The 57,671-nt window shown below is 71.0% G+C and carries 48 protein-coding genes and 1 pseudogene (2 of these 49 running past the window's edge); 28 read left to right on the top strand and 21 right to left on the bottom strand.

Features of this window, described 5'->3' with window-relative positions; all coding sequences use genetic code 11:
- The 3 genes in view from ACTWLT_RS10590 to ACTWLT_RS10580 are tightly spaced (at most 28 nt apart) and all read right to left on the bottom strand, a layout consistent with a single transcriptional unit that may run on beyond the window.
- Window positions 1-550: the 5' portion of a TetR/AcrR family transcriptional regulator gene (locus tag ACTWLT_RS10590; protein WP_445318177.1), read on the bottom strand. Its footprint begins 29 nt before the window's first position; 550 of the gene's 579 nt are visible here — the first part of the coding sequence; it begins with the start codon at window positions 548-550; its stop codon lies off the left edge, out of view.
- A gap of 4 nt (window positions 551-554) precedes the next feature.
- Window positions 555-1,115, bottom strand: coding sequence for a carboxymuconolactone decarboxylase family protein (locus tag ACTWLT_RS10585; protein WP_445318176.1), 561 nt, complete (start codon window positions 1,113-1,115; stop codon window positions 555-557).
- A 28-nt stretch (window positions 1,116-1,143) separates the two neighbouring features.
- Window positions 1,144-1,518: a hypothetical protein gene (locus ACTWLT_RS10580; protein ID WP_445318175.1), complete on the bottom strand. Its 375-nt coding sequence runs from the start codon at window positions 1,516-1,518 to the stop codon at window positions 1,144-1,146.
- A gap of 313 nt (window positions 1,519-1,831) precedes the next feature.
- On the opposite strand from ACTWLT_RS10580, the gene ACTWLT_RS10575 reads away from it, so the two are divergent.
- Window positions 1,832-2,809 (top strand): aldo/keto reductase, encoded by a 978-nt coding sequence (locus tag ACTWLT_RS10575; RefSeq protein WP_445318174.1) that lies wholly within the window; start codon window positions 1,832-1,834, stop codon window positions 2,807-2,809.
- A 50-nt stretch (window positions 2,810-2,859) separates the two neighbouring features.
- Here the strand turns inward: ACTWLT_RS10575 and ACTWLT_RS10570 are convergent, their stop codons facing one another.
- The 3 genes from ACTWLT_RS10570 to ACTWLT_RS10560 are packed head-to-tail and all read right to left on the bottom strand — an operon-like array spanning window position 2,860 to window position 5,921.
- Entirely contained in the window at window positions 2,860-3,603 is a 744-nt protein-coding gene (locus tag ACTWLT_RS10570; protein WP_445318173.1) for a YqjF family protein, read from the bottom strand.
- Window positions 3,604-3,624: 21 nt separating this feature from the next.
- Window positions 3,625-4,782, bottom strand: a complete 1,158-nt coding sequence (locus ACTWLT_RS10565; RefSeq protein WP_445318172.1) for a winged helix DNA-binding domain-containing protein — start codon at window positions 4,780-4,782, stop codon at window positions 3,625-3,627.
- 5 nt (window positions 4,783-4,787) lie between these two features.
- A complete protein-coding gene (locus ACTWLT_RS10560) occupies window positions 4,788-5,921 on the bottom strand; it encodes an epoxide hydrolase family protein (protein ID WP_445318171.1) in 1,134 nt (377 codons plus the stop codon).
- A 62-nt stretch (window positions 5,922-5,983) separates the two neighbouring features.
- Here ACTWLT_RS10560 and ACTWLT_RS10555 point away from each other — a divergent pair, with 62 nt between their 5' ends.
- The 4 genes from ACTWLT_RS10555 (at window position 5,984) to ACTWLT_RS10540 (ending at window position 9,482) form a co-directional block, all read left to right on the top strand.
- A complete protein-coding gene (locus ACTWLT_RS10555; RefSeq protein ID WP_445318170.1) occupies window positions 5,984-6,952 on the top strand; it encodes a helix-turn-helix transcriptional regulator in 969 nt (322 codons plus the stop codon).
- Window positions 6,953-7,044: 92 nt separating this feature from the next.
- Window positions 7,045-7,995 (top strand): RNA polymerase sigma factor, encoded by a 951-nt coding sequence (locus ACTWLT_RS10550; protein WP_445318169.1) that lies wholly within the window; start codon window positions 7,045-7,047, stop codon window positions 7,993-7,995.
- 113 nt (window positions 7,996-8,108) lie between these two features.
- Window positions 8,109-8,963, top strand: a complete 855-nt coding sequence (locus tag ACTWLT_RS10545) for an alpha/beta fold hydrolase (protein ID WP_445318168.1) — start codon at window positions 8,109-8,111, stop codon at window positions 8,961-8,963.
- A gap of 57 nt (window positions 8,964-9,020) precedes the next feature.
- Window positions 9,021-9,482 (top strand): DUF5709 domain-containing protein, encoded by a 462-nt coding sequence (locus tag ACTWLT_RS10540; RefSeq protein WP_445318167.1) that lies wholly within the window; start codon window positions 9,021-9,023, stop codon window positions 9,480-9,482.
- Between the two features lie 57 nt (window positions 9,483-9,539).
- On the opposite strand, the gene ACTWLT_RS10535 is transcribed toward ACTWLT_RS10540, so the two are convergent.
- The gene (locus ACTWLT_RS10535; RefSeq protein WP_445318166.1) at window positions 9,540-11,123 is read right to left on the bottom strand and encodes a DHA2 family efflux MFS transporter permease subunit; all 1,584 of its coding nucleotides are present in this window, start codon (window positions 11,121-11,123) and stop codon (window positions 9,540-9,542) included.
- A gap of 502 nt (window positions 11,124-11,625) precedes the next feature.
- On the opposite strand from ACTWLT_RS10535, the gene ACTWLT_RS10530 reads away from it, so the two are divergent.
- Complete coding sequence (locus tag ACTWLT_RS10530) at window positions 11,626-12,600, top strand: toll/interleukin-1 receptor domain-containing protein (protein ID WP_445318165.1); 975 nt, start codon at window positions 11,626-11,628, stop codon at window positions 12,598-12,600.
- Window positions 12,601-12,832: 232 nt separating this feature from the next.
- Here the strand turns inward: ACTWLT_RS10530 and ACTWLT_RS10525 are convergent, their stop codons facing one another.
- The 3 genes from ACTWLT_RS10525 to ACTWLT_RS10515 are packed head-to-tail and all read right to left on the bottom strand — an operon-like array spanning window position 12,833 to window position 14,645.
- Window positions 12,833-13,282 carry an HIT family protein gene (locus tag ACTWLT_RS10525; protein WP_445318164.1) on the bottom strand — a complete coding sequence of 150 codons (450 nt, stop codon included), beginning with the start codon at window positions 13,280-13,282 and terminating at the stop codon, window positions 12,833-12,835.
- A gap of 2 nt (window positions 13,283-13,284) precedes the next feature.
- Window positions 13,285-14,139 (bottom strand): macro domain-containing protein, encoded by an 855-nt coding sequence (locus ACTWLT_RS10520; protein ID WP_445318163.1) that lies wholly within the window; start codon window positions 14,137-14,139, stop codon window positions 13,285-13,287.
- A complete protein-coding gene (locus ACTWLT_RS10515; RefSeq protein WP_445318162.1) occupies window positions 14,136-14,645 on the bottom strand; it encodes a TIR domain-containing protein in 510 nt (169 codons plus the stop codon). Before ACTWLT_RS10515 ends, ACTWLT_RS10520 begins: the two co-directional genes overlap by 4 nt.
- A 306-nt stretch (window positions 14,646-14,951) precedes the next feature.
- On the opposite strand from ACTWLT_RS10515, the gene ACTWLT_RS10510 reads away from it, so the two are divergent.
- The gene (locus tag ACTWLT_RS10510) at window positions 14,952-15,266 is read left to right on the top strand and encodes a hypothetical protein (RefSeq protein WP_445318161.1); all 315 of its coding nucleotides are present in this window, start codon (window positions 14,952-14,954) and stop codon (window positions 15,264-15,266) included.
- On the opposite strand, the gene ACTWLT_RS10505 is transcribed toward ACTWLT_RS10510, so the two are convergent.
- Window positions 15,263-16,066, bottom strand: a complete 804-nt coding sequence (locus ACTWLT_RS10505) for an IclR family transcriptional regulator domain-containing protein (protein WP_445318160.1) — start codon at window positions 16,064-16,066, stop codon at window positions 15,263-15,265. The two genes, ACTWLT_RS10510 and ACTWLT_RS10505, sit on opposite strands and share 4 nt — an antisense overlap.
- 3 nt (window positions 16,067-16,069) lie before the next feature.
- Window positions 16,070-17,506, bottom strand: coding sequence for an amidohydrolase family protein (locus ACTWLT_RS10500; protein ID WP_445318159.1), 1,437 nt, complete (start codon window positions 17,504-17,506; stop codon window positions 16,070-16,072).
- A 194-nt stretch (window positions 17,507-17,700) separates the two neighbouring features.
- Between ACTWLT_RS10500 and ACTWLT_RS10495 the strand changes: the two genes are divergently transcribed.
- The 7 genes from ACTWLT_RS10495 to ACTWLT_RS10465 all read left to right on the top strand — a co-directional run bounded on the left by ACTWLT_RS10495 (window position 17,701) and on the right by ACTWLT_RS10465 (window position 24,415).
- Window positions 17,701-18,837 carry a CaiB/BaiF CoA transferase family protein gene (locus ACTWLT_RS10495; protein WP_445318158.1) on the top strand — a complete coding sequence of 379 codons (1,137 nt, stop codon included), beginning with the start codon at window positions 17,701-17,703 and terminating at the stop codon, window positions 18,835-18,837.
- Window positions 18,822-19,592, top strand: coding sequence for a citryl-CoA lyase (locus ACTWLT_RS10490; protein WP_445318157.1), 771 nt, complete (start codon window positions 18,822-18,824; stop codon window positions 19,590-19,592). Before ACTWLT_RS10495 ends, ACTWLT_RS10490 begins: the two co-directional genes overlap by 16 nt.
- Before the next feature lie 29 nt (window positions 19,593-19,621).
- A complete protein-coding gene (locus ACTWLT_RS10485; protein WP_445318156.1) occupies window positions 19,622-20,488 on the top strand; it encodes a DODA-type extradiol aromatic ring-opening family dioxygenase in 867 nt (288 codons plus the stop codon).
- Complete coding sequence (locus tag ACTWLT_RS10480; RefSeq protein ID WP_252415357.1) at window positions 20,485-20,847, top strand: hypothetical protein; 363 nt, start codon at window positions 20,485-20,487, stop codon at window positions 20,845-20,847. The genes ACTWLT_RS10485 and ACTWLT_RS10480 overlap by 4 nt, the downstream gene beginning before the upstream one ends.
- Window positions 20,844-21,809 carry a quinone oxidoreductase family protein gene (locus tag ACTWLT_RS10475; protein WP_445318155.1) on the top strand — a complete coding sequence of 322 codons (966 nt, stop codon included), beginning with the start codon at window positions 20,844-20,846 and terminating at the stop codon, window positions 21,807-21,809. The genes ACTWLT_RS10480 and ACTWLT_RS10475 overlap by 4 nt, the downstream gene beginning before the upstream one ends.
- An 84-nt stretch (window positions 21,810-21,893) precedes the next feature.
- Window positions 21,894-23,318 carry an aldehyde dehydrogenase family protein gene (locus ACTWLT_RS10470; protein ID WP_445318154.1) on the top strand — a complete coding sequence of 475 codons (1,425 nt, stop codon included), beginning with the start codon at window positions 21,894-21,896 and terminating at the stop codon, window positions 23,316-23,318.
- 263 nt (window positions 23,319-23,581) lie between these two features.
- A complete protein-coding gene (locus ACTWLT_RS10465; protein ID WP_445318153.1) occupies window positions 23,582-24,415 on the top strand; it encodes a helix-turn-helix transcriptional regulator in 834 nt (277 codons plus the stop codon).
- An 11-nt stretch (window positions 24,416-24,426) separates the two neighbouring features.
- On the opposite strand, the gene ACTWLT_RS10460 is transcribed toward ACTWLT_RS10465, so the two are convergent.
- On the bottom strand, window positions 24,427-25,248 hold the full coding sequence (locus ACTWLT_RS10460) for an alpha/beta fold hydrolase (RefSeq protein WP_445318152.1): 822 nt from the start codon (window positions 25,246-25,248) through the stop codon (window positions 24,427-24,429).
- A gap of 153 nt (window positions 25,249-25,401) precedes the next feature.
- Here ACTWLT_RS10460 and ACTWLT_RS10455 point away from each other — a divergent pair.
- From ACTWLT_RS10455 to ACTWLT_RS10445, 3 genes and pseudogenes are all read left to right on the top strand, one after another.
- Window positions 25,402-25,823: pseudogene (locus ACTWLT_RS10455) on the top strand (DUF2000 family protein).
- 135 nt (window positions 25,824-25,958) lie between these two features.
- Window positions 25,959-28,217, top strand: coding sequence for an esterase-like activity of phytase family protein (locus ACTWLT_RS10450; protein WP_445318151.1), 2,259 nt, complete (start codon window positions 25,959-25,961; stop codon window positions 28,215-28,217).
- Between the two features lie 151 nt (window positions 28,218-28,368).
- A complete protein-coding gene (locus tag ACTWLT_RS10445) occupies window positions 28,369-29,979 on the top strand; it encodes a lectin (RefSeq protein ID WP_445318150.1) in 1,611 nt (536 codons plus the stop codon).
- A 54-nt stretch (window positions 29,980-30,033) separates the two neighbouring features.
- Here the strand turns inward: ACTWLT_RS10445 and ACTWLT_RS10440 are convergent, their stop codons facing one another.
- On the bottom strand, window positions 30,034-32,571 hold the full coding sequence (locus ACTWLT_RS10440) for an FtsX-like permease family protein (protein WP_445318149.1): 2,538 nt from the start codon (window positions 32,569-32,571) through the stop codon (window positions 30,034-30,036).
- The gene (locus tag ACTWLT_RS10435; RefSeq protein WP_445318148.1) at window positions 32,568-33,326 is read right to left on the bottom strand and encodes an ABC transporter ATP-binding protein; all 759 of its coding nucleotides are present in this window, start codon (window positions 33,324-33,326) and stop codon (window positions 32,568-32,570) included. The genes ACTWLT_RS10440 and ACTWLT_RS10435 overlap by 4 nt, the downstream gene beginning before the upstream one ends.
- Window positions 33,327-33,473: 147 nt before the next feature.
- Between ACTWLT_RS10435 and ACTWLT_RS10430 the strand changes: the two genes are divergently transcribed.
- From ACTWLT_RS10430 to sthA, 3 genes are all read left to right on the top strand, one after another.
- A complete protein-coding gene (locus ACTWLT_RS10430) occupies window positions 33,474-34,676 on the top strand; it encodes a sensor histidine kinase (RefSeq protein WP_445318147.1) in 1,203 nt (400 codons plus the stop codon).
- Entirely contained in the window at window positions 34,673-35,311 is a 639-nt protein-coding gene (locus ACTWLT_RS10425) for a response regulator (RefSeq protein WP_252415345.1), read from the top strand. The genes ACTWLT_RS10430 and ACTWLT_RS10425 overlap by 4 nt, the downstream gene beginning before the upstream one ends.
- A gap of 193 nt (window positions 35,312-35,504) precedes the next feature.
- A complete protein-coding gene (sthA, locus tag ACTWLT_RS10420) occupies window positions 35,505-36,908 on the top strand; it encodes a Si-specific NAD(P)(+) transhydrogenase (protein ID WP_445318146.1) in 1,404 nt (467 codons plus the stop codon).
- Here the strand turns inward: sthA and ACTWLT_RS10415 are convergent.
- On the bottom strand, window positions 36,905-37,846 hold the full coding sequence (locus tag ACTWLT_RS10415) for a LysR family transcriptional regulator (RefSeq protein WP_445318145.1): 942 nt from the start codon (window positions 37,844-37,846) through the stop codon (window positions 36,905-36,907). The genes sthA and ACTWLT_RS10415 overlap by 4 nt on opposite strands.
- A gap of 122 nt (window positions 37,847-37,968) precedes the next feature.
- On the opposite strand from ACTWLT_RS10415, the gene ACTWLT_RS10410 reads away from it, so the two are divergent.
- The 6 genes from ACTWLT_RS10410 to ACTWLT_RS10385 all read left to right on the top strand — a co-directional run bounded on the left by ACTWLT_RS10410 (window position 37,969) and on the right by ACTWLT_RS10385 (window position 47,305).
- Window positions 37,969-39,216 carry an MFS transporter gene (locus tag ACTWLT_RS10410; RefSeq protein ID WP_510182480.1) on the top strand — a complete coding sequence of 416 codons (1,248 nt, stop codon included), beginning with the start codon at window positions 37,969-37,971 and terminating at the stop codon, window positions 39,214-39,216.
- A 99-nt stretch (window positions 39,217-39,315) separates the two neighbouring features.
- Window positions 39,316-40,368: a LacI family DNA-binding transcriptional regulator gene (locus ACTWLT_RS10405; RefSeq protein WP_445318143.1), complete on the top strand. Its 1,053-nt coding sequence runs from the start codon at window positions 39,316-39,318 to the stop codon at window positions 40,366-40,368.
- Between the two features lie 11 nt (window positions 40,369-40,379).
- Window positions 40,380-41,927, top strand: a complete 1,548-nt coding sequence (locus ACTWLT_RS10400; protein WP_445318142.1) for a glucoamylase family protein — start codon at window positions 40,380-40,382, stop codon at window positions 41,925-41,927.
- A gap of 174 nt (window positions 41,928-42,101) precedes the next feature.
- Window positions 42,102-43,958 (top strand): GH39 family glycosyl hydrolase, encoded by a 1,857-nt coding sequence (locus ACTWLT_RS10395; RefSeq protein WP_445318141.1) that lies wholly within the window; start codon window positions 42,102-42,104, stop codon window positions 43,956-43,958.
- 3 nt (window positions 43,959-43,961) lie between these two features.
- Window positions 43,962-45,770, top strand: a complete 1,809-nt coding sequence (locus tag ACTWLT_RS10390; RefSeq protein ID WP_445318140.1) for a GH39 family glycosyl hydrolase — start codon at window positions 43,962-43,964, stop codon at window positions 45,768-45,770.
- A complete protein-coding gene (locus ACTWLT_RS10385; protein WP_445318139.1) occupies window positions 45,767-47,305 on the top strand; it encodes an alpha-amylase family glycosyl hydrolase in 1,539 nt (512 codons plus the stop codon). The genes ACTWLT_RS10390 and ACTWLT_RS10385 overlap by 4 nt, the downstream gene beginning before the upstream one ends.
- On the opposite strand, the gene ACTWLT_RS10380 is transcribed toward ACTWLT_RS10385, so the two are convergent.
- Window positions 47,285-49,201 carry an ABC transporter ATP-binding protein gene (locus ACTWLT_RS10380; protein ID WP_445318138.1) on the bottom strand — a complete coding sequence of 639 codons (1,917 nt, stop codon included), beginning with the start codon at window positions 49,199-49,201 and terminating at the stop codon, window positions 47,285-47,287. The two genes, ACTWLT_RS10385 and ACTWLT_RS10380, sit on opposite strands and share 21 nt — an antisense overlap.
- Before the next feature lies 1 nt (window position 49,202).
- The gene (locus ACTWLT_RS10375; RefSeq protein WP_445318137.1) at window positions 49,203-50,132 is read right to left on the bottom strand and encodes an ABC transporter permease; all 930 of its coding nucleotides are present in this window, start codon (window positions 50,130-50,132) and stop codon (window positions 49,203-49,205) included.
- Between the two features lie 127 nt (window positions 50,133-50,259).
- Between ACTWLT_RS10375 and ACTWLT_RS10370 the strand changes: the two genes are divergently transcribed.
- Window positions 50,260-51,372, top strand: a complete 1,113-nt coding sequence (locus ACTWLT_RS10370) for an RNA-guided endonuclease InsQ/TnpB family protein (protein WP_445318136.1) — start codon at window positions 50,260-50,262, stop codon at window positions 51,370-51,372.
- A 119-nt stretch (window positions 51,373-51,491) separates the two neighbouring features.
- Here ACTWLT_RS10370 and ACTWLT_RS10365 read toward each other — a convergent pair whose 3' ends face one another.
- The 3 genes from ACTWLT_RS10365 to ACTWLT_RS10355 all read right to left on the bottom strand — a co-directional run bounded on the left by ACTWLT_RS10365 (window position 51,492) and on the right by ACTWLT_RS10355 (window position 55,254).
- Window positions 51,492-52,487: an ABC transporter permease gene (locus ACTWLT_RS10365; RefSeq protein ID WP_252415334.1), complete on the bottom strand. Its 996-nt coding sequence runs from the start codon at window positions 52,485-52,487 to the stop codon at window positions 51,492-51,494.
- Between the two features lie 65 nt (window positions 52,488-52,552).
- Window positions 52,553-54,226, bottom strand: coding sequence for an ABC transporter substrate-binding protein (locus ACTWLT_RS10360; RefSeq protein WP_445318135.1), 1,674 nt, complete (start codon window positions 54,224-54,226; stop codon window positions 52,553-52,555).
- Window positions 54,223-55,254, bottom strand: coding sequence for a LacI family DNA-binding transcriptional regulator (locus ACTWLT_RS10355; protein ID WP_445318134.1), 1,032 nt, complete (start codon window positions 55,252-55,254; stop codon window positions 54,223-54,225). The genes ACTWLT_RS10360 and ACTWLT_RS10355 overlap by 4 nt, the downstream gene beginning before the upstream one ends.
- Window positions 55,255-55,373: 119 nt before the next feature.
- On the opposite strand from ACTWLT_RS10355, the gene ACTWLT_RS10350 reads away from it, so the two are divergent.
- On the top strand, window positions 55,374-57,671 hold the 5' portion of the coding sequence (locus tag ACTWLT_RS10350; protein WP_445318133.1) for a beta-galactosidase. It continues 105 nt past the right edge of the window; 2,298 of the gene's 2,403 nt are visible here — the first part of the coding sequence; its start codon is at window positions 55,374-55,376; the stop codon falls past the right edge of the window.

Raw genomic sequence — 57,671 nt, 5'->3', positions numbered from 1 at the left:
CCGCGTACCGGCGCCACACCGCCGGGTCGCGCTGGTCCAGCACGATCAACTGTCGGACCGGTCCGCAGAGGATCACCCGGATGTCCAGCTCGCTGATGTCCGCCCGGATCCGTCCGGACGGGATGGCCGCCGCCGTCAGCTGGCCGATCAGGCCGAGGATGCGGGCGGCGGGTACCAGCCGGCCGTCGAAGAACGCGTCCGCGAGCACCCGGTCCCTGGCGAGGCGGTCGAACAGGTCGGGGACGTATGCGGACAGCTCCCGATACGGGTCGGGGCCGTCGAGCGCGTCGCGGGTGCGCCGCTCCAGCGTTTGGAACTGGTGCCGCGCCACCGCGATGACCAGGTCTTCCTTCGTGGGATAGCTGCGGTAGACCGTTGCCCGGCCCACTCCGGCGCGCTCTGCCACCTGCGGCACGGTCACCTGGAGGCCCTGCTCGGTGAAGAGTTCCCGGGCAGCCGCGATGATCCGCTCCTGATTCCGCCGAGCATCGAGGCGCCGATGGGACGAATCCGATCCGGTCGGCGCCCGGGCGTCGTCGGGTTGGGTCACGGTTTCAGTCTGCCCGGTCGGCGTCACCGGCTGACACCGACCCGTCGCTGTACACCTCGGTGATCTCGACGTCCAGCACAGTGCAGACCCGGCCGAACGACCAGTAGTAGCCGGTCACCTGGAGGACCTCGACGATTTCGCGCTCGGTGAGGACCTGCCGCACCTGCTCGAAGAGGTCGTCGGAGACGCGCGGCCGCCGTACCACCTCGGCGACGAACCGGATGACCGCCCGGTCGTACGGCGACAGCGCTGGATGGTCGGGATCCCGCCTGCTGATGATCTCCCGGGTGACCTGATCGACACCGGCCGCCTCGGCCATCGGCCGGTGCTGGGCCGCGACGAACTCGCACTCCGCATACTCGGCGACGGTCAGGATGACGAGTTCCCGGGAGCGGGCGGGAAGCTCCAGCGAGGTGAACTGCGCCCTTGCCAGCTGGATGAACAGTTGCACCGTGCCGGCCGAGTGCGCCAGCATCTTGACCAGCGGGTCGGGCGGCAGGGCGGACAGGAAGTCGCGGACGTCGTCCGGGATGGCGTTCGGGTCGGGGTCGGCAAGGCGGGGCATGGTCTTCTCCGTTGCTGTCGTCGGACACTCAGTGGGCGCGGCTCGCGGGCAGGTCGAAACCCGTCTCGCTGAGGTGCTGGAAACGGCCGTCCTCGGCGAACGACCCGAAGACCGCGATCTCCCGGCGGGCGGTGGACCCGTCGGCCATGGTGATCTCGAAGACGTGCCGCTCGGCGTAACGGGAGCCGTCTCGCAGCTCGTCGAGCACGGTCACCGTGCCGCTCACGATCTGGCTCCGCACGCGCGCCACCATCTCGGCGAATTCGGCCCGATCGAGCGTCTTTCCGTCGCTGCGGTGGGTGTAGTCGGGGGCATAGAACCGGTCCAGCGCCTCGTTCACGTCGAGGGTTGGTTCAAAGGCCACCTGGCGGAGGGCATCGCTGATCCGCACCTGGTTCATCACTGGGAACTCCTTGGGACGTCACCGCCGGGCATATCCGGACTCACGGGTCCGGTTCAGCCAACGTACCGGACTCATGAGTCCGGTACCGAACGACGACCCGGTGACGGTTGTCACTCAGCGTGACGCGTCGCTCCTAAGAGGCGGGCTCGACCCGTCTCCAGCTCGGCGGGTCTCGCAGCGGTCCACAACGCCGCGACGCGGTCGGACCAGCCGAACTCTCGGATGTGAATCGTCCCGCCCTTCGCCGACGGTCCCGCGACGACCTGAGAGTGCCGGCCGTGCCGGCTGCCCGAGCCGGTCGTAGCGTGGACGCATGCGAACCACCACGCTGGGCAGTGCGGGTCCCGAGGTCGGCGTCATCGGCCTCGGGTGCATGGGCATGAGCCACGGTTACGACATCACCGGCCCCCGGGACGACGACACGTCGATCTCGGTCATCCGACAGGCGCTGGACCTGGGCGCCACGCTGATCGACACGTCCGACGTGTACGGGCCGTACACCAACGAGGAGCTGGTCGGTCGGGCGTTGGCCGGTGGCCACCGGAAGCGGGCCGTCCTGGCCACCAAGGTCGGGCTGGTGGTCACCTCCCCCACCGGCGGCCCCGGCAACTCACCGACCATCGGCAACAACGGCCGTCCGGAGCACATCAGGGCGGCGATCGACGCCAGCCTGCGCCGGCTCGGCACCGACCACGTCGACCTCTACCAGCTGCACCGGATCGACCCGGACGTGCCGATCGAGGAGTCCTGGGGTGCGATGGCGGAGGTCGTGGCGGCGGGTAAGGCCCGCCATCTCGGCCTGTCCGAGGTGACGGCGGCCCAGATCGCACGGGCCCAGGCGGTGCACCCGGTGGCGTCGGTGCAGTCCGAGCTGTCCCTGTGGACGCGCGACCCGTTGGCCGAGGTGCTGCCGTACTGCGCGCAGCAGGGCATCGGCTTCCTGCCGTTCTCCCCGCTGGGCCGAGGGTTCCTCGCCGGCCGGTTCACCTCGTTCGACGATCTGCCCGCCGACGACTTCCGACGCGGTCTGCCGCGGTTCCAGCAGGAGGCGCTGCGTGCCAACCTCGCCATCGTCGGCCGGGTCCGCGAGATCGCCGACCGGGCCGGTGTCAGCCCCGCGCAGGTCGCGCTGGCCTGGGTGGTGGCCCAGGGCCGCCACGTCGTTCCGATCCCCGGCACCAAGACGCCCCGGTACCTGGTGGACAACTGTGCGGCCGGCGACGTGCGGCTCAGCGCCGAGGACCTGGCCGACCTCGACGCGCTGCCCGCGCCGGAAGGTGGCCGCTACTGAGGCTCGACAAACGACGTGGCCGACCGGCCCGGCAGATCGGCGCCCGCCGGTCAGCCGGGCCGGCCCACGGTGACCGGCGGGCCGAACTGGACCGGAACGCCGGGGGAATACAGCACACTGACCGGCGGTCCGGCCAGCGCCGGCAGCCCGGCGGCGGTGACCAGCTCGTCGTCCAGGTGCAGCAGCTCGGCCCGGTGCAGCGGCCAGCGCGGATGCCAGTTCGGCAGGTGCAGGGTGCGCCCGTACGCTCGGGTGTGCAGCCCCCAGCGGGCGGTGACGAAGTGCTCCAGCGGCGTCGGGTCGGCGATCCGCTCCCCCACCCGGACCGTCATCCGGCTCGTCGTACCGGCCGGGCCGGGCCAGCGGCGCCGGCAACGGTAGGTGCGACGGTCACCGTCGCGGTCCAGCCGCATCGACGACCAGAGGTACGGCAGCCGCAGCGTCGCCCGGGCGACCAGCACCGGGACCAGCCGGGACGCGTCGAGCGACCGGAACACCACCGCCCGCCGGCCGGTGTCGTCGACCGAGTAGAGCCGGACGTTGGTCTCCCAGAAGGTGCCGAAATACGGCACTCCGGGGCCGCGGCCGAGGCCCAGCCCGACCATCCGGAAACCGATCAGGCCGACGTGGCTGACGCCGTCCAGGGTGTCCGGTCGGGTGCCGGCGGGCAGCAGCGGCGCGACGAGTTCCGGCGCGACGGCCCAGTGCAGGAAGGTGAGATCCTCCCAGCGCTGCCGAAGGGTCGCCCAGGGGAACGCCCGTCGGGGCGCGGAGTCGACCGGCTCGATGTCCACACCCCTCATCCTGCCCCTCGCTCAGGCGTGTGGGCCGACAGCCACCGGGCCGACGGTCAACGAGGGCCTGCCCTCCAGGATCTGACCGATCCGCTCGACCTGCTCCTCCAGCGCCGTGCGGTGACGGGCGGCCAGCGTCCGCAACGGCTCGACGGTGACCTGGATGGCGCGTCCGGAGCGACGGTGGTGCCACACCCCGGCGACCGTGCCGTCGACCAGCAGCACGGGGTAGTTGCCGGCCTGCCCACGGGCCAGCGCCCGCTCGGCGGCCGCCCCGGGGAAGAGCCGTTCGCGCGGGTGGCAGCCCACGGCGTACACGTCGAAGTAGGGCAGCAACCGCAACCCGGACGGCCGGTCGTCCGGGAAGTCGGTGTCACCAGACGCGACCCACGCCCGCGTGCCCTCGACCGTCACGGCCGTCAGGTCCAGCGAGTCGAACAGCTTCGCCGCCCACGGCGCCGGTGCCGCCAGCCACCGGGCGAACTGCGCCGGCGTGGCCGGGCCGTACGCGTACAGGTAACGCCGGACGAGGTCGGCCAGCGCGGCCCGGCCGTCCATCGGCGCGAACCCGGGCAGCCACCGCGCCGGGCTGGTGTACGTGGTGGCGCGGCCACGGTTGGGTCCGAAGCAGATGATGCCGCCGCGGGTGGCGGCGGCCATCGCGGCGATCCACCGGGGCCACTTGTCCTGGAACGCGTCCATGACCCGTTCGCCGGCCCAGGGGCCGGTGCGGGCGACCACCTGCTCGGTCAGCTCGACGGTGGTCAGCTCGGTCTCGGCGAGGGCGGCGGTGATGGCCGCGAGCACCTGCTCGGTCTTCTCGGGGGTCAGCAGGTCACGGCTCGGATCGTGTGGCGGTGCCGGCATCGCCGACAGCGCGCCGGTCCACATCGGCAGATCCGCGGTGGCGAGCAGGTGCACCGTCCCGCGCGGCCCTCGACTCTTGACGAGGGTGCGCTCCGTCCACAGTGCCTGGCGCACCAGGGTACGGGTGGCGCCCGGGACCCGTATCCCGACCGACAGCTCGGCGGCGGAGGCGACCTGGGCGTGTGCGCCACAGGTCGCGGACACCACGGTGGCGACCGCGTCGGCGTCCGGCTCGGACCCCGGCCCGGTCGGCCCCGGCGCGGAGAGGCCGTGCCGCTCCAGGCGCCGGGCGCACACCTGTGCCCAGCTCACGTCGGTCATCGCAGGCCCGCGAAGAAGGAACGGATGTCGGCCGCGTGCGCCAACGGCTCGTCCATGGCCACGAAGTGGCTGCCGGGGTTGCCCTGCGGCCAGTGCACGATGGTGTTGTGCTGCTCAGCGAGGCGCCGCATCAGCGCGGACCCGCCGCCGTACACCCCGGACGGCACCCGCTGCTGTCCCCTGGGCCAGGCGAAACCGCCGTCGTCTGCCAGCGTGAGTCGCTCGTACATGGGCCAGGAGGACGAACCGGACGTGCCGGTGAACCAGTAGAGGCTCACGTTGGTGAGCAGGTGGTCCCGGTCGATGGCCTGCTCGGGGGTCGGGACCGTCATGGTGAACTCCTTGAACTTCTGCATCATCCAGGCCAGCAGCCCGACCGGCGAGTCGTTCCAGGCGTACGCGAGGGTCTGTGGCGCTGCCCGCAGCAGCGCGTGATGGTCCACGCCGCCGCTCATCCACTGCTGCATCTGCTCCCACTCGGCGCGCTCCGCCTCGGTCATGTCCGGCACGTCGGCCGCGGTCGGAAAGCCGAACCCTCCGTCGATGTGCACGCCCACCACCTGCTCCGGTGCCACCGTCGCCACCTCCGGCGCGACGTACGCACCGAGGTCACCACCCTGCGTGCCGTAGCGGTCGTAGCCGAGGCGGGCCATCAGTTCGACCCACATCCGGGCGAGCCGGTCGACCGTGAACCCGGCCGGTGGCGCCTGCGAGAAACCGTAGCCGGGCACCGACGGCACCACCACGTGAAACGCCTGCGCCGGATCCCCGCCGTGGGCGCGCGGGTCGGTCAGCGGACCGACCAGTTCGGTGAACTCGACCACGGAGTTCGGCCAGCCGTGCGTCAGCAGCAGCGGCAGCGCGTCCGGCTCCGGTGAGCGGACGTGCAGCAGGTGCACGTCCAGCCCGCCGATCTCGGTGACGAACTGGGGGAACTCGTTCAGCCGCGCCTCGTGCGCCCGCCAGTCGTATCCGTCCGCCCAGTGCTCGGCCAGCTCGCGGAGGTAGTCCAGCGGCACCCCGCGACTCCAGCCGGTGCCGGGCACCGGGCGGGGCCACCGGGTTCGGGAGAGCCGCTCACGCAGGTCGTCGAGGTCAGATTGCGGGATGTCGATGCGGAATGGCGTCATGCCGGGCACGTTACGGGTCATGTAGGTCAGGTTCTGACACACATCGCTGGCATTCTGGAGCCATGTCCGACACCCCCGCCCGGCTGCTGGGCCTGCTGTCGCTGCTGCAGACCCCGCGCGAGTGGCCCGGCAGCGAACTGGCCACCCGTCTCGGCGTCAGCCTGCGCACCATCCGCCGCGACGTCGAGCGACTCCGCGACCTCGGCTACCCGGTGCAGGCCACGATGGGCGCGATCGGCGGATACCGCATGGTCGCCGGCAAGGCCATGCCGCCGTTGCTGCTCGACGACGAGGAGGCGGTCGCCATCGCACTCGGTCTGCGGACCGCCGCCAGTCACGCGGTGGTCGGCATCGAGGAGGCGTCGCTACGGGCGCTGGCGAAGCTCGAACAGGTTCTGCCGTCCCGGCTGCGCCACCGCGTCAGCACGCTGGGGGCGGCCACCGAACCGCTGCTCACCTGGAGCCGGCCGATGGTCGACCCCGAGCACCTGAGCGCTCTGGCCGCCGCCGTCACCAACCGCGAGCAGTTGCGGTTCACCTACCGTCGGCGCGACGGCGTCGACAGCGAGCGGTTGGTCGAGCCGTACCGGCTGGTGTCGGCGGGCCGCCGCTGGTACCTGGTCGGCTACGACAACGACCGGGTCGACTGGCGGATGTTCCGGGTCGACCGGATCACCGACCAGCGGACCACCAGGACGCGCGTCGCGCCCCGCCCACTGCCGGCCACCGACGCCGCGGCGTTCGTGACGGAGAAGTTGCTGGAGTTGACGCCGGTCTACCGCGCTGTGGTGACCCTGCACGCACCGGTCGAGCGGATGGCCGGCCCGCTCGGCGGCTCCCCGGTCGACCTGGAGCCGATCGACGCCGGCAGCTGCCGGCTGCACAGTCACGCCGACACCCTGGAGTGGCTGGCGTGGCGCCTGCTGACCCTCGGCTGCGAGTTCGAGGTGCACGAGCCGCCGGAGCTGGTCGCGTACCTCCGTGAGGTCGGCGGGCGGGCGACCCGGGCAGTCGGCTCCCGGCCCGGGTAGGTCGGCCCTCGGCGGTGGCACAGGTGTTCGCCGTACGCTCGAACGGCCGATGGCAACGGCGGAAACGGCCAACGAGCCACACAACGGGGGAAATGGGCGCGGTGCAGGCGGATGCGGAGCTGGTCCTACTCGCTCAGGCGGGAGACGCGGCGGCGCTGGGAGTGCTGCTGGCGCGCCACGAGGCCGCGATGCGCGCCGTCGCCCTGAGCCTGCTCGGCTACGGGCCGGACGCCGACGACGCCGTGCAGGACGCGATGGTGGTGGCGCTGCGCCGCGTCGGTGAGGTGCGCGACCCGGCCGCCGTCGGCCCGTGGCTGCGGGCCATCGTCCGCAACAACGCCCGGATGGCGCTGCGGGCGCCCCGACCGGTCCCGGTCGCCGAACCGGAGTGGTTCGCCCGCCCCGCCGACACGCCCACACCCGAGGAGGCGCTGGACCGCGGCGCGATGCGCGACTGGGTGTGGCACGCCATCGACGCGCTGTCCGAGCCCGACCGGATGGTGACCCTCCTGCGCTACTTCAGCGACGCCTCCTCGTACGAGCAGATCGCCGCCGTGTGCGGCGTGCCCGTGGGCACCGTCCGCAGCCGCCTCAGCCACGCCCGTCGCGCGCTCGCCGGCGGCCTCCGGACGGCGGCGACCGCCGCGCACGCCGACGTCGGCGCGTCGAGCGACGCCCGGTGGCGCGAGGGCCGCGACATGATCGCGACGGCCATGCGCGGCGACTTCGACCGGGTGGTCCGGGAGAGCTGGTGGCCGGACGCCGAGATGCTCGCCCCGGGTGGCCTGCGCGGCGGCATCGACCTGGCGATCCACGGGATGACCAAGGACCTGACCGACGGGGTACGGCAGCGGCTGCGCAACGTCGTGGCCAGCGGTGACGTGGTGATCTGGGAGACCGACCTGATCAGCCCACCGGACGACCCGGAGCACTGCCCTCCCGGTGCGCTGTGGCTGCAGGTGCTGCGCGAGGGGCGGGTGCGCCAGCTCACCCTCTTCCACCCGGTCGCGGCACGGGAGACCGGCCGGCCGGCGGCCGTCTGAGAAAACTTTCCCGACCGAGCGAACTTTCCGATCGACCCGCGCATCTGGTCCGCGTCAGTCACCAGTTGCCGTGCCGGCACACGCCGCACGGGTCACGCATCGGGAGATGGTTCATGAGTTCCACCAGCCACGAGGTCACCGTCGACGGCGTCCGGCAGGTCTACCACGTCGCCGGCAGCGGCCCGGTGTGCGTGGTGCACTCCGGGGGCCCCGGCATCGAGTGGGCCTACCTGCGGATGCCGAGCCTCGAAGAGCACTTCACGTTGGTGTACGTCGAGCCGGTCGGCACGGGCGCCTCCGGGCGGCTCGACAACGCCGCCGACTACCGGCTCGACACGTACGTCCGGTTCCTCGACGCCGTCGTCGACCACCTCGGCGAGCCCCGGGTCCACCTGCTCGGCCACTCGCACGGCGGTTTCGTCGTCCAGCGGTACGCGCTGGCGCACCCGGACCGGGTCGCCGGCCTCGCCCTGTACGACACCTCGCCCGTCACCGGCGCCGAGTTCTGGGCCGAGGCGATGGCCGGCCTCACGGCGTACCCGCTGAGGCACCCCGACCGGCCGGAGGCGGCGGACATCCCGGCCGCCTTCCAGCAGGCCGTCACCGCCACCGACGACGAGGCGCTCAGCGCCGGCCTGCGCGCGGCCCTGCCGGTGTACTTCGCGGACTTCTGGTCCCGGAAGTCCGAGTTCGCCCCGTTCCAGGCGGCGGTGCGGGCCTGGTCGGCACCGGCGGGTGCGCAGGACCCGACGCCCTTCGACGTCCGGGAGAGCCTCGCCGAGATCACCGTGCCGGCCGTGGTGATCGTGGGGGCGCACGACTTCATCTGTGGCCCGCGCTGGGCGCAGCAGTTGCACGAGGGCCTGAAGGACTCGCGTCTGGTGCTGCTGGAGCACAGCGGGCACTTCGGGCACATCGAGCAACCGGCGGAGTTCACCCGCGCCGTGGTGGAGCTGCTGGAGCGCTGACCGGCGGGCGGCCGTAGGGTGGTCTGATCGCTGCACCGTGAGGAGGAGGAGACCACCGTGAGCCAGACCGAACGGATGGATTCCGTCGAGGATTGGAACGTGGCCGAGGACGACGGGGTCCTGGACGCCTCCGACACCCTGGACGACGACCGCGTCAGCGACCCACTCGACACCGGCATCATCGCCGAGGACCACTGGACGGGAGCGAACCGGTTCGGCACCACGCCCGCCGAGGAGCGTGCGGGCGAGTCTCTGGAGCAGTACCTCGCCCAGGAGGAACCGGACACCGACCCGTACGCCGAGGGCGTCGACGACGAGGATGAGCTGACCCGGCGGGGATACGACCGCGAGGCGCGGGCGGGTCGCCTCGTCGCCGACGACGAGGGCCTCGGCGAGGACGAGCAGGCCGAGTCGGTGGCGTGGGACGTCGGCATCGATGGAGGCGCCGCCAGCGCCGAGGAGGCCGCGATGCACCTGGTCGAGGACCCGAACGGGCCCGGGGACGGCCCGCTTCGCTGAATGCCGCTCCGCCGCGCTCGGCACCACGAGGGGTGCCGAGCGCGGCGGGTGGGCCGCTCAGTGGATGACGACGGGCGCCTTGACCAGCTCGCCCTGCTGGTCGTCGAGCGGCTGCGCGGGTTGGCGACGGCGCGGCAGCAGGGCGGCCGGGATGAAGGTGGCCAGCACCAGCGCGAACGCGACCCAGAACGTGGTGGCGAACGAGTTGGCGGCGAAGTCGAGGCCACGCTCGATGAGCGACGGGTCCACCGGCGTCTGCTGGAGCAGCTCCGGTCGCTGCTGGGCGGCGATGGCCAACCCGGCCTCGGTGACGGGCTCGCCGCTCGGGTCCACCAGGCCGGGGATCGGCCGGGAGCCGTTCAGCTCGTTGGTGAGGATCACCGACATCACCGCGGCGCCGATCGAGCCGCCGATCTGCTGAAGGATGTTGACCAGCGTCGAGCCGCGTGCCACGTCGTGGGCCTGCAGCGTCCGCAACGCCGACGTCATGATCGGCATCATCGTGCCGCCCATGCCCAGACCCATCACGAACAGCGAGCCGCCGAGCAGCCAGTACGAGGTTTGCGGGTCGACCTGGGTGAAGCTGAAGAACCCGGCGACGATGAGCGCCAGCGCGAACGGGACGGTACGACCGATCGGCACCCGGTCGGCCAGCATGCCGGCGATCGGCATGGTCATCATCGCGCCGATGCCCTGGGGGGCCATCAGCAGACCGGCGGTCAACGTCGTCTCGCCGCGCACCTGCAGGAAGTAGCTCGGGAACAGCAGCCCGGCGCCCATGAACGCGATGATGAAGACGAACAGGGTCACCGAGGCGATGGTCAGGTTGCGGTTGCTGAATAGCCGCAGGTCGAGCAGCGGGTGCCGGGGCTTGAACGAGTAGAGCACGAACGCCACCACCAGCGCGGCGCCGACCAGCATCGGCCCCCACACCTTGGCCGCGGCGAAGGTGCCCGCCTCGGGCAGCGACGAGACACCGTAGAGGAACAGCGCGAGCCCCGGGGAGAGCATCAGCATGCCGACGAAGTCGAACGACTCGGACGGCTCGGGTGCGTCCTTCGGCAGCGCCATCTGCGCGTAGATCAGGGCGATGACGCCGATCGGCAGGTTGATCAGGAAGATCCAGTGCCAGCTCGCGGTGTCGATCAGCCAGCCGCCGAGGATCGGGCCACCGATCGGCCCGAGCAGCATCGGAATGCCGAGGACGGCCATCAACCGGCCGATCCGGTGCGGGCCGGCCGCCCGGGTCATGATGGTCATGCCCAGCGGCATGAGCATGCCGCCGCCGAGGCCCTGCAGGACGCGGTAGCCGATCAGCTCGCCGATCGTGTCGGCGGTGGCGCAGAGCCCCGAGCCGATGGTGAACAGGGCCAGCGCCACCATGTAGAGGCGTTTGGTGCCGAACCGGTCGGCCGCCCACCCGCTGAGCGGGATCACCGTGGCCAGCGCGAGGGTGTAGGCGGTCATCGTCCACGCGACGCGGGCGTACGACGCGTCGAACTCGCTCTGGAACGTCGGGATGGCGACGCTGACCACCGTCACGTCGAGGATCGACATGATCGCGCCGAGGACGACGACGCCCGCCACCTTGAGCACCGCAGCGTCGAGCTTGTCCGATGTCGCGATTGATTGCTGGGTCACAAACTCTCCTGAAGTCGGTTGAGCAGGCGTTCGGTGGGCGGTGGCGGCGGTGCCGCGCCTACCAGGCGCGGGGGGCGACGCGCCAGGACGACGACGCGCGGAGGAAGACTAACCGCCAGCTGTGACGATTCGCCGCCGGATTTCGTGACGGCCCGGCCGCGTATCCGATCGGCCGTGCGACTGTGGCCGGACGTCGGGGTGGCAATCAGCCGGCGGAGCCGCGAGCTAGGGCAGGTTGCGCGGTCAGGACAGCCCGGTGAGGCCCGGGATCGGCTGTGCGGCGGCCCCCTGGTCACTCGATCGGCCTGCTGACGGGGGTGATCGTTCTGTGCTGGTGGTGCAGGTGCCGGTGATGATGGCCGGAGAGCAGGACGGCGTTTGTGAGGCTGGTGTCGCCGCCGTCGGCCCAGTAAGGCATTACCACGACGCTTCAGGCCGCCTGGCGGAGGGCGAGTCCGAGCCCAGGTGCCCATCGCCATGAGGGACGCGGCAGAATTGCGGGATGACCAGCGAGAGTGCAAACGCCCCCGTTGCCTTCGTATCGCACGCCAGCGAGGACAAGGCCTCCTTCGCGGAGCCACTCAGCCGGAGGCTAGCGGCACTTGGCGTTCAGCCATGGCTAGACAAGTGGGAGATCAGGCCAGGGGACAGCCTCGTGCAGCGCCTGTTTGACGAAGGTTTGAAGACGGCTGACGCAGTCATTCTGGTGACGTCGAAGGACTCGGCTGAGAAGCGCTGGGTACGTGAGGAGCTAGACAGCGCGGCGGTGTCGCGAATCGAGAGAGGCACTCGTCTGATCCCGGTTCGCTTGGATGAGGTCGAGATGCCGGAGCCCCTGCGTCATCTCGTGTGGCTGCCAGCGGAGCGAACCTCGGAGTCCATCGATCGCGTCGCAGCCGAGATCGCCGATCTGCTTCACAACGTCTCCCGTCGACCGGTGGTGGGTGTGAAGCCTCGATACATCGAGATGACTTCCTCAATTCCCGGCCTCACCGCAGCCGACTCGTTCGTACTATGCGAGGCGATCAGACAGGCAATCGCCAACGGTCACCTCATCGCGCTGAGGTGGGGAGAGATTGAGGAACGCGCGAAGGAAGCTGGTATCCCGAACAGCCGAATTCTCGAGTCGGTACACGCGCTGGCCGAAGGCGACTATTTGGATGCGGACATCAGGAATGGCGGTGTGGTAATCCGCCTCAGTCTTACACCCTACGGCTTCGATGCCGGGATCGAAAATGTGGTACCGGACATCACAGAGATCAGGTACCGAATTATTGCAATCCTAGCCAACGGGCCGCAGACGGGTGGCCAGACAGCAGACTCGCTCGCGCAAGATGTAGGAAGCGAACCACTGGTAGTAGACCAGGTGCTCAAGGAACTGGAGTCGCGCGACCTTGTGGCGGCGTTCAGGGCGCTGGGTGGACTGGTAAAGGTGCACCGAGTCAGCCCGACCGTCGGCCGGCTTCTGGAAGGTTGAGCGAGTCTCCGTCGGTTTGCCGCATTCGCATGACTCAGAAATAGCCGCCTCCGGCGGCCCCGCTTTGTCCCGAATCTGATGGCGGCGGACGATTAGGTCGTCGTCCGCCGCTTCTTTAGCTAACAGCCAGAACCACCGGCCAACGCCACCGATCGGGAGACTGACTGACCGTCAGCGATAAAGGCGACGTAATCGGCAACCTAGATCAGTATAGGCCGCCTACGCGGCCGGGCTAGTTTGCGAGAGGAAGGAAGGGCCGCAGCCTAAGCGCGATCTTGTCGGTCTCTTCGACGCTGAGTTCAGGAACAGTTTCCCAGTCGGTTCCGCCGTCAGGAAGAGTGCCGGCGACATGGAAGTGAACATGAGGAATCGTCTGATGCGCAGGCACGCCGTTATTTTGCCAGACCGCGATACCTGGGCTGCGTTCGGCTTTATCGATGATGCGAGCCGCAACGAGTAGGCCCTCCATCAATGCAGATGGCTCATCCGCCTGGAGATCCAAAAGCGTAGGACGGTGACTAGTCGGAACTACGAGAAGGTGAGAAAGCCCACGTTGCTCCCGAGTGACTAGGATCGCGTAAAGGCTTGCTCGATGAAGGACCGTAAAAGGTCGTTTGCCAAAGAGGTAGTCGCAAAATGCGCATGGATCCGCTACGGGAACATCAATACTTCCGGACGCCATCTCTACTCCCGGAGAGATCGTAAGAATGCCTGTATTTCAAGCATGTCGAGGCTCTCGGAGTCCTCGGGACGCACCACGATATCGAGGCGATCACACACCTTAGCGTGACGTGACGCAAGAATGAAGGAGAGGGCGATGAAGCGAACGGAGTCCTGCGCCGGAAGGATCTGCGATATCCGCGATTGCCCACCACCAATAATGGGGGTTGCCACCGGATCGCCGTTCGTACGAGCGCGGACCTCGTCCCAAAGATTGTTCAGACTTCGCCAGAGCCCATCGATTGTCGCACTCGCTTGGTTGCGTAAATCCATTGAGCTGTAGGCCACGCAAAAGAAGTGTCGGCGATTTTGCCGAATCGTCGCTACCGTGCCCGTGGCATAAGTGGTGGTCTTTCCGGGCTTTTTAATGTTGCCTTCAGGCCGAATTGCACTGAGGGCCGCCGCCAGTTCAGCATCTAGGGCGCTGCGGTCATGGCCGAACACCTTCTCTAGGAACTGGCCTTGAATGCTGGTGGCACTGATGACCTGGGGCACGTCGGTGTCAAAGCTGGTCGTCATTCCGATGACCAGGTTCGACTGCTCGTCAAAGATATCCCCTTCGACGATCCGAATCATCGTCTTCGGTTTCGAGTACTGTTGCTCGACAGGACGTGGCCAACATCTCCACGTTGCATACAGCAAGGCGGCCACAAGGACAATGATGGCGGTAGGAGCCTCCACCTTGGAGATTGCATTAGGCTCGATGACGTCGTAGATCCCGAAAAGTACTGCCATAACGCCAATGCCCGCGAATGCATTGACGGCGAATGCCCTCCAAAATCGTGGACGAGAGATGTCCCGCAGGATGCTAATCCTCACAGGCCCAATTTCTTGTACACTTCGGGCTTATAGTGGTAGGCGCCCACCTTGGAGCTATTCGCAAACCCCGGAACGTAATTGTCCAACGCGTGCGCAATGATTTTGGGTTGGAAGGAAACTGACATGGTGTAGTAATCGGCTTCAAGTAGCGGGCTCGGAATGAAGGCGTTATCACCTTCCCTATTCCCATCCAGATTGGCAACCACGACGGGCAGGTTGAGTTCGAGGATCAAATCGATCTCATAAGCGAGGAAGGATTTCCCGTCACTGCCCTTCTTCTTCCCCGTGGTGGTGCCGAGCAGAACGATCTGCTTGGCGTTCTTTATCCGCTCGCGAAGCCTGCCCTTGATAGTCTCTCGAGTGCTCGTATCGCGGGCAACGTACAGGGCGTGGGCATCGAAGAAGGAGAAATCAATCTTCTGGTTCTCTTTCCACGCCTGCATAAGACGATAGCTGTTAATGTCTTCGCTCGCGAAGGCGACATAGGTCTTATTTCGGTAGCTCATAAGGTGCATGCTCCATCATCAAGCTATTCGATCATCGGGACGACGCTCCGCATCGGAGCCGAGGCAATCTACTCGACGACGGTGAGGCTTTGGCCGAGACACGCTGATGCGGGCTTCATGCGCCAGGGAATCATCGATAAGTAAGCAAAACTTCCAGACCCCCAACCGGACATGAAGTGGGGTGGCAACCAGTTCAGAACCGGTGTGTCCCCGGTGGCTGCTTGACCCCTTCCTGGGGTCCCCGCTGGGGCGTACGCGGCTATCCGCAGCTGGCCGGGTCCCGGCCCGAGGCGGTGGCCGGCGGTGATGGAGTCGATCCTGCGGGTGCAGTCCGGGCTGGCCAGCCGCGATCTGGTGCTGTTGGGTTGGCTGGCCGATCAGGGGGTGCTGACCACCGACCAGATCGCCGCCGCCCTGTTCCCGTCGGTCAACTTCGCCCAACGCCGTCTGCACGTGGTGCGCGACTGCCTTCATCGGTGCACTATGGCATCCGGCTGGGTGTCGGCGCTGCCCCGGACGATCCGCGAAGCTCATGATCGGCAGGACATGCCCTGGGCCGCGCCGCCCGGCCTGCCGATCACCTGGGCCCGGCCAACCCGAAGTGAGGTCTTGCTCGTCTAAGCCGTGACCACTGGCACGGCGGCGGTGAGCGCCCAGTCGTGCCCGATGTCGGCGGCCGCGCGCAGCAACCTCGGAAGGTGCTCCTCGCGCAGGGTCTCCAGCGAGGTCTCGGCGGCGTGCACTGTCACGTTGATGGCGGCGACGACCCGCCCGTCGCCGTCGCGTACGCCGGTGGCGACGGACCGGATTCCCGGTGCCAGGTCCTGGTCGGCGAGCGCCCAGCCCTTGGCCCGGACCTCGCGCAGCACAGTGTCGAGGTCGCCCGGTGCGGGTTGCCAGCGCGGCGTGATGCCGGAGCGGCTGGGCTCGGCGAGGACGGTCGCCAGCGTCTCCGGTGGGAGGGCCGCGAGCAGCACCTTGCCCATCGACGTCGCGGGTGCCGGGAAGCGGGTGCCGATGGTGACACCCAGCGTGACGATCTTGGGTACGGCTACCCGGGCGACGTAGACGATGTCGCTGCCGTCGAGCTGGGCCATCGAGGTCGACTCGTTGGTCTGCGCGACCAGTTTCTCCATGTGCGGCCGGGCCACGTCCCACATGTTCAGCGCGTTGACGTACGCCATCCCCAGTTCGAGGACGCGCGGGGTGAGGGCGTGGCCACGGCCGACCGCGCGGACGTAGCCCAGGGACTCGAGCGTGATGAGGATGCGCCGGACGGTGGGCCGGGCCAGGCCGGTGGCTGCGGCGATCTCGCTGAGCGTGGTGGACGGGCAGCCGGGACGGAAGGAGCGCAGGACGTCGAGCCCACGGGCGAGAGCCTCGATGAAGTCGGGTCCGGCGCCCCTTCCGTTGTCACTCATGCCTCAATGCTTCCATTGCGCCGAGCCGGCGTCCCACTCGGTGTACTGGTACGGGTTCTCCAGGATGGCGGTCTCGGGGACGTCCGGGTTCATGCCCCGCTGCCACGCCTCCTCCCCCATCGTCTCGCGGAGGTTGTCGATGGTGGCCGCCACCGTCGACCGCGCGGCGGCGAGGTCGACGCCGACGAGGCGGCCGTCGCGCTTGACGACCCGGCCGCCCACCAGCACGGTGTGCACGTCGCCACGCTGGGCCTGGAAGACGACGTGACCGTGCGGGTTCAGGATCGGGAACATCACCGGCGAGGCGTCGTTCTTGATCAGGACGACGTCGGCCTGCCGGCCGGGGGTGAGGGCGCCGATCGCGGCGTCCATACCGAGGGCGCGGGCGCCGCCACGGGTGGCCCACTCGACGACCTGCTCGGCGCGCAGGTGGCAGTGGGTGATGGTCTCCTGCTTGGCGTGCGCCTCCAGGTGCTCTCGCGAGCGGTCGGCGCCGAGCGTGGTCCGCATCGCCGAGAAGAGGTCACCGCTCCACCACACGCTGGTGTCCATCGACAGCGACACCGGGATGTCGTGGTGGCGCAGCTGCCAGGTGGGCGGGTAGCCCTGCCCGGCGCTCTGCTCGCTCTCGGTGGAGACGGAGACGGAGCCACCGGTGGCGGCGATGCGGTTGTACGAGTCGTGGGTGAGCGTCGCCGCGTGCACGTAGACGGTCGAGGGGTTCATGAAGCCGTTCTCGTGCATGAGCCGGATGCCGTCGTCGTTGGTGGCGCCCCACACGCCGGCGTGCGTGGTCACCGCGGCGCCCAGTTCCCGGGCCACCTCGAAGGCGGCGCGCTCGGGGAAGGCGGGGTCGCCGGTGACGTCGAACGCCATCTGGAAGCCGGCCAGCTTGCCGCCGTCGATCCGGCGGCGGTGGAAGTCGCGGAACTCCGGCGAGGCGGCCCATTCCCACGGGCCCTGCTGGATGTTGCCGTAGGCGAGCACGAACCGTCCGGGCACCGCCTCGAGAGCGTCGACGGCCGCGTCGGCGTGGTCGGGTGTCTGCAGGCCGTGCGACCAGTCCACGGTGGTGGAGACACCGGCGTCGATCGCCTCGATCGCGCCGAGCAGGTTGCCGGCGTACACGTCCTCGGGCCGGAACAGCTTGCCGGACTCCAGGTAGTACCAGACGAAGTACTGGGTCAGGGTCCAGTCGGCGCCGTACCCCCGCATGGCCGTCTGCCACATGTGCCGGTGGGTGTCGACCATTCCCGGCATGAGGATGCCGTCGGTGGCGTCGATCTCCAGGGCGTCGTCGGGAGCGGTGAGGCCGACGCCGACCTCCGCGATCCGGCCGTCGATGACCAGCACGTCAGCGCCGGGCAGCACCGTGTGTGCGTCGTCCATGGTGAGAACCAGGCCGTTGCGGAAGACCACCGGCCGGTCGGTTGCGCTCATCGCCACCCATTCCTTTCGGGCACGAGGGTTCGGACTGATGTCCGCTGTGCGGCCAGCCCCGAGTGGCGCAAGTGTGGTACCGGTCACGAGTCGTGTCAAGAGCGTGTTTCCGGGCAGTGAATCGAGCGTTGACACGCCCGGTGCGGTGACGCAAGCTGTCTCGGCGGACATGTGTCCGCAGAACGGGCGGAAACATGGTGCAGCAATCGACGGGGCCCCTGGCCGGCCTGCTCGTCGCGGACTTCTCCCGGATCCTCGCCGGGCCGTACGCGACGATGCTCCTGGCGGACCTGGGCGCACAGGTGATCAAGGTGGAGAGCCCCGGTGGCGACGACACCCGCACCTGGATGCCGCCCACCCGCGACGGCGTCTCGACGTACTACCTCGGCATCAACCGCAACAAGCGGTCGGTCGCCCTGGACCTGAAGAACCCGGACGACCTGACGGCCGCGCAGGAGCTGGCCCGCCGCGCCGACGTGATGATCGAGAACTTCCGGCCCGGCGGCCTCGCCCGGTTCGGCCTGGACTACGACACCGTCACCGCCGGCAACGACAGGATCGTGTACGCGAGCATCAGTGGCTTCGGCACCGGGGCCGGCGCCGACTTTCCCGGCTACGACCTGATGGTGCAGGCGATCTCCGGGCTGATGAGCCTCACCGGCGAGCCCGACGGGCCGCCGTACCGGGCCGGCATCTCCGTCTTCGACGTGATGGCCGGGCTGCACGCGAGCATCGGCATCCTCGCCGCGCTGCATCACCGGGGCGCGACCGGTAAGGGTCAGCACGTCGAGGTCAATCTGCTCAGCTCCGCGCTGTCCGGCCTGGTCAACCACTCCAGCGGCTACGTCGCCGGCGGCACCGTCCCGTTCCGGATGGGCAACGCACACCCCAGCCTCTTCCCGTACGAGCCGCTGCCCACCGCCGACGGCGAGCTGATCGTCATCGCCGGCAACGACGGGCAGTTCCGCAAGCTCTGCCAGGGGCTGGACCTGCCCGACCTGCCCGACGACCCACGCTTCGGACGCAACCAGGACCGCACGGCCAACCGCGAGCAGCTGCGACCCCTGCTCGTCGAACGCCTCGCCAAGCGCACCAAGGACGAGTGGTTCCGCGACCTGCTCGCCGCGGGTGTCCCCTGTGCCCCGATCAACACCATCGACGGCGGCGTGGCGCTCGCCCAGGAGCTCGGGCTCGACCCGGTGGTCGCCGTCGGCGACGTGCCCGGCGTCCGCAACCCCATCACCTTCTCAGACACCCCGGCCCGGTACGAGCTGCCGCCGCCCGGGCTCGACGAACACGGAGAGGAGATCCGCGTGTGGCTGAAGAGGTGAGCTTCCCGACCGGGATCGGCACGTCCGACCCAACCACCATCTCCCTGCTCGGGCAGGACCTGGCCGCCGACCTGATGGGCCAGGTCGGCTTCGGCGAGCTGGCGTACTGGCTGGTGGCTGGCCGCCGCCCCACCCGGGGTGAGGTACGGGTCTTCGAGGCGGTGCTGGTGGCGCTCGCCGACCACGGCTTCACCCCGACGGCCATCGCGGCCCGGCTGACCTACCTGTCCGCGCCGGAGTCGCTGCAGGGCGCGCTGGCCGCCGGCCTGCTCGGGGGCGGCTCCCGCTTCCTCGGCGTCACCGAGGACTGTGGTCGCTTCCTCGCCGACACGCTCGCACAGGCCGGCGACGTCACCGACTACGACGCGGTGGCGCTCGACGCGGTCACGCGGGCCAAGCAGGAACGCCGGCTGGTTCCCGGGCTCGGGCACCCCGTGCACAAGGAGCAGGACCCGCGCACACCCGTCCTGATCCGGATCGCCACCGAGGAGGGCCAGTACGGCCCGTACCTGCGGCTGTTCGAGGCGATCGGACGGGTGCACCCCCAGGTGCTCGGGCGGACCCTCCCGCTCAACGGCGCCGGCGTCTGCGGCGCGGCGCTCGCCGACCTCGGGCTTCCCGTCGAGATGCTGCGCGGTTTCGCCCTGCTGGCCCGCGCGGCGGGGCTGCTCGGGCACCTCGCCGAGGAGCGGCGGCGGCCGCTCGGCATGGACATCTACCGCACCGTGGACCGCAACGCCGTCTACGAGACCTGAGACCCCTCCACTGCAGCGAAAGGAGCGGAATGGCCACCGTCGTCGCGGTCATCGCCTCCACCCACCACCCCTTCTACTACCGGGCCAGCACGGCCACCGGCGAGGACCGGCCACCGTTCGCGGACGAGTGGACCAGCAAGATCCTGGCGTTCCGTGAGACGTTGACACGGGCCAGGCCCGACGTGCTGGTGATGGTCGGCTCGGACCACTTCCACCAGCTCTGGCTGGACAACATGCCGCAGTTCCTGGTCGGCAAGGCGCCCAGCTACGACGCCAACTGGTACAACGAGGAGCGCGAGTTCGGGCTGCCCCGGATGCTGCTCAAGGGCCAGGAGGACCTGTCCGGGCACATCCTGCGGGCCGGACTCGACTCCGGTTTCGACCTGGCGTTCAGCAACGAGCTGCGCATCGACCACAGCATCACCTGCCCGATCATCACGCTGCGGCCCGAGGCCGACCTGCCGATCGTGCCGATCTACACGAACATCTTCGCGCCACCGCTGCCGCAGCCGAAGCGCTTCGTCCAGCTCGGCCAGGCCATCCGGGAGATCGTCGAGTCGTGGCCGTCGCACCTGCGGGTGGCCGTCATCGGCACCGGCCACCTCTCGCTGGAGCTGGGCGGCCCCCGCCAGTTCGGCCCGCAGGGCCCGGACCCGGAGTTCGACCAGCGGGCCGTCGAGTGGATCGCCAACGGCGACCTCGACGGGTGCCTGCGCGAGGTGACGTTGGACAGCCTGCACTCGCCCGGCAACGCCACCCACGGCTTCATGGACTTCATGCTCATGATGGGCGTGGCCGGGGCTGGCGTGAAGGCCGACTACGTCGACACCCTCGACCTGTTCCACACCATGGAGGCGTACTTCACCTGGTACCGGAACGGAGCACCGGCGGCATGAGCAAGTACCTGCTGAACAAGTTCCTCTTCATGGTCGACCGCGACCCCGAGCTGGTCGAGCGCTACCGCAGCGAGCCGCGCGAACTGGTCGCCTGGTGGGAGGCCGAGTGCGCCAACACCGTGCTGAACTGCCACAGCGGCGAGGCGAGCACCTGGCTGCGCTTCGACGACGTCGAGCGGGAGGCCCTGGCCACCCACGACCACGTGAAGCTGTTCGAGCTGGGCGCGCATCCGTTCCTCACCCTGACCCTCTTCATCGCACTCTTCGAGAGGGACAACACCGAGCCGCTGGAGTACCAGAAGTCCTACGGCGCGCGGCTCGCCCACTTCGCGATGCCCTACCCGGACATCGCGACGTGATTCGCGCTGCCCTGCTCAGCGCCTGCGGCACTCCACCGACGATCGCCGAGCGGCCGGCCCCCGTGCCGGCCGACGGCGAGGTGACCGTCATTGTCGAAGCCGTGCCGATCACCCCGCTGGACGTGCTCTGCGCAAGCGGTACCAGCTACTTCGGCACGCCGGCGACCCCGTACGTGCCCGGGGTGCAGGGAGTCGGCCGGCTCACCGACGGCACCCCGGTGTGGTTCGGCACCTCGGCCGGGATGAGGTCCGGGGTGGACGGCAGCATGGCGAGCACCGTCGCGGTGCCGAGCGCCGACGTGGTGGCGCTGCCGCACGACGTACCTCTGACCCTGCTGGCGGCCCTGGGGCTCTCCGCCGTCGCCGCGCACGCTGCCCTGACCCACGCAGGTCGCCTCGCGGCCGGCGAACAGGTCGTCGTGCTCGGCGCCGGAGGTGTGGTCGGGCAGGCAGCCGTCCAACTGGCCCTGCTCGGCGGGGCACGCCGGGTGATCGCCGTGGCCCGCTCCGCCGCGGCGCGGGCCCGGGCCGAGGACCTTGGCGCCGCGGTCTCCATCCCGCTGCTCCCGGACGACAACGTGGCATCCGTGGCCGACCGGCTGCGACAGGCCGCCGACGGCCCCGTCGACCTCGTCCTCGACCCGGTCTTCGGCGTCCCCGCCGCGGCGGCACTGCGGGTGCTGCGCCCCGGTGGTCGTCTGGTCAACCTGGGCAGCGCCGCCGGCGCGACCGCCCCGATCGAGTCCGCGGTCCTGCGCAGCGGCTCGTTGCGAATGATCGGCTACACCAACAACGGGCTGTCGGCCGACCAGCGGGCGGCGTCGCTGACCGAGGTGGCCGGGCACGCGGCCGCCGGCCGGCTCACCGTCGACCACGAGATCGTGCCGTTCGCCTCGGTCGCGGACGCCTGGTCCCGGCAGGACGGCGGCACCGCGGCCGGCCGAGTCGTCCTGGCGCTCTGACCGGGCCCGGCCCCAGCCAGGGATCGCGAGTCCCTGGATGAACCGCACCTGGTTGGGGCTCGGCGCCGGTGCGACGGTCGGTCCATGACACCTTCCACCTACACCGTCACCGGTCACTGGATCGGTGGCGGGATCGTCGCCGGCTCGGCCGGCACCCTTCCCGTCGTCAACCCGGCGACCGGTGACATCGTCGCCGAGACCCCGGCCGGCACGGCCGCCGACGTCGACCGGGCGGTCACCGCCGCCCGCGCGGCGCTCCCCGGCTGGGCGACCACCACACCGCGGCAGCGGGCCGACGTGTTGCGCGCCGTCGCCGCCGGTCTCGCCGCCCGGCAGGAGGAGATCGCCGGAGCGATCACCGCCGAGATGGGCTCCCCGATCGCCATGTCCCGGACCGCCCAGGTGGGCTTCCCGGCCGCGGTGATCGAATCCGTCGCCGGACTGGCCGACGAGTTCGCCTGGACCGAGGAGGTCGGCAACTCGCTGATCGTCCGCGAGCCGATCGGCGTCGTCGGCGCGATCACGCCGTGGAACTTCCCGTTGCAGCAGGTCGTCTCCAAGCTGGCGCCGGCGCTGCTCGCGGGGAACACGATGGTCTTCAAGCCCTCCGAGAACGCCCCGCTGACCGCGCGGATCCTCGCCGAGGTCACCGCCGAGGCGGGCGTGCCGGATGGCGTCTTCAACGTCGTGTACGGCACCGGCGCGGTCGTCGGCGAGGCCATGTCCGCGCACCCGGACATCGACATGATCTCCTTCACCGGCTCCACCCGCGCCGGAAGGCGGATCTCGGTGGTGGCCTCCGAAACCGTCAAGCGGGTCGCGCTGGAGCTGGGCGGCAAGGGCGCCACCATCATCCTCGACGACGCCGACCTGCCGACGGCGGTTGGCAAGGGCGTCATGATGGCGTTCGCCAACGGCGGGCAGGTCTGCGGCGCCTGGCCGCGCATGCTGGTGCCCGCCTCCCGTCAGGACGAGGTCGTCGCGCTGGCCGTCGAGGCGGCGAAGCAGTACACCGTGGGTGATCCGACCGACGAGGCGACCGGGATCGGCCCGTTGGCCTCCGAGGCGCACCGGCAGAAGGTCGTCGGTTACATCGAGCGGGGCATCGCCGACGGCGCCCGGCTCGTGTTCGGTGGCCCGGACCGGCCGGAGGGCCTGGCGAAGGGCGCCTACGTCCAGCCGACGATCTTCGCGGACGTCGACCCGACCTCCGTGATCGCCCAGGAGGAGATCTTCGGCCCGGTGCTGACGATCATCCCCTACGCCGACGAGGAGGAGGCGGTCGCCATCGCCAACGGCACGCTGTACGGGCTCACCAGCGGCGTCTTCGGCGAGCCGGAGCACGCGCTGGCGGTCGCCCGGCGGCTGCGGGTGGGTCAGGTGGACGTGAACGCCGGTCAGTGGAACCCGCTGGCCCCGTTCGGCGGCTACAAGCAGTCCGGCAACGGCCGCGAGTTCGGCCGGATGGGCCTGGAGGAGTTCCTGGAGACCAAGTCCATCCAGCGCTGAGCGCCGGACAACCGCCCGCCCGCACCGTCGGTTGGGTCCGCCCGCTACCGCACCCTCTGCGCTCTTTGCTCTGCTTCACCGGGCGCACCACCTCCTGTCCGGATACCGGACGTCCGGTGTTGCGTGGGGTGAAGCAGAGCAAAGGCGCGGTGCAGGGGGTCGTCTCCTCGGGGCGCGGAACCCGTGCAGGAACATCGCACCCGGGCTCGCGGGTTGCACTCGACGTGCCGGTCACCGCCGGCAACCCACCGATCGGAGACACCGTGGACCGCGCCCAACTCGCCAGCTTCCTGCGGACCCGCCGCGAGGCGCTCCAGCCCGAGGACGTGGGGCTGCCGCGGGGCCAGCGACGGCGTACCGGAGGGTTGCGGCGCGAGGAAGTCGCCGCGCTGAGCGGGATGTCCACCGACTACTACAGCCGGCTGGAGCAGCAGCGCGGGCCGCACCCCTCCGAGCAGATGCTCGCCGCCCTGGCCCGCGGCCTGCGGCTCTCCCTCACCGAGCGGGACCACCTGTTCCAGCTCGCCGGGCACGCCGTCCCGCACCGGACCGTCCGTGCCGACCACGTCAACCCGGGCATGATGCGGATCCTCGACCGGCTGCAGGACACCCCCGCCCAGGTGGTGAACCACCTCGGCGAGACCCTGGCACAGACCGCGCCGGCGATCGCGCTGCTCGGCGACGAGACCCGACACACCGGGCTGGACCGCAGCCTGCACCACCGCTGGTTCACCGACCCGCAGACCCGGCGGATGCACCCGGCGCAGGACCACGCGACGCAGAGCCGGCTCCTCGTGGCACACCTGCACGCCGCGTACACCCGTGACGGCCGCGGCTCGCGGGCGGCGGCGATCGTCGAATCCCTGCTGGCCACGAGCGACGAGTTCGCGCAGCTGTGGCGCGAGCACCCGGTGCCGGGCGGCTACTGCCCGCCCAAGCACTACCTGCACCCCGAGGTGGGGCCACTGGAGCTGCACTGCCAGACCCTGGTCGATCCCGACCAGTCCCAGACGCTGCTGGTCTTCACCGCCGTACCCGGGTCGGAGAGCGACGAGAAGCTGCGGCTGCTCTCCGTCATCGGCGCGCAGCAGGTCTGAGACGGCTTCCGTCAGCTCTTCAGGAACGCGAGCAGGTCCTTGTTGACCTGGTCCTGCATCGTCGACGTGATGCCGTGCGGGGCACCCGGGTAGTAGATCTCCTTGGCGTTCGCGACGAGCTGCGCGGTCTTGTGCGCCGAGTCCTTCACCGGCACGATCTGGTCGTCCTCGCCGTGCATGACCAGCGTCGGGATGTCGAACTTCGCCAGGTCGTCGCGGAAGTCGGTCTCGGAGAACGCCTTGATGCTCTGGTACGCGTTCCACAGGCCGGACTGCATGCTCCACAGCCAGAACTGGTCGAGGATCCCCTTGGACACCTTCGCGCCCGACCGGTTGGCGCCGTAGAACATCAGGGCCAGGTCCTGGTAGAACTGCGACCGGTCGGCGAAGAGCTGGGCCCGCAGGTCGTCGAAGGCGCTGATCGGCAGGCCCTCCGGGTTGTCCGGGCTCTGCACCATGATCGGCGGTACGGCCGAGATGAGCACGGCCTTGGCCACCCGCCCCGTGCCGTGGCGGCCGATGTAGCGGGCCACCTCGCCACCCCCGGTGGAGTGACCGACCAGCGTGACGTCCCGCAGATCCAGCGCCTCGATGACCGCGGCCAGGTCGTCGGCGTACCCGTTCATGTCGTTGCCCGAGCGGGGTTGGCTGGACCGGCCGTGGCCGCGACGGTCGTGCGCGACCACCCGGAACCCGTTCTGGACGAGGAAGAGCATCTGCCCGTCCCAGGCGTCTGCGCTCAGCGGCCAGCCGTGGGAGAAGGTGACGACCGGTCCCTCGCCCCAGTCCTTGTAGTAGATGTCGGTGCCGTCCTGCGTGGTGAGGTAGCTCATGCCGATGCCTCCTGGTCATGGGACGGGAATCGGACGGACGGCTGCGGCAGGCCCGGTCCTTTCCCGATGCTAGGTGCGACCACCAGAGGGCCGGGCGACATCGCCCGAATGCGCGTCACGGCCGCGGGTACGCGTGATCCACGAAGTGGGCGAATGACCGACCCGATCCGATTCCCCACCAAGATCGCCGTGCTGCTCCGCAACGACCTGGTGGGCTGGCAACGGCTGAACGTCACCGCCTTCCTCGTGAGCGGTGTGGCGAACGCCGAGCCGGAGCTGCTCGGCGAGGAGTACCGCGACGCCGACGACGCCGCGTACCTGCCGATGTTCCGCCAGCCGGTGCTGGTCTTCGCCGGCGACCGGGCGGTGCTCTCCGCCGCGCACGCGCGAGCGCTCGGCCGGGGGCTACGCCTCTCGATCTTCACGTCCGAGCTGTTCGCGACCGGTAACGACCGGGACAACCGGGCCGCCGTGCGGGCGGTCGGCCGCGACAAGCTCGACCTGGTGGGGTTGGCGCTGCACGCCCCGGCACCGTGGTGGACAAGGTGCTCAAGGGCGCGACCATGCACGCCTGACCACGTCGGGGGACGGAGCACAGCACCGTGCACTGGCTGTTCAGGTGACGTTCCGGTGGGGGTTCCACTGTGGTGATCGGCGGGCGCTTGCATCGGCCCGGCGGTAACGGCCGCCGACTTGATGCTGGAGGCAATGTGCGTACCACTTCCACAAAGGCCCGGGCCGTCGCGTCCGCGGCGGCGGCGATCTCGCTGCTCGCGGCGGCGCCGGCGCTCGGGGCGCCGGCGCACCCGACCCCCGGACACGCGGGCACGGGGGCGAGCTGCGCGCCGGACGCCTCGCTGCTCGGCTTCTCCGACGCCCTCGACAAGACCACCTTCCGAGGCACCTCCGTCGCCGGCCTCTCCGCGCTGACGGTCGCCCGCCCGGGCCGCGCCCTGGCGCTGGTGGACAACATCGGCACCACTCCCGCGCGGGTCTACGAGCTGGGCCTGGACACCGACCGGCGCCGAGTGGACGTGGGTGTCCGCGACGTCACCGTGCTCACCCGCCCGGATGGCACGCCGTACACCGGCGCCGACTTCGACGGTGAGGGGCTCATCGCCGAGCGAGGCGGGGCCACGATCCTGGCCAGCTCGGAGCGGGAGCCGTCGATCCGCCGGTTCCGGCTCTCCGACGGTCGCGAGATCGCGTCGCTGCCGGTGCCGGACCGGTTCCAGGTCGCCCCGGCTGGCGAGGCCGCGGTCAACCAGACCTTCGAGGCACTGGCCACCACGCCGGACCATCGGGTGCTCTACGCCGGCATGGAGGGCCCGCTCGCCGCGGACGGTCGCGACGCTGAGGGCCGCGGCCGGCACCGGATCATCCGGTACGACGGCCGCGAGGGTGGAACGTACGTCCCGACCCTCCAGTACGCCTACCGGACGGACCCCGACCTCAGCCTGGTCGAGCTGATCGCGCTCGGCGACGACCAACTGCTCTCCGTGGAGCGCGGTTTCACCACCGGGGTGGGCAACACGGTCCGGGTGTACCGGGTCTCCGCCACCGGCGCGCCGGACGTCGCCGCCGCGCCGACCCTGTCGACGGTGACCGACCCGCGGGCCTGGCTCGGCAAGGAACTGCTGGTCGACGTCGCCAACTGCCCGCCGTCCGGCGCGACCACCAAGCAGCCGCAGCCCAACCCGCTGCTGGACAACATCGAGGGCGCCGCGCTCGGCAGCCACCTGCCGGGCGGCCGCCGCGAGCTGTACCTCATCTCCGACGACAACGGCAGCGCCACCCAGACCACCCGGGTGTACTCGCTGTCGGTGAAGCTGCGGCCCCAGGTGACGCTGCAGGACCGGGCGCTGTTGTCGGCGACCGCGTACCAGCCGGGCCCGATCTCCGGCACCCAGCTCGCCACGAACCCGGTCAACGGGATCACGGCGCCCTTCCCCGGCCAGCCCATTCCCGGCTTCTCCGCGGTGATCCCGGCCCAGCCGGGTGACCGCTCCGGCAGGCGGCTGCTCGCCATGCCGGACAACGGATTCGGCGCGAAGACCAACTCGGCCGACTTCCTGTTGCGGGCGTACGAGATCGAGCCGAACTATCACCGCCAGGGCGTGTCGGTCCGTGGGCACATCAGCTTCCGCGACCCCGACCACAAGGTGCCGTTCCCGATCGTCAACGGCGACACCCGGGATCGCCTGCTGACCGGCGCGGACTTCGACATCGAGTCGCTGGCCCGCGACGCGCGCGGCAACCTGTGGATCGGCGACGAGTTCGGCCCGAGCCTGATGCGCACCGACAGGACCGGAAAGGTGCTGCAGGCGCCGATCCCGCTGCCGGACGGGACCAGGTCCCCGCAGTCGCCGGATCTCGCCCCGGGTGAGACCCCGACCCTGCGTGCCAGCAACGGCTTCGAGGCGATGGCGGTCAGCGAGGACGGTTGGACCCTCTACCCGATCCTCGAAGGCGCCCGGGTCAACGACCCGGACCAGCGCCGCAGGGTCGTCTACGAGTTCGACGTACGGCACAACCGGTACACCAACCGCACCTGGTCGTTCCGGGTGGACGACCCGTCCCTGCTGGTCGGTGACGCGGCGGTGCTCGACGGCCGGCGGTTGCTGCTGATCGAACGGGACAACGGCATGGGCCAGCAGTCGCTGGTCAAGCGCCTGGTGGTGACCGACCTGGACGAGGTGGGCGCGGACGGCTACCTGCCGCGGCGGACCGTGGTCGACCTGATGCACATCGCCGACCCGAAGGGGGTCTCCACTCCGGCCCGCCCGGGCGAGTACGGCGTCGGCCCGCTCTTCTCGTTCCCCCTGCAGTCGGTCGAGTCGGTGCTGCCGCTCGGCGGTGACCGGGTGCTCGTCGCCAACGACAACAACTTCCCGGGCAACGACGGTCGCATCCCGGGGCGCGCGGACGACACGGAGCTGATCGTGATCGACGTGCCCGGCCTGCGGTAACCCACCTGGCCGAACGGCCCCCGGCGCGACCGCGACGGGGGCCGTTCGCGCACGCGGGTCATCGACGGCGGCAGGACATTGATATCGATGCGCGTGACTGTAATGATTAACAGACTTTACAGTTGTGTCGGCCGCCCGGAAGGACCCAGACATGGCGCGACGATTGGCCGGGGCCACTCCCGGCCGGCCCCGTATCCGATTGACGGCCGCGCTCGTCGCAGCCGTGCTCGCCGTACCGTCAAGCCTGGCGGTCGGCGCCTCGCCCGCCAGGGCGGCCGCGACCGGCGCCATCACTGGGTACGGCGGCAAGTGCGTCGACGTGGCCGGCGCGAACCCGGCCAACAACACCCCCGTGCAGCTCTACACCTGCAACGGCTCCGATGCCCAGCAGTGGACGGTGGCCGACGACGGCACGATCAGGGCGCTCGGCAAATGCCTCGACATCGCCGCCGGCAGCACCGCGAACGGAGCCCGGGCGCAGATCTACGACTGCAACGGCACCGGAGCGCAGCAGTGGTCGTCCAGCGCCGGGCAACTCGTCAGCCCGGCCTCCGGCAAGTGCCTCGACGCGACCGGCCCCAGCTCCGCCGACGGCACCCCGCTACAGATCTGGAGCTGCACCGGCACCGCCAACCAAGCGTGGACGTTGCCCACCGGCGGTGGCACCCCGCCACCGTCGGGCGGCTTCACACACCCCGGGGTGTTGGTCAGCCGGGGTCAGCTCGACTTCGTCCGCGGCCGGGTGCAGGCCGGAGCACAGCCGTGGGCGTCGGCCCACAACCAGATGATGAGCAGCCGGTACGCCTCCCTCTCGCGAACCCCCGCACCGCGCGCCGTGGTGGAGTGCGGCTCCTACTCCAACCCCAACAACGGCTGCACCGACGAGCGTGAGGACGCGATCGCCGCGTACACCGACGCGCTCGCCTGGTACCTCACCGGGGACGCCCGGTACGCGCAGAAGTCGATCCAGATCATGGACGCTTGGTCGGCCACGATCACCGCGCACACCGGCAGCAACGCGCCGCTGCAGACCGGGTGGGCCGCCTCGGTCTGGCCCCGGGCCGCCGAGATCATCAAGTACACGTACACGAGCTGGCCCAACGCCAACCGGTTCGCCACCATGCTGCGCACCGTCTACCTGCCGATGGTCCGCAACGGCTCGAACAGCAACGGCAACTGGGAACTGACCATGATGGAGGCGACGGTCGGCATCTCGGTGTTTTTGGAGGACCGGGCCGTCTACGACGCGGCGGTCACCCGCTTCCTCAACCGCGCCCGGGCCTTCGTCTACCTGCCCAGCGACGGCGCCCTGCCGTACACGATGCCCGGCAGCGGCCTGGACACCAGTGCGGAGATCATCGGGTACTGGCACGGCCAGTCCACCTTCGTCGCGGGCCTCGCCCAGGAGACCTGCCGCGACTTCGTGCACACCGGGTACGGGATCTCCGCCATCTCCCACGTCGCGGAGACCTCCCGCATCCAGGGACGGGACCTGTACCCCCAGGTCGGTGAGCGGTTGCGGCAGGCGCTCGGCCTCCACTCGCGTTACCAGCTCGGCGAGGCGCCGCCCTCCTGGCTCTGCGGCGGCAGCCTCACCCGCGGCCTGGGCCCGATCACCGAGGTCGGCTTCAACGCCATGAGCAACCGGTTGGGCCACGTCATGACCAACACGCAGACCCTCACGCTGCAACAACGCCCCGCCGGCAGCAACAACCTCTTCGTCGCCTGGGAGACGCTGACCCACGCCGGCAACCCCAACTGAGTGCGCCCCGGCGGGTCGGTGCCGAGCAACCCCGACACCGACCCGCCGCAACGCTCAGCCATCGGCTCCCAGGGCCACCACCGGGCTGACCCGCGACGCCCGCCGGGCCGGCAGCACCCCGGCCAGCGCGGTCAACGCGACCAGCGCCGCGAAGAGCCCGACCAGCGGCAGCACCGGCAGGGCCAGCGGCGCGTTGATCCCCAGCACCTGAACCGCCAACCAGGCGTACGGGACGCCGAGCAGCAGGCCGATGGTCGCCCCGATCACCCCGTACAGGCCGGACTCGACGGTCAGCATGCCGCCCAGGCCGGGCCGGGACAGGCCGACGGCGCGGAGCAACCCGGACTCGCGTATCCGCTCCACCACCGACAGCGCGGTCGTGGAGCCCACCCCGACCACCGCGATCAGCACCGTCAGGCTGACCAGGCCGACGGCGATCCAGAGCAGGCTGTTCAACACCTCGTCGTTGCGGTCCCGCTCGTCGGCGAGCACCGCGAGGCCCACCCCGTCGCTGCCACCGATCGCCTGCCGCAGCGCCTGCACCCCGGCGGTGCGGCCGTCCTCGCCGGAACGGGCCGCGTCGGCCAGCAGACCGCTGTACGCCTGCGGCGCGCCCAGCCGGTCGAGGTCGGCGCGATCGGTGAGGATGCCCGCGTACAGGGGGCCGTGGTCGGGCAGGACGGCGGCCACGCGTACGTCGACGGTCTTCCCGCCGAGGGCGAGCGTCGTGGTGTCGCCGGCCCGCAGCCCGGAGTCCCGGGCGACCCAGCTGCCGAGCACGATCCGGCCGGGTCCCCGATCGGCCAGCGTGCCCTGCGCCACGTCCAGGTCTTCGGTGGTCGGCAACGCCGGCAGGTCGAGGTCGATCGTCGGGTAACCGGACTCGGCGCTGCCGAGCCGGTCGCCGCCACGCATCAGCGCGACGCCGTCGACCCGCCGGTACGGCACCACCCGGGCCAGTGCCCCGCGTGCCGCCTGGGCGCGCGTCCCGACGGCGGCCGGCAGTGCCTCACCGTTGGTGACGGTGACCTCGAAGTCGGCCGGAGCGGACAGCGCCATCTCCCGGTCGGCCAGGACCCGCATGGACGCGCCGCCGATGACGACACCCGAGATGAGGGTCACGCCGAGCGCGACCACGACCGAGACCGCGGCGGCGCGGCGTGGCGTTCCCCCGATCCCGCCGACCGCCAGTCGGCCGAGCGGCCCGAGCTGGCGCAGCGGCCAACCGACCACGGCCAGCACCGGGCGCACCAGCAGCGGCCCGAGGGCCACCAACGCGAAGAACGCCAGGGTGCCGGACCCGACGAGCAGGAGCAGACCCGGCATCGGGTCGTAGGACTCCTGATCCGGCCTCGGCAGCCGGCTCACCGTCGCGACGCCCGCCAGCACCGCGCCACCGGCCAGGAGCAGCCCGAACACGAGGCGCGGGACCCCGATGCCGCGCCGGGCGGCGATGACACTCGCCACCCGCAGCGCCTCCAGCGGGGAGACCCGGGCGGCGGAGAACGCCGGCGCCAGAACCGCCAGGACGGTGAGGACCACGGCGCCGACCACCACCGCCACGGCCTCCGTCAGTGGCACGCCCGGCGACGAGACCGCCTTTCCGGAGGCGCGCAGGACCGCCGGGAGGGCGTGCCCGGCAGCGAGGGCGGCGGCGACCCCGACGACGCCGGCGACCAGCCCGGTCAGGGCACCCTCGGCGACCAGCGCCGCCACCAGGGTGGCCCGGCCGGCGCCGACCGCCCGCAGCAGCGCCAGCTGCCGCATCCGCTGGGCGAAGACGATGCGGAAGGTCGAGGTGACCACCAGCGCCGCGGCGACGACCGCCACCGCGACGAAGATCCCGACCAGGGAGAACAGCCGCCCGACCTGCTCGGCCTCCGCGTCGGCCTCCACCTGGCGGACCTCGTCGCCGGTGCGCATCGGCAGACCGGCCGGCAGCGCCGCGGCCACCCGTTCCCGCACGACGTCCACCGACGCGCCGGGGGCCACCCGCACGTCGATGCGCTCCAGCGGGGTCAGGCCACCCCACGCGGTCACGACGCTGTCCGGGGCGTACGCGTTGAAGCCGCCGTCGGTGGGTGCCTCGACCAGGCCGGTGACGGTGAGCCGGGTGGGCGTGGTCAACTCACCGCCCGTGCCGCTGGTCACCGTGCCGATCGAGAGACCCAGCCGCTCGACGGTTCGCGGGCTGACCGCGATCTCGCCGGGAGCGTCGGGGTAGCTGCCCTGCAGCAGCCGGACCCTGGCCAGCGGACCGGTGCCGGGGTCGGCCTGCAGGTTGAGGTACCCCTCCCCGAGGGACACGCCGAGGGTCAGCCGGCCGACCGCCTCGGTGACGCCCGGCACGGCGCGGACGCGCTGCAACGCCGCCACGCTCGGCGGCGGCTGCTCCGGATCACCGATCACCAGGTCGGTGGCGGCGGAGGTGCCGCTGAGGTTGTCCAGCGCGGTCCGTTCGGTGATCTGCTGCGCCAGGATCGTGCCGAAGACGACGAACGACGCGACCAGGATGGCCAACCCGGTCAGGATCAACCGGCCGGGGCGTCGCGCCGCGGCGCTGACCTGGGTGCCCAGCACCGTCGCCCTCACGCGCGGGCCGCCAGATCACGCAGCGCGTCGGTGACCGAACCCTGGTCCGGGTTGTCGATCTCGCCGGCGACCCGGCCGTCGGCGAGCAGCACCACCCGGTCGGCGTACGCGGCGGCGATCGGGTCGTGGGTGACCATGACGACCGTCTGGCCGAGGTCGCGGACCGAGTCACGCAGGATCGTGAGCACCTCCGCTCCGGAGCGGGAGTCGAGGTTGCCGGTCGGCTCGTCGGCGAAGACCACCTCGGGACGCGACACCAGCGCCCGGGCCAGCGCCACCCTCTGCTGCTGGCCGCCGGACAGCTCGCTGGGCCGGTGCCCGAGCCGCTGGCCGAGCCCCAGCACGTCCACCAGGTGGGCGAGGAGGTCAGTGTCGGGTTGCCGGCCGGCGAGATCCAGCGGCAGGGTGATGTTCTGCACGGCGGTGAGCTGCGGCAGCAGGTTGAACGACTGGAAGACGAAGCCGATCCGGTCCCGGCGTACCCGGGTCAGCGTCCGGTCCGACTGGCCCGTCAGCTCCGTCCCGCCGAGCAGGACCCGGCCGGAGGTGGCCGTGTCCAGGCCGGCGAGGCAGTGCATCAGCGTCGACTTGCCGGACCCGGAGGAGCCCATGATGGCGGTGAACTGAGCCCGGTCGAAGCCGACCGAGACCCCGTCCAGGGCACGGACCGCGGTGTCGCCGCTGCCGTACACCTTCACCAGGTCGACCGCGGCGACGGCGGCCTGGCTGGTTCCCGGCGGGGCATGGGTCTTCATTGTTCCTCCAGTGACTTCGACAGTGACCGGAAGAGCCTCGCCCCGCCGGGCCGGTGGCCGCATCGGCCCACGGTCGGGGATCGCAGGGGCCTGGTCTGTCTTTCGGCCGATCCGCCTCCACCGGGAGCCTGGCTACGCTGGGTCACGATGAACGCGCCGGGATTCTCGACATGGTGGGTACGCCTGGGCCAGCTCGCCGGTCTGGCGGCGATGGCCCTGCTCGGCCTCTTCGACCTGCGCTTCGGCCTGGCCAGCGGGATGAGTACGGCCTCCGTTCTGCTCCTCCTGGTGCGGGTGGGGCTGGCGATGTCGACCGCGCTGGTCTGGCTGCCCGTGCACCGGCAGGGCTCCCGCCTGTTGCCGGTGGCGGCGCTCCTGCTGGGCGCCGCCTCACTGGCCGTCACCGGCGGTATCGTCCTGCTGACCCGGGGTGGAGCGACGCCGATCGGCGGCACCTGGGGTCTTGCCGAGTCCGCGGGGTTGTTGGCGGTGGTCTTCGTGGTGGCCCGGCGGGGCTCGCCCCGGCTCGCGCCGTGGGCGGCGGTGGTCACCGCCCTCGCCGCCGCCGCGGTGCCGCTGCGCGCCGGCACCGAGAACGTCTACGTGATCTTCGGGCTGCTCCAGGCACTCGCCGCGGCCGGCGCCGCCGCCGGCGGGATCTACCTGCGGGTGGTCGCGGCCGGGCGGGACCGGACGATCGCGCTGGTCCGGGCCGAGCAGCGCGCCGAGTTCGCACGCGACCTGCACGACTTCATCGCCCATCACGTGACCGGCATCGTGGTGCAGGCGCAGGGCGCCCGGTTCGTCGCCGAGCAGGACCCGCAGCGGGTGATCGTCGCTCTGGAGCAGATCGAGCGCGCCGGCGCCGAGACGATGGCGTCGATGCGGCGGATGGTGGGTGTCCTGCGCAATCCGGACGCCCCGCCGGACGCGCCACTCGCGCCACTGGCCGGCGTGGCCGATCTGGCTCCGTTGCTCCAGGGCCACAACGGCGCGACGAACGCGCCCGCCCGGCTGCACGTCGACGGGCCGCTGGACGGGCTTCCGGTGGAGGTCTCGTCGTCGGCGTACCGGGTGGTGATGGAGGGGCTGACCAATGCCCGCCAGCACGCGCCGGACGCGCGGTCGGTGGACGTCTCCGTGCGCCGTACCCCGGACTGGCTGCTGATCCGGGTGGCCGACGACGGCACGGCACCGCGCACCGCGCCGGCCCGGGGGCACGGCTTCGGGCTAATCGGCCTCACCGAGCGGGTACGTGCCCTCGGCGGCACGATCACCGCCGGTCCCGGCGTCGCCGGCGGCTGGGTGCTCGACGCGGCGCTGCCACTGCACAGGGTGGGGGTCCGATGATCCGGGTCCTGATCGCCGACGACCAGGCGATGGTGCGGACCGGCTTCAGCATGATCATCGGGGCGCAGCCGGACATCGAGGTGGTCGGCGAGGCCGCCGACGGGATCGCCGCCGTCGAGCTGGCCCGGCGCCTGCGCCCGGACGTGGTGCTGCTGGACATCCGGATGCCCCGCCTCGACGGCCTCGAGGCGCTGCGGCTGCTCGCCGGGCCAGGCGTCGCCGACCCGGTCAGGGTGGTCGTGGTGACGACGTTCGATCTCGACGAGTACGTGCACACGGCGCTGTCCAACGGCGCCTGCGGTTTCCTGCTCAAGGATTCCGGGCCGGCGCTGCTCGTGGAGGCGGTCCGCGCCGCCGTCTCCGGGGACGCGCTGATCAGCCCGTCCATCACGGTACGGCTGCTGGAGCACCTCAGCCCGCCCGCCCCGGCGCGGGACGACGCCGGCCTGTCCCCGCGCGAACTCGACGTCGTGAAGCTCGTCGCCCGGGGCCTGACCAACGCCGAGATCGCCACTCGGCTCTTCATCGCCGTCGGCACGGTCAAGACCCACCTGGCGAGCGTGCAGATGAAGCTCCCGGCGCGGAACCGGGTCGAGATCGCCGCCTGGGCCTGGGAACGCCGTCTCGTCGGCTAGGTCGGGCAGCCGGGCACGTATCCCGGGGGTATGTGGTTGGGTCAGCGCCTTTGGAGCTGATGTCGTCAACGATTCAGCCGCACGGTCTGGTCGCGCGATGTCGCAAACGGTTCAGCTCCACAGGCAACGATCGGACCATCGCCCGCCGTCGGGGGTCTGGCGCGCGCGGCGACATCTTGCGACGCTGACGGTCGTGTATGACTACGACCTGGTGGTGCTGGGCTCCGGACCCGGTGGTCAGAAGGCGGCGATCGCCGCCGCGAAGCTCGGCAGGCGGGTCGGCATCGTGGACCGCCGCGACATGATCGGTGGGGTGTGCATCAACACCGGCACCGTGCCCTCCAAGACGCTGCGCGAGGCCGTGCTCTATCTGACCGGGCTGAGCCAGCGGGACCTCTACGGCAGCAGCTACCGGGTCAAGGAGGAGATCACGGTCAGCGACCTGGCCGCCCGGACCCAGCACGTGATCACCCGGCAGACCGACGTCATCCGCAACCAGCTCGCCCGCAACCGGGTTGCGATGATCACCGGCACCGGCCGGTTCGCCGACGCGCACGCCATCTGGGTCGACGGCGGTTCCGGGCGCGAGTCGAAGGTGACCTTCGACAAAATCATCATCGCCGCCGGCACCCGCCCGGCCCGCCCGGACAGCGTCGACTTCGACGACCGGACCATCGTGGACTCCGACGGCGTCATCAACCTCCAGGCCGTACCCCGCAGCATGGTCGTGGTCGGCGCCGGCGTGATCGGCATGGAGTACGCGTCCATGTTCGCCGCGCTCGGCACCAAGGTGACGGTGGTGGAACGCCGCGACCGGATGCTCGACTTCTGCGACGAGGAGGTCGTCGAGTCGCTCAAGTACCACCTGCGCGACCTGTCCGTGGCGTTCCGCTTCGGCGAGGAGGTCGCCGCCGTGGAGAAGCACCAGACGGCGGCGCTGTGCATCCTGAAGAGCGGCAAGAAGATCGTCGCCGACACCGTCATGTACTCGGCCGGACGGCAGGGCCAGACCGACGACCTGGCCCTGGAGGCGGCCGGGCTGGAGGCGGACAGGCGCGGCCGGATCGCGGTCGACGCCAACTACCGCACCCCGGTGGAGAACATCTACGCGGTCGGTGACGTGATCGGCTTCCCGGCGCTCGCGTCCACGTCGATGGAGCAGGGCCGACTGGCCGCGCAGCACGCCTGCGGCGAGCCCATCCGGGAGATGCACGGCCTGCAACCCATCGGCATCTACACGATCCCGGAGATCAGCTTCGTCGGGCAGACGGAGGCGCAGCTCACCGACACCTCGACGCCGTTCGAGGTGGGCATCGCGCGTTACCGCGAGCTGGCCCGCGGCCAGATCGTGGGCGACTCGTACGGCATGTTGAAGCTGCTCGTCTCCCCCGACGACGGTCGACTGCTCGGCGTGCACGTGTTCGGCACGGCCGCCACGGAGATCGTCCACATCGGCCAGGCGGTCATCGGCTGTGGCGGCACGATCGACTACCTGGTCGACGCGGTGTTCAACTACCCGACGCTGGCCGAGGCGTACAAGGTGGCCGCCCTGGACGCGTCCAACAAGATCCGCAACATCACCCGCATCGACGGCTAGGAGTCGCGTGGTGTCAGTGCCCAGGACGGGCGCCAGGCCGTCCCGGGCAACGGTGTCAGGCTTGCGACGTGGTTGATGATCGCCCGAAGCCCCGGGTGGGGATTCGTTCTGGGGAGCATGAGCGAGAGCGGGTAGGCGAGCGTCGGGTTCACGATCGGGATGCGGCGCAGGTCGTGGTTCGTCGGCCAGATGTAGCGGTCGCGCGCGCCGACGAGGGTGGCCACGTCGGCGGAGTCCGCGAGGGCGTCGAGGAGCACCTCGTTGCCGAAGTTCGGGCCTGCCGCGTCGATGCGGAGGTCGAAGGCGGTGGCGAGCTGATCGTAGAACTCCCCCCATTCGCTGCGGGGCACGATGCCCGGCACCCAGATCCGGAGCCCGCGCAGCTGCGGTGGTGTCAGTGTTCGCGCGGAGGCGAGCGGATGCCGGGGGCCGACGAGGAGTTCCAGCGGGGAGTCGAAGGCGTGGATCATCCGCACGTCGCGCGGCAGCGTGGCCGGATCGGTGACGGTGCGGAACGAGGCGTCGACATCGCCTGCCTGGACGGCGGCGGCCGCCACGTGCGGGTCGTCGACCCGGAGGGTCACCACGTCGAGGTCGGTTCCGGGATGTGACCGCCAGTAGTCGTGCAGAACGACGGCCTGCGCGCTGCGCAGGCCCAGAACGTCGATCCGCAGGGCTCGCGAGCCCGGCCGGACCGCGGTGACGGCGCGATCGACGCCCGCGACGATGCTCCGGGCGTGTGGGAGGAACGCCTGGCCGTCGAGCGTCAACTCGACCCCTCGGGCGGTACGGGTGAACAGGCGAACCCCCAGCTCGCGCTCCAGGGCGGCGATCCGCTTCGAGACCGCCTGCTGTGTCACGCCCAACTCGTCGGCCGCGTGTTGCAACTGGCCGAACTCGGCCGCCCGGACGAACGACCGCACCGCCTCGGTGTCCACCGGTCGAGCATAGGCCCGCCCAACTGATGGTTGTGGCTCGCCGACTGCCGGTTGTTTGATCCTGCTCCCGTCCGTCAGATGTGATGCAGCGGCCCACACATCGGTTGTCGCGGAGGGATCGGGTGCGAGTGAGGCTGGGGTCAAGTTTCGGCTTGCTGTGGTCGGCCTACGCCGTCAGCACGTACGGCACGTGGATCGCCTTCGGAGCGCTGCCGCTCATCGCGGTTCGGGTGCTGCACTCGTCGGCGTTCGCGGTCTCGCTCCTGGAGGCGGCCGGGCTTGCCGTCGCGGCGATCATCGCGTTCCCGCTCGGGCCGTGGGTCGAGCACCGGTCCAAGCGTCCGGTGATGATCGCGATGGACCTGACCCGGTTCGTCGCGATGGCGAGCATTCCGCTCGCGTACGGCCTCGGTGTGCTGTCCTACGGCCACCTGCTGGTCGTCTCGGTCGTGTCCGGAACCGCGAGCATCGCCTTCACGGCGGCATCCGGCGCGTACCTGAAACACCTCGTCCGCGGCGAGAACCTCCTGGTCGCGAACGGGAGATTCGAGGGCACGAGCTGGGTGGCGACCGCGGCCGGGCCACCCCTCGGCGGCGCGCTCATCGGGCTGCTCGGCCCGGTCGTCACCATCACGGCCGACGCTCTCAGCTACCTGCTGTCGGCGCTCGGCGTCCTGCGCATCCGCGGAGGCGACGTCGCAACACCCCGCGACCCGACCACCGGATTGCGCGCAGCCGACCTTCTCGGCGGCTGGCGGGTCATCCTCCACGACCGGGCACTCCGGCGCCTGTTCCTCAACTCGATCCTGGTCGGCGGCCTGATCATGGCCACCGTGCCGCTCCTGGCCGTCCTCCTGCTGCGTGACTACCACTTCCCGGCCTGGCAGTACGGTCTCGCCTTCGGCATCCCGGCACTCGGCGGCTTCGTGGGCGCCCGCCTCTCCGCACGCCTCGTGCGACGCTACGGCCGGTACCGGGTCATGACCCTCTCGGGCTGGCTCCGATCGCTCTTCCCGCTCGGTCTCGCGTTCGTCCATCCCGGTTTCACCGGACTCCTCACCGTGATCATCGTCGAGTGCCTGCTGATCACCTGCATGGGCGTCTTCAACCCGATCCACGCCACCGAACGCCTGCACAGGACTCCCGCCGACCATGCCGCCCGGGTGCTCAGCGCGTGGAGTGTCAGCAGCAGACTCGTGCAGGCCACGCTCATGGTGGTCTGGGGCGTCCTCGCCACGCTGACCAGCCCTCTCGCCGCGATCACCATCTCCGGGGTCCTCCTGCTCGCCACCCCGCTCCTGCTGCCCGGACGGACGCACCTGGTCGATCCCGAGCCCGCCCTGTCGGCCGAACGCGTCCCGGCCGCCTGACGCGCCGCACCGCCCGGGCCGTCCGGTTGTGGGCTTCGACGTATCTCCATATAGTGCTGCCGTAACCGGTTCCGGACCGACAGGAACGGATCGAGGAGCATGGCCAACGGTCGACTGACAGCCAGGGAGATCGCCCGCCTGGCCGGCGTGTCCGTCGCGACGGTCTCCCGCGTCTCCAACGGCACCGGGCAGGTCTCCGAGGAGACCCGCCGCCGGGTGCTGCGAGCCATCGAGGAGCACGGGTACCGGCCACACCACCTCGGGCAGGCACTGGCCGCCCGTCGCCACGGCGCCGTGGGCCTGGTCTTCCCGGGGCTGTCCGGCCCCTACTTCTCGGAGCTGATCCAGGGCTTCGAGTCGGAGGCCGTGAACGCCCGTACCAGCGTGCACATCCTCTGCACCCACCTGCGCGCCGACTCCGACGCCGAGGTGATCGAGATGGCGCACCGGGTGGACGGCCTGGCCGTCCTCGGTGGCACCCTCTCCGACGAGACGCTGGAGGAGCTGGCCGGCATGCTCCCGGTCGTGGTCCTGGCGGGTGGAGGACCACCCGGCGTACCGGCCGTACGGGTCGAGAACACCGACTCGACGACGGCCCTCACCCGACACCTGCTGGTCGACCACGCCCTGCGCCGACTCGACTTCGTCGGCAACCCGAGCGGGTCGCCCGACGTGAGCGATCGCTGGGCGGGCTTCCGCGAGGCACACCGGCAACTGGGGCTGCCGCTGCCCCGCGCGCCGATCCGCGTCGGGTTGCAGCAGCCCGACGGGGTCTTCGCCGCCGAGCAGCTGCTACGCCGGAGCATCCGCCCGCAGGGCATCGTCTGCGCCAACGACGAGACGGCCCTCGGCGTGCTCGTGGGCGCCACCGGTCACGGGCTCCGGGTGCCGCGGGATCTCGTGATCACCGGCTTCGACGACACCCCGATGGCGGCCCTCGTCACCCCCGGGCTGACGACCGTACGGCAGCCGGTGCGCGAGCTGGCCGCGCAGACCGCGCGCCTGCTGATGCAGGTGGCCACCGGCGCCGCCGACCGCACCGGGCCGACGCTGGTGCTGCCGACCGAGCTCGTCCTCCGGGGCAGCTGCGGCTGCGCGGCGACCACCACGTCCGGCTCCAGACAAGGAATCGCCATGACCGGCCTCACGTGAGGAGCCTCCCCGTGCGATCCACCACCCGTCTCACCCGCGCGCTCGCGACGGCCGTGTCCGTCGGACTGGTCCTCGCCGCCGCACCGGCCGCCTCCGCCGCCCCCGCTCCGGACTCCCCTGCGGCCCGCAGGGCCGTTCTGATGACGTACGCCGCCGACACGTGGCGCTCGTTCGCCGCGATGGTCGACCCCGACACCGGCCTGGTCGCCGACAGCATCGGCGGTGACCTCGACCCCGCCGACCGATCGCCCTACACCTCGCCGACGAACATCGGCGCGTACCTCTGGAGCACCGTCGCCGCCCGGGAGACCGGCCTCATCAGTGCCGCCGAGGCGCGCTCGCGCATCGCCCGAACGCTGCGGACGCTGGCCGGCCTGGAGATCCACGAGGCCTCCGGGATGTACTACAACTGGTACGACCCCTCGACCGGCCAGAAGCTGACCACCTGGCCCGTCGACGGAGGCGCGGTGCACCCCTTCCTGTCCAGCGTGGACAACGGTTGGCTGGCGACCGCCCTGACGGTTGTCAGGGACCAGGTGCCGCAGGTGGCCACGCAGGCCGACGCGCTGCTGCGGCGGATGGACTTCGGCTACTACTACAACCCGGCGGAGCGGCAGATCCGCGGCGGCTTCTGGGTCGACCCGCCGCCGGGATGCGCCGTCGCCGGGAACTACCGGGGTGGCCCCGACGTCCACTACACGTGCCACCACTACGGCGCCTTCAACACCGAGCCGCGCATCGCCAGCTACCTGGGCATCGCCGCCGGCCAGATACCGCCCGAGCACTACTTCGGCACGGTCCGCACCTTCGCGCCGGAGGGCTGCGACTGGTCGTGGTCCGAGCAGCGGGGCGTCGGTGAGTGGCGCACCTACCTCGGGGTGCGGGTGTTCGAGGGCGCCTACCGCTACCGGGGGATGCAGCTGGTGCCGACCTGGGGTGGGTCGATGTTCGAGGCGCTCATGGTCCCGCTGTTCGTGCCCGAGGAGCGGTGGGGACCGCACAGTTGGGCGATCAACCACCCGACGTACGTGCGCGCACAGATCGAGCACGGGCTGCGCGAGGCCGGCTACGGATACTGGGGGTTCTCGCCGTCGAACAACCCGGCCGGGGGTTACCGGGAGTACGGCGTGGACGCGATCGGGATGGACGCCGCGGGCTACACCTCCGACCAGCAGCGGACGACTGTCGACGCCGGCTACGGCGAGTGCCGGCCGGCGCAGCCGGCGCCCACCTCGTACGGCGACGGTGTGGTGACCCCGCACGCCTCGTTCCTCGCGTTGCGTTATGCCGAGGACCAGTCGCTGCGTAACCTCGCCAACCTTCGGCGCGACTTCGACGCGTACGGCCCCGGCGGCTTCTACGACGCTGTGGACGTCGGCACCGGGCAGGTGTCCAGGCGTTACCTGTCGTTGGACCAGGGGATGGTCATGGCGGCGCTGGGCAACGTGCTCGCCCACGACGTGCTGCGCGAGCCGTTCAGCAAGGGAGCCATGCGGCAGCGTGTGGCGCCGCTGATGCGGATGGAGCAGTTCTCTCTGCCCCGTCGGCAGAACGGCTGACACCGCCGGGCGGTGGTCTCGCGATGACGGCGGGCGACGCTCGCCAGCGTCGTGCGACCGACCCGGCCCGACCGCTCAGGTAGGCGAAAAAGTCACGACTCTCCCGGCGCAACCATCGCGGAAACCGGTTACAGTGCTCGGACCGGACCACACGACACACCTGGAGGTGCCCCGGTGACGAGCGCAAGCGACCACCAGCCGGCCGACGCCCGATCCGACTGGGAGGCCCGCATCGCGCTGCGCAGCGATGAGGAGGGCACAACGAGCGGAACCCCACGTCTCGCCCCGCCGGGTGACCTGGTGGCCACCGCCGGGGTCGGTCACGTTCGACTGTCCTGGTCTCCCGTCGCCGGCGCCGTCGGCTACCTGGTGCACCGGCAACCGCTGCGCGACGGCGTACCGGTCGGTGAACCCACCCCGATCGACCACCTCGGCGGCGACGTCCTCTCGGTGCCCGACACCTGGTACGTCGACACCACCGGCGAGCCCGCCCAGCCGTACGCCTACGCGGTGGCCGCCGTTCCCGAGGTCACCGTCACGGGCCCGCTCGGCGCCCCGGTCCACGCCGCCTCGCTGGCGCCCGGCGACGACGCCCCGACCGTCGCGCTCCGGGTCGACGCCGCCGCCGAGGGCGTGCCGCTGCCCCGACCGTGGCAGCCGATGATCGGCAGCGAGCGACTGTCCCAACTGCTCTGCACGGACACCTCCGGCGGCCGGGAGATCGGCGCCGAACTGTTCGCCGCGCTGCGTCGCATCCGCGACGAGGTCGGCGTGGAGTCGGTCCGCGCGCACGCGATCCTCCACGACGACCTCGCCGTCTACCGTGAGGTCGACGGCGAGCCGGTGATCGACTTCACCGGCGTGGACCGGGTCTACGACCAGATCCTCTCCATCGGTCTGCGACCGGTCGTCGAGATCGGCTTCATGCCCCGCGACCTGGCCAGCGACCCGGAGCGGACCGTCTTCCAGTACCGCGGCGTCATCTCCCCGCCGAAGGACTGGCAGCGCTGGGCCGAGCTGGTGCGGGCGCTTGTGGCACACCTGCTCGAGCGGTACGGCGAGACGGTGCTGACCTGGGACTTCGAGGTGTGGAACGAGGCCAACCTGGAGGTCTTCTGGTCCGGCACCCGAGAGGAGTGGATGCGGCTCTACGACGTCACCGCACAGGCCGTCAAGGACGTCGACCCCCGCATTCCCGTCGGCGGGCCCTCGTCGGCCGCCGCCGGCTGGGTGGACGCCCTGCTGGAGCACGCCACCCGCTCGGGCGCACCCGTCGACTTCGTCTCCACCCACACCTACGGCAGCCCACCCCTGGACCTCCGGCCCACACTGCACCGGCTGGGCTTCCCCGACGCCCGGATCCTGTGGACCGAGTGGGGCGTCACGCCCACCCACTTCCACCCGGTCAACGACGGCACCTCCGCGGCGACGTTCCTGCTCAGCGGCATGCGCTCGGCCGCCGGCCGGGTCGACGCGCTCTCCTACTGGGTGGCCAGCGACCACTTCGAGGAGCTGGGCCGTCCGCCCCGGCTGCTGCACGGCGGCTTCGGTCTGATCACCGTCGGCGGCATCGCCAAGCCCCGCTACCACGCCCTGCGGATGCTCGCGCAGCTCGGCGAGACCGAGCTGCGCGTCGAGGCCACCGGAGACGGCGCCGACGGGCTGGTGCAGAGCTGGGCGAGCCGGCGCGCCGACGGCAGCCTCGCCATCCTGGTCTGGGCCTCCACCCTCGACCAGTCCAAGCGCGACGGCGACCCGGCGCTGGCCCGGCACATCCGGTTGGCCGTCGAGGGTGCCGACGGTCGCACGGTGACGGTGACCCGGCTCGACCGCGAGCACGGCGACGTCACGACGCTGGCGCAGCGGCTCGGCGTGGCGGACTGGCCCGCCGACCAGCAGTGGGACGCCCTGCGCGCGGCCGACACGCTGCCGGTGGAGAAGGTCGACACCCGGGTCAGGGCCGGGGCGGCGGTGGTGGAGCTGCACCTGCCCCAGCCGGGAGCCGTGCTGGTCGAGGTCGCCGGGAGCTGAGCGGTGACCTCCCCCACCGAGGCGCCTGCCGGTGGCGTGCCACCGGCAGGCGACGCGTCGGACGGGCCGCGGGTCCGGACCGGTCGCGGTCACCTGAGCATCGACTGGGACCGGGTGCCCGGTGCCGCCGGATACCTGGTGCACCGGGCCGACGGCGACGGTCCGTACCAGGTGGTCGACCATCGGGGCGGTGACCTGCTGGCGGTGCCCGGCCCGCCGTACGCCGACACCACCGTCGAACCCGGACGGACGGTGCGGTACGCGGTGCGCCCGGTGTTCGACGCCGACCGGCCCGACGACGCCCCCCTCGGGCCGCCGTCCGGGCCGGCCGCGGCGCTGGCCGACGGCGACGGCACGGTCGAGGTGACCGTCGACGCCGCCCGTCAGCTCGGGCCGGTGCACCGCCCGTGGCGCGACATGATCGGCTCCGAACACCTGAGCCTGCTGCTCAGCACCGACCGGGTCGGCGGCGAGGAGATGGGCGGCGGGCTCGCCGCCGCGCTCGAACGGGTGCACCGCGAACTGGGCGTCGAACGGGTCCGGGCGCACGGCATCCTCGGCGACGACCTCGGCGTCTACCGCGAGGTCGACGGCCAGCCGGCGCACGACTTCACCGGCATCGACCGGGTGCTGGACGCCCTGGCGCCGACCGGGCTGCGGCCGGTGCTGGAGCTGTCGTTCACTCCCCGGGCGCTGGCGCGCGACCCCTCGCGGGTGGTGACCGACGCGGGCGTGTCGAGTCCACCCCGCGACTGGGACCGGTGGGCGGCCCTGGTCGGGGACCTGGTCCGGCACCTGCGGTCACGGGTCGGCGACGCCGAGCTGCGCCGCTGGGCCGTGGAGGTGTGGAACGAGCCCGACCTGGACTGCTTCTGGACCGGCAGCCGGGAGGACTACCTGCGGATGTACGACGTGACCGCCCACGCCGTGCGGGAGGCGTGCCCCGGCCTGCCCGTCGGCGGACCGGCGACCGCGGCGACGAAGTGGATCGAGCCGTTCCTCGACCACGTCGACGCCTCCCGCGCCCCACTGGACTTCCTCTCCACGCACGTCTACGGCAGCCCGCCGCTGGACCTGCGCCCGGCGCTGGCCCGGCACGGTCGGGCCGGTACGCCGCTGCTCTGGACCGAGTGGGGCCCCTCCCCCACCCACTTCGCGCCGGTCAACGATTCGGTCCTCTCGGCGGCCTTCGTGGCCACCGGCATGCAGGAGGCGGCCGGTCGGGTCGCGTCACTCGCCTGCTGGGTGGCCAGCGACCACTTCGAGGAGCTGGGCCGGCCTCCCGCGCTACTGCACGGCGGATTCGGGCTGCTCTCGGTGGGCGGGCTGGCCAAGCCCCGGTTCTGGGCGCTGTGGATGCTCGAGCGGCTCGCTCCGGTGCAGCTCTACGTCCGGCTCGACGGTGACGGGGCGGGCACACTGGTCCGGGCCTGGCCGTCGGTCGACCCGCGGACCGGGCGGGTCGCGGTGGTGCTCTGGAACGGCACCCTCGACCAGGGCGTGCTCGACCGGCCCGACCAGCGAGACCGGCTGCACCGGTCGGTCCGGCTGCGGGTGGACGGGCTGTCGCACGGCGCGTACGAGCTGCGGCACCGGCGACTCGACGAGCACACCTCCAACCTGGCCGCCACGGCGCGCCGCCTCCGGGTCGACGTGTGGCCGACCGACGAGCAGTGGGCCGCGCTGCGGGCCGCCGATCACCTCGCCGACGCGGTCCCGCCGGCGACCGTCACGCCGGATCGCGGCACCGTCGCGCTGCCGGTGGCCCTGCCCATGCCGTCGATCTCCCTGCTGGAGCTGACCCCGCGATGACCCGAACCGGGCCCTGGTGGCGCGAGGCCGTCACCTACGAGGTCTACCTGCGCTCCTTCACCGACGCCGACGGCGACGGCCTCGGCGACCTGGCCGGCGCACGGTCCCGGTTGCCCTACCTCGCCGGTCTCGGCGTCAACGCGATCTGGCTGACCCCGTTCTATCCGAGCCCGGACCACGACGGCGGCTACGACGTGTCCGATCATCGCGACGTGGACCCGCGCCTGGGCACCCTCGCCGAGCTGGATGCGCTGATCGCGGACGCGCACCGCCTCGGTCTGCGGGTGGTGGTCGACCTGGTGCTCAACCACGTCGCGAGCGCCCATCCGTGGTTCGTCGAGGCCCGTGCGGCCGGTCCGGGTTCGCCCGAGCGGGACCGGTTCCACGTGCGGCCCGGCCGAGGCGACGCCGGGGAGCTGCCGCCGAACGGCTGGCGCTCCATCTTCGGTGGCTCCGCCTGGGCGCCGTTCGGCGACGGCGAGTGGTACCTGCACCTGTTCGACATCGAGCAACCCGACCTGCGCCACGAGCATCCCGAGGTGGCCGCGGACGCTCTGACCACGCTGCGGTTCTGGCTGGACCGGGGGGTCGACGGGGTGCGCTTCGACGCCGCCGGGTCGCTGGTGAAGGACCCGGCCTACCCGGAGTTGCCCGACGGCTGGCGGGCCGGCGACCCGTCGCCGTTCAGCGACCGCGACGAGGTGCACGAGATCTACCGGCGGTGGGCACGGCAGCTCGCCGCGTACCCGGGTGACCGGCTCGGCGTGGCCGAGACCTGGGGCGGGCCGGAGGTGATCGGGCCGTACCTGCGCCCGGACGAGTTGGGGCAGGCGTTCGCGATGGACCCGCTCTACTGGCCGCTGCGCCCGGAACCCTGGCGGGCGGGGGTCGACGCGCTGCTCGCCGCCACCACCCGGCACGGCCGGCTGCCGGCCTGGGTGCACGGCAGCCACGACGTGAGCCGGGCCGCGCAGCGGTGGGGCCGCGACGGCGCTCGGGCCGTCCTGCTGCTGATGCTCGCGCTGCCCGGCGCGGTGTACCTCTACGCCGGAGACGAGCTGGGCCTGCCCGAGGTGGCCCTGGCCGACGACGACATCCGCGACCCGGTGTTCCGCCGCTCGGCGGGCGCCGACCGGGGGCGCGACGGCGCCCGGGTGCCGCTGCCCTGGACCGAGCAGCCGGCGCCATACGGCTTCGGACCGGCCGGGTCGACGCCGTGGCTGCCGCAGCCGGACGGCTGGGGCGCCTTCTCGGTGGCCCGGCAGGCTGACAACCCGACCTCGACGCTGGCACTGACCCGGGCGGCGGTGTCGCTGCGCGGGACGTGCTGGCGCGGTCGGCCGGCGGACGTGTCCTGGCTGGACGCTCCCACCGACTGCCTCGCCTTCCGACGCGGCGCCGACGGGCCGACGTGCCTGGTCAACCTCGGCGACGTCCCGGTCGACTGGCGACCGTACGGAACGCAGGTGCTGCTGGCCAGCGCTCCGACTGACGGTACGACGCTGCCCGGCCGGTCAACCGCCTGGCTGGGCTGACCGCACCACCGACGCGTCGCCGGAGCGCTGCGCCGGGGCGAACGGGTTGGGGATCGAGTCGAGCAGCAGCCTGGTGTAGTCGTCCCGGGCCGCCCCGATCACGTCCCGGGTCGGACCCCGCTCCACCAGCGCACCCCGGTTGAGCACCAGCACCTCGTCGGCGAGCAGCCGGGCGCTGAGCAGGTCGTGGGTGATGTAGAGCATGGCGAGCCGCCGGTTGCGGACCAGCTCACCGAGCAACTCCAGGATCTCGGCGCGGATCGAGACGTCCAGCATCGAGATCGGCTCGTCGGCGATGAGCACCTGCGGATCGGGGGCGAGCGCCCGGGCGGTCACCACCCGCTGGCGCTGCCCGCCGGAGAGCTGGTGCGGCAGCTTGTCGAGGAACTGCCCGGCCGGGGCGAGCCCCACACTCTCCAGCAGTTGCGCCGAACGCTCCCGGATCGCGGCGCCGCGCAGGCCGGCGAAGTTGACCAGCGGGCGGGACAGGGCGTACGCGACCGTCCGGGTCGGGTTGAGGGCGCTGAACGGATCCTGGAAGACCATCTGCACGTGCCTGCGGTAGTCGACCAGGGCCCGTCCGCGCAGCCGGTCCACGCGGACGGTGCGACCGGAGCCGCCCTCGAAGCGCACCTCGCCGGAGCTGGGGCGCTCCACGCCGGTGACGAGGCGGGCGATCGTCGACTTGCCGCTACCGCTCTGCCCCACCAGGGCCGTGACCCGACCCGGGTGCAGGGTGAACGACACGTCGCGTACGGCGTCCGTGGTGCTGGTGCGTAGTCCACGTCGGGTGGTGTAGCGCTTGCTGACCTGGTCGACGGAGAGAACGGCCTCGGCCACCACGTCGGGGGTGCCGCCGGGGTCGGTCAGCGCACCGGTGGCCGGGAAGTGGCTGCCGATCGTGGCGGCGGCGTCCGCCGCGCCCAACCGCACCACCGGCAGCCGATCCTCCTGGGCGACCAGGCAACGGACCAGCCCGCCGCGCTCGGGCAGCAGCTCGGGATGGACCTCCCGGCAGGCGTCCTCGGCGTGCGGGCAGCGTGGCGTGAACAGGCAGCCGCGGTGCGGCCGGGACAGGTCCGGCGGCCGGCCCGGGATGTAGGTGACCTGCACGTCGGGCAGACGCGGGTCGGCGTACGAGCCGAGCAGGCCCCGCGTGTAGGGGTGCCGTGGTTCGTGCAGCATCCCCGCCGCGGTGCGGTTCTCGACGATCTCGCCGCCGTACATCACCATCACCCGGTCGGCCATCTCCAGCACCGTGCCCAGGTCGTGGCTGATGAACAGCACGGCGAAGCCCAGCTCGCGCCGCAGCTCGGCCAGCCGGGTGAGGATGCTGCGCTGCACGACCACGTCCAGCCCGGTGGTCGGCTCGTCGAGGACCACCAGTTTGGGGCGCAGGGCGAGCGCGAGGGCCAGCGCCACCCTTTGCTTCATGCCGCCGGAGAGTTCGTGCGGGTACGCCCGGAGCACGTGCCGGTCGAGCGAGACCAGCTCGAGCAGCTCGGTCGCCCGCGCGGTGACGTCGCCGGGGATCCTGTGCGCGGCGAACGTGTCGGCGAACTGCGCCTGCACCCGGATGACGGGGTTGAGCGAGTTCATGCTGCTCTGGAAGACCGTGGACAGGTCGGTCCAGCGCAGGGCGCGCAGCTCGTCCTCGCTGGCGGTCGTCACGTCGACGCCGTCGAACACGACCCGACCGCCGCTGATCCTCGCCGGTGGGGAGAGCAGTCGCAGGACGGCGTTGCCCAGGGTCGACTTGCCGCAGCCGGACTCCCCCAGCAACCCGACGAACTCGCCCTCGTCGATGTCGAACGTGACGTCGTGCACGGCACGGTTGGCCGGCAGGTCGCGCGGCGTGTACGTGACGGACAGGTTCTCCACCTGGAGCAGGGTCATCTCAATCCTCCCGAAGGTGGGGGTTGCTCAGCGCGTCGATGCCGAAGTTGATCAGCGTGAACGAGGTGATCAGCAGCGACAGCGCGAGGCCGGGGGCGATCAGCCAGGCCCACTGCCCGGTGAGCAGGGCTCCACCGAGGCTGGCCTGGTTGAGCATGGTGCCCCAGCTGACGGTCTGCGGGTCGCCGAGCCCGAGGAAGGCCAGGCCCGCCTCGCCACCGATCGCGCCGAGCGCCGCGCCCATGAAACCGACCACGATCAGCGAGGTCATGTTGGGCACGATCTCCCGGGCGATGATCCGGGCGGTGCCGTCGCCGGCGAACCGGGCCGCGGTGATGTAGTCGCGGGTGCGCAGCGTGATGATCTGGGACCGCTTGATCCGGGCGCCGTACGCCCAGCCGGTCACGCTGATCACCGCGATGATCAGCCAGAGGCCACGGACCGGCGCGTACGCGGCCAGCGTCACCATCAAAGGCAACGCCGGCACCACCAGGCCGAGGTTGATCAGGAAGGAGAGCACCTCGTCGACCCAGCCCTGCAGGTAGCCGGCGGTCAGCCCGATGACCAGCCCGATCACGGTGGAGAGCAGCCCGGCGGCGAGCCCGACGATCAGCGAGGTGCGGGCGCCGACGATCAGTTGGGAGAAGACGTCCTCCCCCTGCGCGGTGGTGCCGAGCCAGTGCCCGCCGGTGGGGGCGAGCGAGGTCGGGAAGTCGTCGCCGCGCGGGTCGTACGGCGCGATCAGCGGGGCGAGGAGCGCCACCAGGACGAACGCGCCCAACATCAGCAGACCGATCCGGCACTTCCCGTTGCGCCACAGGATGACGAACCAGCCGGGCAGCCGGCTGCGCCGGGCCTGCTCGGTGGCGGCCACCTGGAGACCCTCGGTGTCGGCGCCCGGCGCCGGTACGGCGGGAGCGGGTGTGCTCACGACAGCTCCTCGGTCCGCTCGGTCATCGGGATCGCGGCGTGGATACCTCCGCTTTCAGGCGGAGGAGGAAACGCCGCTCCCTCCCCTCAATAATCGTCTTACAGAATGGACCGGTAGGATGTGAGACATGGGTGAGGTGGTGAAGCGTGCGTACAAGTACCGCTTCTATCCGACCCCTGAGCAGGCCGAACAGCTCAACCGCACCTTCGGGTGCGTGCGGAAGGTCTACAACCTGGCGCTGGAAGCGCGCACCCGCGCATGGGCCGTCGACCGGCAGCGCAGCACCTACGTTCAGTCGTCGGCGTGGCTGACCGAGTGGAAGCGCACCGAGGGGCTGGTGTTCCTCAACGAGGTCAGCTCCGTGCCCTTGCAGCAGGCGCTGCGGCACCTGCAAGCCGGCTTCGCGGCGTTCTGGGGTAAGCGGTCCCGCTACCCGCGTTTCAAGTCCAAGCGCAAGTCTCGGGCGTCGGCGGAGTACACCCGCTCGGCCTTCCGCTGGCGAGACGGGCTGCTCACCCTGGCCAAGATGGAGACCCCACTGGACATCGTGTGGTCCCGGCCTCTGCCCGAGGGCGCGCAACCGTCCACGGTTACGGTGTCCCGAGACGCGGCCGGTCGGTGGTTCGTGTCCATGCTGGTGGAAGACCCGTCCGTCGCGGCCCTGCCGCCGGTGGGCGCCGCGGTGGGGATAGACGCGGGCATAACCAGTCTGCTCACCCTGTCCACCGGGGAGAAGGTCACCAACCCTCGGCACGAGCGCGCTGACCGGCGCAAACTGGCCAAAGCGCAACGCACCATGGCCCGCAAGGCCAAGGACTCCGCCAACCGGGCCAAGGCTCGCCTTGCGGTGGCCCGGATCCATGCCCGCATCGCCGATCGGCGGCGGGATCACCTGCACAAGCTGTCGACTCGACTCGTCCGCGAGAACCAAACGGTCGTAATCGAAGACCTCAGCGTGCGCAACATGCTGCGCAACCACAAGCTCGCCCGCGCCATCTCCGACGCGGCATGGACACAACTGCGCAGCATGATCGAGTACAAGGCCACCTGGTACGGGCGGCAGGTTATCGCCATCGACCGCTGGCATCCGAGCACGAAGACCTGCTCGGCGTGCGGGCGGATCAACACCGCGATGGCCCTCGGCGTTCGCGTCTGGACGTGCCCCGGCTGCGACGCCGTGCACGACCGGGACGTCAACGCCGCGAAGAACATCCTCGCCGCCGGGCTGGCGGAGAGGTAAAACGCCTGTGGAGGGACGGTAAGACCCAACCCGCGCAAGCGGTGAAGGCACGGCCCGGTGAAACAGGAACCCCCTCGGGCGACCGAGGGAATCCCCGCCCTTCAGGGCGGTGGAGGATGTCAAGCCGTCTCCGCCTTTCGCACCCGGGGGTCGAGGAACCCGTACAGCAGGTCGGCGAGGAAGTTCGCCACCAGCACCCCGACCGTGGTGAACAGGAAGATCGCCTGCATCAGCGGGTAGTCCCGGCTGGACACCGACTCCAGCAGCAGCCGGCCCATGCCCGGATAGTTGAAGACCGTCTCGACGAGCACGGTGCCGCCGAGGACGCTGCCCAGCGCGATGGCGAAGCCCGTGACGTTGGGCAGGATCGCGATCCGTGCCCCGTAGGTGAGCGCGATGCGCCGGCGGGGCAGACCGCGGGCGACGGCGAGCCGGGCGTGGTCCTCGCCGAGGCTCTGCACCATGTTGTTGCGCATCCCGATGATCCAGCCGATCGGGCCGGTGATCAGCAGTGCGACGGCGGGCAGCACGCTGTGCTGGAAGGCGTCGGAGATGAAGATCCAGCTCCAACCGGGACTGCTGCCGCCGCCGTAGCCGCCGCGCTCGGGAAACCAGCGCAGGGTGATCGCGAAGACGTAGATGAGCAGCAGGGCGAGCCAGAAGAAGGGCAGCGTGCCGAGGAAGGTCGAGCCGAGGGTGATGACCGAGTCGACCCGGCTGTTGCGGCGGTACGCGGCCCAGGTGCCCAGCAACGTGCCGACGATGAACGAGATGATCTGCGTGACCCCGACCAGGATCACCGTCCACGGCAGCGCCTGCCCGATCATGTGGGTGACGCTGTAGGGAAAGTACGTGTAGGACACCCCGAAGTCGCCCTGGACGACGGCGCCGAGGTACTGCAGGTACTGCTCGAAGAGGTTGCCGTCGGGTGTGCCGAGCATGATCCGGATGGCCTGGAGCTGGGCCGGGTCGATGCTCTCGCTCTGCCCGGCGAGCCGCGACACGATCGCCTCGGCCGGGTCGCCGGGTTGCAGCCGGGGAATCAGGAAGTTGAGCGTGACGGCGGCCCAGAGGGTGCCGATGAAGAACAGGAAGCGTCGGGCGAAGTAGGCCACCGGGGCCTTCCCTTCCGGGGGACGGGTCGGCCGGCGCGCGGGGAACGCGCCGGCCGGCCATCGGCTTACTTGGCGGTGGTCCCGGCGGGCTGCAGAGAGGTGATGATGAGCAGGTTGTCGCTGGGTGCGGCGTACGGGTTCTGCTCGTTCGGCCAGCCGGTCGCCTTCGCGGTGCGGTACTGGAACCACTTCGCCCCGTACCAGAGCGGGATCACCGGCACCTGCTCGGTCATCACGGTGGTCAGGCCGGCGACCGCCGCCTTCTGGGTCGCCTCGTCGGTGGCGGTGCGCAGGGTGGCGATCAGCTCGTCGGTACGCGGGTCGTTCCACCGGACGAAGTTGCTGACGGCCTTCTTGCCGATCGGTGCGGACTGGTCGCTGCCCAGCGGCTCCTGGAAGTTGCGGAACATGTTGCAGCTACCGCCGTGCACGCCGAGCACGGCGTCGTAGTTGCCGATGGCCCGGTCGTTCTCGTACGCCTCGGGGGTCGGCGTCTCGGCGCGGACGGTGAAGCCGAGCGCGTTGAGGTTGGCCACGATGATCCGCTGCGCCTGCACCCAGTCGGTCCAGGCGCCGGGCACCCGGAAGCTGAAGGCGATCGGCTTGCCGTCCTTGCCGATGCGCTTGCCGGCACCGTTCTTCGGGTAGCCGGCGGCGGTCAGTTCGGCGTCGGCCCTTGCCGGGTCGTAGTCGGCCACGCCCTGGTTGGGTAGGTCCTTGGGCAGCCACTGCGCCTGCCCCGGCACCACGAGGCCGGTCTGGCTGGCCGGCTTCACGTAGCCGAGCTGCGCCTTGTCGACGATCTCCTGCCGGTTGAACGCGGGCACCAGGGCCTTACGGAACGCGGTGTCGTTGAAGGGCGCCCTGGTCAGGTTCAGGTAGACGCTGATCGAGCCACCGGAGGGGTACCAGTACTTGTTGTGCTCCGGGTCCCGGTCCACGTACGCCTTCTTGATGTCCGGGACGAACATGGCGTTGCTGTCGTACTCGCCGCGGCTGAGCTTGAGCTGGTCGATCTGGCCACCGCCGTCGGCCTTGTGGAACCGCAGCTCGTCGACCTTGACCTTGTCCGCCTGCCAGTAGCTCGCGTTGCGGCCGAGCGTCAGCTGCTGCGGGTTGAAGGCCTTCACGGTGAACGGTCCGGTGCCGACGGGCTTCTCGGCGTTGGTGAAGGTCACCGGATCGGCCACGGTGGACCAGACGTGCTTCGGCACGATCTTGATCTCGCCGAACAGGGTGAGCGCCGACGCGCCAGGCTGGGTGAACCGCATCGTCACGGTCTGCGGGTCGGTGGTCTCGACCGCGCTGAGGTAGCGCCAGATCCCCTTGGTGTCCAACGCCTTGTGCTGCTTGAGCATCTCGTAGGTGAAGGTGACGTCGTCGGCGGTGAACGGCTTGCCGTCGTTCCACCGCACCCCGTCGCGGAGTTTCCAGACCAGGGTCTGCGGGTCGGTCCACGTCCACTGGGTGGCGAGCCAGGGCTTGGCCTGGCAGCCGTAGCTGTCGTAGGCGATGAGCTGCTCGAAGACGTACTCGGTGGCGCCGAGACGGGTGGCGTCCAGGTACGGGTTGTAGTTGGCCTGCGGGTTGCTGCCGCCGCCGAAGTCGCCGTAGTCGAGGAACCCGATGCGGCCGTCGGTGCCGGGGCCGGAGGAGGACTCCGTGCCGGTGCAACCGGTTACCGCCAGTGCCAACGCCGCTGCCAGGGCGGCCGTCCGGACGAGCTTGGATCTCTTCACTTGCCGGTACCTCCAGTGGGGGTGCCCGTCGGGCAGCCACAACTGCGGCGCACGACGAGCTCGGTGGGGAGGACGATGCTGTCCGGCGCGGGGGCGTCGGTCGTGCTGGCGGCCCGGAGGATCAGCCGGGCGGCCTCGGCCGCCAGCTCTCGCACCGGTTGCCGGACGGTGGTGAGCGGAGGAGAGACGAGCGCGGCCATGGGCGCGTCGTCGAATCCGGTGATGACCAGGTCCTGGGGCACCCGCAGGCCCCGGCCGAGCGCGCCCACGAGGGCGCCGAGGGCGATCTCGTCGTTGGCGCAGACGATGGCGTCCGGGGGCCGGCGGTCGCGCAGCAACTGCTCGGCGGCGAGCACCCCGTCGGGCTGTTGCATGCTGACCCGGACCGGTTCGCCGGGCGGGGTGAGCCCCAGGTCCCGGTGGGCGGCGAGGAAGCCGGCCCACCGTTGGCTGACGTCGGGCGACCCCTCGGGGGTGCCCACGAAGGCCAGGTCGCGCAGGCCGTGTTCGGTGAGCAGGTGAGAGGTCAGTCGACCCATGGCCGTGGCGTTGTCCACGCCCACCGAGGGCACCGCGTCGCGGCCCTGGCCGGCCAGGACGACCACCGGCACCAGGTCGGCGAGCCGGAGCAGCGCCGCCTCCGAGATGGTGCCGCCCATGACGGCGATGCCGTCGACCCGGCGGGCCATCTCCAGCACCTGGGCGTCGGAGTCCTCCCTGAGGTGCGTGCAGAGGATGTGCACGCTGGCGCGGGCCGGCACCGCCTCGGACTCGAAGCCCTGGATGAGCTCGCTGAAGTAGGGACCGGACAGGCCCGGGAAGACCAGGCCGAGCGCGCCGTGCCGGCGGGCGGCGAGCGCGCGGCCCAGGTGGTCGGGTTGGTAGCCGTGCAGCTCGATCGCGTCGAGGACCCGCTGCCGCAGCTCCGCCGACACCTGGCCGGTGCCGTTGGAGACGCGGGAGACGGTGGCGACGGACACGCCGGCCAGCCGGGCGATCTCCCGAACCGTGACGCGACTGTTGCCCATGGCCCCCTCGATCCGTAACGTGCGGTTAACAGAAACCGGTTTCAGGCACCATAAGCAGGCTCGTGGCAGATCACAAGAGGACAGCCCGAGATGCCCGCCGAGAGGATGAGACAGGTCTTATGTCCGAAGTGTTACTCCAGAACCGCAGGATCGTCGTCGACGGTCGCCCCCGACTGCTGCTCGCCGGAGAGGTGCACTATTTCCGGCTGGCCAGGGCGGACTGGGCCGACCGGCTCGACCGGCTGCGCGAGGCCGGCGCCGACACGGTGGCCACCTACGTCCCGTGGCTCTGGCACGAGCTGCCGGACGGCACGGTGGACCTCACGGGGCGTACACACGAGCAGCGGGACCTGGCCGGCTTCCTGGACCTGACCCACGAGCGGGGCCTGCACGCGGTGGTCCGGCCCGGGCCGTTCATCATGGCCGAGATCAAGAACGAGGGCATCCCCTACCGGGTGTACGACGAGCACCCGCACCTGCTGCCGACCACCTGGGACGGAACGCCGATCGAGACCCGCACCATCGACTACCTCGCGCCGGAGTTCCTCGCCGCCGTCGAGGGCTGGTACGCCGAGGTGATGCCCCTGATCGCCGAGCGGCTGGCCGGGCGGGGTGGCCCGGTGATCGCGGTCCAGCTGGACAACGAGATCGGCATGCTCTCGTGGGTGACCAACTCCCCCGACCTCACCGACCTGCTCTGCGACGATCAGCGCCGATGGGCGGTGCAGCGGTACGGCAAGGAGGTCGCCGCCGAGCGTGTCGGTGCCGACGCGGGTGACCCGGCGGCCTGGGCCGCGGCGTTGCGCACGCCGACCGAACAGCGGTCCCTGACCGTGCACGACGACCTGGGTCGTTACATGCGTGACCGGTACCGACGCTACGTGGCCGAGCTACGCGCCAGCGCCGAGCGGCACGGGGTGCGCGGGGTGCCGTTCCTCATCAACGTGCACGGCACCGGCGGCGGACGCGGCCGGACCTTCCCGATCGGGATCAGCCAGCTCTTCGAGTCCTACCGCGGCCAGCCGCAGATGACCTCCGGCTCCGACTACTACCTCGGCGACCTCACCGTCACCAACGTCGCCGACCTGTACGTGAGCAACGCGTTCCTGGCCGCCGTGCACGACGCCGACCAGCCGTTGACCTCGCTGGAGTTCGAGGCCGGCAACGGCGACTACGGCGAGGACCTGTCCACGCTCTACCCGCCGGAGGCGATGGAGCTGAAGACCCGGCTCTGCGTGGCGCAGGGCAACCGACTGCTCAACCTCTACCTCTTCGCCGGCGGGCACAACCCACCCCTGGCGCAGCCGGTCGGCGACGGCAACGACCGGATCGCCTTCACCGGCGAGCGACACGGCTTCGCCGCACCGGTCGGTCCGGAAGGGCAGCTCAACTCGACCTTCGACGCCGCGAAGCGCGCACTGCACACGGTGCGTGGGGTCGCCGACCTGCTCGCCGACTCCGACGAGGAGAACGACGGGTTGGCACTCGGTTTCGTCCCCGACCACTACCTGACCGAGTACCACCACCCGGCCTCGCCATCGCGTGCCGAGCAGGTCGCCGACCTGGAACGGTTCCGGGGCATGGGTCCCCGCGACGTGCTGGCCCGATCGCTGCTCCTGGCCGGGTTCTCGTTCCCGGCGCTGGATCTGCAGTCGGCCGGCCCCACCACCGGTGTGATCGCCCTGGCCAGCGCCGCGACGCTGGGGCGCGACGTGCAGCAGCGTCTGGTCGCCCACGTGCGCGACGGCGGCGGGCTGCTGCTGCACGGGGTGCTGCCGGAGCGCGACCACGACGGCACGCCCTGCACGCTGCTGGCCGACGCGCTGGGGCTCACCGTCACCGGACGGGTCGAGGGCGGGCCGCACCACTTCCCGTCCGTCGTCGGGCACGGATGGGCGGCGGGCCGCCCGGAGGTGCGGGTCGGCTACGCCCAACGACTCGCCGGCGCAAGCGCCGAGCCGATCCTCACCGAGGTCGGCTCCGGCGAGCCGTGCGCCGTCGAGGTGACGCTCGGCGCCGGCCGGGCCGTGGTGGTCGCCGCCGACCTGCCGAGCGATCTCGGCTTCTGGCGTGCCGCCCTGGAGAGGGTGGGCGTACGCCCGCGGCTCGATCCCCGGGCCGACGCACCCGGCCTGGTGCTGACCTCCACGGTGGACCCGGCCGGGCAGCGGCTGCTGCACCTGGTCAACGTGGCGCCGTCGGCCGTGACGGTGGCGTTGAGCTGGCACGGCGAGCCGGTGCTGGGCGGCCGGCGGCTGCGGGTGCCGGCCCGCTCGGGCCTGATGCTGCCCTACGGGATCCGGGTCGGCGACGCGACGCTGGTGGAGACGACGTGCGAGCTGGTCGGCGTCGACGACGCTGCGGTGCTGCTGCGCCCCACTCAGGGCGAGGACGTCGTGGTGTTCGCCACCGCACGG

This window comes from Micromonospora yongxingensis, from assembly GCF_052601155.1.
Note: the sequence above shows the minus strand (reverse complement) of the source record. Positions and strands in the feature narration are given on the sequence as shown.

Excerpts from the sequence above, each read along its gene's own strand:
- ACTWLT_RS10545 (WP_445318168.1), top strand. The coding sequence starts at position 8,109 with ATGAGTTCCACCAGCCACGAGGTCACCGTCGACGGCGTCCGGCAGGTC.
- ACTWLT_RS10575 (WP_445318174.1), top strand. The coding sequence starts at position 1,832 with ATGCGAACCACCACGCTGGGCAGTGCGGGTCCCGAGGTCGGCGTCATC.
- ACTWLT_RS10385 (WP_445318139.1), top strand. The coding sequence starts at position 45,767 with ATGACCCGAACCGGGCCCTGGTGGCGCGAGGCCGTCACCTACGAGGTC.
- ACTWLT_RS10430 (WP_445318147.1), top strand. The coding sequence starts at position 33,474 with ATGAACGCGCCGGGATTCTCGACATGGTGGGTACGCCTGGGCCAGCTC.
- ACTWLT_RS10380 (WP_445318138.1), bottom strand. The coding sequence starts at position 49,201 with ATGACCCTGCTCCAGGTGGAGAACCTGTCCGTCACGTACACGCCGCGC.
- ACTWLT_RS10560 (WP_445318171.1), bottom strand. The coding sequence starts at position 5,921 with ATGACGCCATTCCGCATCGACATCCCGCAATCTGACCTCGACGACCTG.
- ACTWLT_RS10500 (WP_445318159.1), bottom strand. The coding sequence starts at position 17,506 with ATGAGCGCAACCGACCGGCCGGTGGTCTTCCGCAACGGCCTGGTTCTC.
- ACTWLT_RS10405 (WP_445318143.1), top strand. The coding sequence starts at position 39,316 with ATGGCCAACGGTCGACTGACAGCCAGGGAGATCGCCCGCCTGGCCGGC.
- ACTWLT_RS10435 (WP_445318148.1), bottom strand. The coding sequence starts at position 33,326 with ATGAAGACCCATGCCCCGCCGGGAACCAGCCAGGCCGCCGTCGCCGCG.
- ACTWLT_RS10550 (WP_445318169.1), top strand. The coding sequence starts at position 7,045 with ATGGGCGCGGTGCAGGCGGATGCGGAGCTGGTCCTACTCGCTCAGGCG.
- ACTWLT_RS10480 (WP_252415357.1), top strand. The coding sequence starts at position 20,485 with ATGAGCAAGTACCTGCTGAACAAGTTCCTCTTCATGGTCGACCGCGAC.
- ACTWLT_RS10530 (WP_445318165.1), top strand. The coding sequence starts at position 11,626 with ATGACCAGCGAGAGTGCAAACGCCCCCGTTGCCTTCGTATCGCACGCC.
- ACTWLT_RS10485 (WP_445318156.1), top strand. The coding sequence starts at position 19,622 with ATGGCCACCGTCGTCGCGGTCATCGCCTCCACCCACCACCCCTTCTAC.
- ACTWLT_RS10445 (WP_445318150.1), top strand. The coding sequence starts at position 28,369 with ATGGCGCGACGATTGGCCGGGGCCACTCCCGGCCGGCCCCGTATCCGA.
- ACTWLT_RS10510 (WP_445318161.1), top strand. The coding sequence starts at position 14,952 with ATGGAGTCGATCCTGCGGGTGCAGTCCGGGCTGGCCAGCCGCGATCTG.
- ACTWLT_RS10505 (WP_445318160.1), bottom strand. The coding sequence starts at position 16,066 with ATGAGTGACAACGGAAGGGGCGCCGGACCCGACTTCATCGAGGCTCTC.
- ACTWLT_RS10425 (WP_252415345.1), top strand. The coding sequence starts at position 34,673 with ATGATCCGGGTCCTGATCGCCGACGACCAGGCGATGGTGCGGACCGGC.
- ACTWLT_RS10495 (WP_445318158.1), top strand. The coding sequence starts at position 17,701 with ATGGTGCAGCAATCGACGGGGCCCCTGGCCGGCCTGCTCGTCGCGGAC.
- ACTWLT_RS10370 (WP_445318136.1), top strand. The coding sequence starts at position 50,260 with ATGGGTGAGGTGGTGAAGCGTGCGTACAAGTACCGCTTCTATCCGACC.
- ACTWLT_RS10585 (WP_445318176.1), bottom strand. The coding sequence starts at position 1,115 with ATGCCCCGCCTTGCCGACCCCGACCCGAACGCCATCCCGGACGACGTC.
- ACTWLT_RS10525 (WP_445318164.1), bottom strand. The coding sequence starts at position 13,282 with ATGGCGTCCGGAAGTATTGATGTTCCCGTAGCGGATCCATGCGCATTT.
- ACTWLT_RS10470 (WP_445318154.1), top strand. The coding sequence starts at position 21,894 with ATGACACCTTCCACCTACACCGTCACCGGTCACTGGATCGGTGGCGGG.
- ACTWLT_RS10515 (WP_445318162.1), bottom strand. The coding sequence starts at position 14,645 with ATGAGCTACCGAAATAAGACCTATGTCGCCTTCGCGAGCGAAGACATT.
- ACTWLT_RS10355 (WP_445318134.1), bottom strand. The coding sequence starts at position 55,254 with ATGGGCAACAGTCGCGTCACGGTTCGGGAGATCGCCCGGCTGGCCGGC.
- ACTWLT_RS10460 (WP_445318152.1), bottom strand. The coding sequence starts at position 25,248 with ATGAGCTACCTCACCACGCAGGACGGCACCGACATCTACTACAAGGAC.
- ACTWLT_RS10555 (WP_445318170.1), top strand. The coding sequence starts at position 5,984 with ATGTCCGACACCCCCGCCCGGCTGCTGGGCCTGCTGTCGCTGCTGCAG.